Origin of the sequence: Streptomyces sp. NPDC090499 (genome assembly GCF_044769305.1) — a bacterium.
Taxonomy (GTDB): domain Bacteria; phylum Actinomycetota; class Actinomycetes; order Streptomycetales; family Streptomycetaceae; genus Streptomyces.
In genome coordinates this window covers 133,421-189,321 of the sequence record NZ_JBIVXP010000003.1, presented here as the reverse complement: position 1 = coordinate 189,321, position 55,901 = coordinate 133,421, and the positions used below count along the sequence as shown (strand labels likewise).

55 protein-coding genes and 1 pseudogene (1 of these 56 cut by a window edge) are annotated in these 55,901 nt (G+C 70.9%); 31 read left to right on the top strand and 25 right to left on the bottom strand.

The genetic code is table 11. The annotated features are described in order from the left end of the window. Both ACIQVL_RS12840 and ACIQVL_RS12835 read left to right on the top strand, forming a co-directional pair. Positions 1–290: the final stretch of a GlxA family transcriptional regulator gene (locus ACIQVL_RS12840; RefSeq protein ID WP_403475309.1), read on the top strand. It extends 739 nt beyond the left edge of the window; 290 of the gene's 1,029 nt are visible here — the last part of the coding sequence; its start codon lies beyond the left edge, outside the window; it ends in the stop codon at positions 288–290. Positions 291–417: 127 nt separating this feature from the next. Then, on the top strand, positions 418–1,410 hold the full coding sequence (locus ACIQVL_RS12835) for a LacI family DNA-binding transcriptional regulator (protein ID WP_403475308.1): 993 nt from the start codon (positions 418–420) through the stop codon (positions 1,408–1,410). Between the two features lie 48 nt (positions 1,411–1,458). On the opposite strand, the gene ACIQVL_RS12830 is transcribed toward ACIQVL_RS12835, so the two are convergent. Further along, on the bottom strand, positions 1,459–2,373 hold the full coding sequence (locus tag ACIQVL_RS12830; RefSeq protein ID WP_403475307.1) for a LysR substrate-binding domain-containing protein: 915 nt from the start codon (positions 2,371–2,373) through the stop codon (positions 1,459–1,461). Positions 2,374–2,523: 150 nt separating this feature from the next. Between ACIQVL_RS12830 and ACIQVL_RS12825 the strand changes: the two genes are divergently transcribed. The 4 genes from ACIQVL_RS12825 to hisC all read left to right on the top strand — a co-directional run bounded on the left by ACIQVL_RS12825 (position 2,524) and on the right by hisC (position 8,095). After that, positions 2,524–3,891: an MFS transporter gene (locus ACIQVL_RS12825; protein ID WP_403475306.1), complete on the top strand. Its 1,368-nt coding sequence runs from the start codon at positions 2,524–2,526 to the stop codon at positions 3,889–3,891. After that, positions 3,881–5,263, top strand: a complete 1,383-nt coding sequence (locus ACIQVL_RS12820) for an alpha/beta hydrolase family protein (RefSeq protein ID WP_403475305.1) — start codon at positions 3,881–3,883, stop codon at positions 5,261–5,263. The genes ACIQVL_RS12825 and ACIQVL_RS12820 overlap by 11 nt, the downstream gene beginning before the upstream one ends. Positions 5,264–5,362: 99 nt before the next feature. Further along, positions 5,363–6,853, top strand: coding sequence for a PLP-dependent aminotransferase family protein (locus tag ACIQVL_RS12815; RefSeq protein ID WP_403475304.1), 1,491 nt, complete (start codon positions 5,363–5,365; stop codon positions 6,851–6,853). A 123-nt stretch (positions 6,854–6,976) separates the two neighbouring features. Further along, on the top strand, positions 6,977–8,095 hold the full coding sequence (gene hisC, locus ACIQVL_RS12810) for a histidinol-phosphate transaminase (RefSeq protein WP_403475303.1): 1,119 nt from the start codon (positions 6,977–6,979) through the stop codon (positions 8,093–8,095). Positions 8,096–8,391: 296 nt separating this feature from the next. On the opposite strand, the gene ACIQVL_RS12805 is transcribed toward hisC, so the two are convergent. The 3 genes from ACIQVL_RS12805 to afsQ1 are packed head-to-tail and all read right to left on the bottom strand — an operon-like array spanning position 8,392 to position 11,287. Next, positions 8,392–9,021, bottom strand: coding sequence for a hypothetical protein (locus tag ACIQVL_RS12805; RefSeq protein WP_403438093.1), 630 nt, complete (start codon positions 9,019–9,021; stop codon positions 8,392–8,394). After that, a complete protein-coding gene (locus ACIQVL_RS12800) occupies positions 9,021–10,613 on the bottom strand; it encodes an ATP-binding protein (protein ID WP_403475302.1) in 1,593 nt (530 codons plus the stop codon). The genes ACIQVL_RS12805 and ACIQVL_RS12800 overlap by 1 nt, the downstream gene beginning before the upstream one ends. Continuing rightward, positions 10,610–11,287 carry a two-component system response regulator AfsQ1 gene (gene afsQ1, locus ACIQVL_RS12795; protein ID WP_177232965.1) on the bottom strand — a complete coding sequence of 226 codons (678 nt, stop codon included), beginning with the start codon at positions 11,285–11,287 and terminating at the stop codon, positions 10,610–10,612. Before afsQ1 ends, ACIQVL_RS12800 begins: the two co-directional genes overlap by 4 nt. 253 nt (positions 11,288–11,540) lie before the next feature. Here afsQ1 and ACIQVL_RS12790 point away from each other — a divergent pair, with 253 nt between their 5' ends. Further along, positions 11,541–12,278, top strand: a complete 738-nt coding sequence (locus ACIQVL_RS12790; protein WP_366363661.1) for a SigE family RNA polymerase sigma factor — start codon at positions 11,541–11,543, stop codon at positions 12,276–12,278. Between the two features lie 223 nt (positions 12,279–12,501). On the opposite strand, the gene ACIQVL_RS12785 is transcribed toward ACIQVL_RS12790, so the two are convergent. Next, entirely contained in the window at positions 12,502–13,143 is a 642-nt protein-coding gene (locus tag ACIQVL_RS12785; protein WP_403438087.1) for a uridine kinase, read from the bottom strand. A 127-nt stretch (positions 13,144–13,270) separates the two neighbouring features. On the opposite strand from ACIQVL_RS12785, the gene ACIQVL_RS12780 reads away from it, so the two are divergent. Continuing rightward, the gene (locus tag ACIQVL_RS12780) at positions 13,271–13,669 is read left to right on the top strand and encodes a hypothetical protein (RefSeq protein ID WP_403438084.1); all 399 of its coding nucleotides are present in this window, start codon (positions 13,271–13,273) and stop codon (positions 13,667–13,669) included. Positions 13,670–13,724: 55 nt separating this feature from the next. On the opposite strand, the gene ACIQVL_RS12775 is transcribed toward ACIQVL_RS12780, so the two are convergent. Genes ACIQVL_RS12775 through deoC form a run of 3 tightly spaced genes read right to left on the bottom strand, consistent with a single transcriptional unit; the run spans position 13,725 to position 17,024 of the window. Beyond that, positions 13,725–14,624 carry an aldehyde dehydrogenase family protein gene (locus ACIQVL_RS12775; RefSeq protein WP_403475301.1) on the bottom strand — a complete coding sequence of 300 codons (900 nt, stop codon included), beginning with the start codon at positions 14,622–14,624 and terminating at the stop codon, positions 13,725–13,727. After that, positions 14,617–16,053, bottom strand: a complete 1,437-nt coding sequence (locus ACIQVL_RS12770) for an aldehyde dehydrogenase family protein (protein ID WP_403438079.1) — start codon at positions 16,051–16,053, stop codon at positions 14,617–14,619. Before ACIQVL_RS12770 ends, ACIQVL_RS12775 begins: the two co-directional genes overlap by 8 nt. Before the next feature lie 20 nt (positions 16,054–16,073). Continuing rightward, entirely contained in the window at positions 16,074–17,024 is a 951-nt protein-coding gene (gene deoC / locus ACIQVL_RS12765) for a deoxyribose-phosphate aldolase (RefSeq protein WP_403475532.1), read from the bottom strand. Between the two features lie 193 nt (positions 17,025–17,217). On the opposite strand from deoC, the gene ACIQVL_RS12760 reads away from it, so the two are divergent. Further along, entirely contained in the window at positions 17,218–17,910 is a 693-nt protein-coding gene (locus ACIQVL_RS12760; protein ID WP_403438076.1) for a PH domain-containing protein, read from the top strand. Between the two features lie 184 nt (positions 17,911–18,094). Here ACIQVL_RS12760 and ACIQVL_RS12755 read toward each other — a convergent pair whose 3' ends face one another. Continuing rightward, entirely contained in the window at positions 18,095–18,511 is a 417-nt protein-coding gene (locus tag ACIQVL_RS12755) for an Lrp/AsnC family transcriptional regulator (RefSeq protein WP_403438465.1), read from the bottom strand. A 227-nt stretch (positions 18,512–18,738) separates the two neighbouring features. Between ACIQVL_RS12755 and ACIQVL_RS12750 the strand changes: the two genes are divergently transcribed. Genes ACIQVL_RS12750 through ACIQVL_RS12740 form a run of 3 tightly spaced genes read left to right on the top strand, consistent with a single transcriptional unit; the run spans position 18,739 to position 20,381 of the window. Next, complete coding sequence (locus tag ACIQVL_RS12750) at positions 18,739–19,389, top strand: AzlC family ABC transporter permease (protein ID WP_403475531.1); 651 nt, start codon at positions 18,739–18,741, stop codon at positions 19,387–19,389. Next, the gene (locus ACIQVL_RS12745) at positions 19,382–19,711 is read left to right on the top strand and encodes a branched-chain amino acid transporter permease (RefSeq protein WP_403475300.1); all 330 of its coding nucleotides are present in this window, start codon (positions 19,382–19,384) and stop codon (positions 19,709–19,711) included. The genes ACIQVL_RS12750 and ACIQVL_RS12745 overlap by 8 nt, the downstream gene beginning before the upstream one ends. Positions 19,712–19,754: 43 nt before the next feature. Next, positions 19,755–20,381: a TetR/AcrR family transcriptional regulator gene (locus ACIQVL_RS12740; RefSeq protein ID WP_403475299.1), complete on the top strand. Its 627-nt coding sequence runs from the start codon at positions 19,755–19,757 to the stop codon at positions 20,379–20,381. On the opposite strand, the gene ACIQVL_RS12735 is transcribed toward ACIQVL_RS12740, so the two are convergent. Continuing rightward, positions 20,368–21,132, bottom strand: coding sequence for an SDR family NAD(P)-dependent oxidoreductase (locus tag ACIQVL_RS12735; protein WP_403475298.1), 765 nt, complete (start codon positions 21,130–21,132; stop codon positions 20,368–20,370). The genes ACIQVL_RS12740 and ACIQVL_RS12735 overlap by 14 nt on opposite strands. Before the next feature lie 174 nt (positions 21,133–21,306). On the opposite strand from ACIQVL_RS12735, the gene ACIQVL_RS12730 reads away from it, so the two are divergent. Continuing rightward, positions 21,307–21,948: a nucleotidyltransferase domain-containing protein gene (locus ACIQVL_RS12730; RefSeq protein ID WP_403475297.1), complete on the top strand. Its 642-nt coding sequence runs from the start codon at positions 21,307–21,309 to the stop codon at positions 21,946–21,948. Between the two features lie 4 nt (positions 21,949–21,952). Here the strand turns inward: ACIQVL_RS12730 and ACIQVL_RS12725 are convergent, their stop codons facing one another. The 3 genes from ACIQVL_RS12725 to ACIQVL_RS12715 all read right to left on the bottom strand — a co-directional run bounded on the left by ACIQVL_RS12725 (position 21,953) and on the right by ACIQVL_RS12715 (position 23,812). Beyond that, complete coding sequence (locus ACIQVL_RS12725; protein WP_403475296.1) at positions 21,953–22,690, bottom strand: phosphotransferase; 738 nt, start codon at positions 22,688–22,690, stop codon at positions 21,953–21,955. A gap of 77 nt (positions 22,691–22,767) precedes the next feature. Then, positions 22,768–22,950, bottom strand: a complete 183-nt coding sequence (locus ACIQVL_RS12720) for a DUF397 domain-containing protein (RefSeq protein WP_403475295.1) — start codon at positions 22,948–22,950, stop codon at positions 22,768–22,770. A 10-nt stretch (positions 22,951–22,960) separates the two neighbouring features. Then, positions 22,961–23,812 carry a helix-turn-helix domain-containing protein gene (locus ACIQVL_RS12715; protein ID WP_403475294.1) on the bottom strand — a complete coding sequence of 284 codons (852 nt, stop codon included), beginning with the start codon at positions 23,810–23,812 and terminating at the stop codon, positions 22,961–22,963. Between the two features lie 234 nt (positions 23,813–24,046). Here ACIQVL_RS12715 and ACIQVL_RS12710 point away from each other — a divergent pair, with 234 nt between their 5' ends. Beyond that, positions 24,047–24,502: an ATP-binding protein gene (locus tag ACIQVL_RS12710; protein ID WP_403475293.1), complete on the top strand. Its 456-nt coding sequence runs from the start codon at positions 24,047–24,049 to the stop codon at positions 24,500–24,502. A gap of 21 nt (positions 24,503–24,523) precedes the next feature. On the opposite strand, the gene ACIQVL_RS12705 is transcribed toward ACIQVL_RS12710, so the two are convergent. After that, positions 24,524–24,856 carry an ArsR/SmtB family transcription factor gene (locus ACIQVL_RS12705; protein ID WP_403438057.1) on the bottom strand — a complete coding sequence of 111 codons (333 nt, stop codon included), beginning with the start codon at positions 24,854–24,856 and terminating at the stop codon, positions 24,524–24,526. Positions 24,857–24,959: 103 nt separating this feature from the next. On the opposite strand from ACIQVL_RS12705, the gene ACIQVL_RS12700 reads away from it, so the two are divergent. From ACIQVL_RS12700 to ACIQVL_RS12645, 12 genes are all read left to right on the top strand, one after another. Continuing rightward, positions 24,960–25,934, top strand: coding sequence for a zinc-binding alcohol dehydrogenase family protein (locus ACIQVL_RS12700; RefSeq protein WP_403438055.1), 975 nt, complete (start codon positions 24,960–24,962; stop codon positions 25,932–25,934). A 386-nt stretch (positions 25,935–26,320) separates the two neighbouring features. Then, positions 26,321–26,653, top strand: coding sequence for a hypothetical protein (locus ACIQVL_RS12695; RefSeq protein ID WP_403475292.1), 333 nt, complete (start codon positions 26,321–26,323; stop codon positions 26,651–26,653). A gap of 152 nt (positions 26,654–26,805) precedes the next feature. Next, on the top strand, positions 26,806–27,867 hold the full coding sequence (pstC, locus tag ACIQVL_RS12690; RefSeq protein ID WP_403438053.1) for a phosphate ABC transporter permease subunit PstC: 1,062 nt from the start codon (positions 26,806–26,808) through the stop codon (positions 27,865–27,867). Between the two features lie 102 nt (positions 27,868–27,969). Then, complete coding sequence (gene pstA / locus ACIQVL_RS12685) at positions 27,970–29,229, top strand: phosphate ABC transporter permease PstA (RefSeq protein WP_403438051.1); 1,260 nt, start codon at positions 27,970–27,972, stop codon at positions 29,227–29,229. Next, positions 29,226–30,941 (top strand): phosphate ABC transporter substrate-binding protein PstS, encoded by a 1,716-nt coding sequence (gene pstS, locus ACIQVL_RS12680; protein ID WP_403475291.1) that lies wholly within the window; start codon positions 29,226–29,228, stop codon positions 30,939–30,941. The genes pstA and pstS overlap by 4 nt, the downstream gene beginning before the upstream one ends. Further along, positions 30,941–33,430 (top strand): hypothetical protein, encoded by a 2,490-nt coding sequence (locus ACIQVL_RS12675; protein WP_403438046.1) that lies wholly within the window; start codon positions 30,941–30,943, stop codon positions 33,428–33,430. The genes pstS and ACIQVL_RS12675 overlap by 1 nt, the downstream gene beginning before the upstream one ends. Positions 33,431–33,501: 71 nt before the next feature. Then, positions 33,502–34,494, top strand: a complete 993-nt coding sequence (locus ACIQVL_RS12670; RefSeq protein ID WP_403438043.1) for a hypothetical protein — start codon at positions 33,502–33,504, stop codon at positions 34,492–34,494. Positions 34,495–34,746: 252 nt separating this feature from the next. Next, on the top strand, positions 34,747–35,730 hold the full coding sequence (locus ACIQVL_RS12665) for a substrate-binding domain-containing protein (protein ID WP_403438041.1): 984 nt from the start codon (positions 34,747–34,749) through the stop codon (positions 35,728–35,730). Positions 35,731–35,828: 98 nt separating this feature from the next. Then, a complete protein-coding gene (locus ACIQVL_RS12660) occupies positions 35,829–37,505 on the top strand; it encodes an Ig-like domain-containing protein (RefSeq protein ID WP_403475290.1) in 1,677 nt (558 codons plus the stop codon). 110 nt (positions 37,506–37,615) lie between these two features. Beyond that, positions 37,616–38,578 (top strand): sortase, encoded by a 963-nt coding sequence (locus tag ACIQVL_RS12655; protein WP_403475289.1) that lies wholly within the window; start codon positions 37,616–37,618, stop codon positions 38,576–38,578. 45 nt (positions 38,579–38,623) lie between these two features. Further along, a complete protein-coding gene (locus ACIQVL_RS12650) occupies positions 38,624–39,484 on the top strand; it encodes a phosphate ABC transporter ATP-binding protein (RefSeq protein ID WP_403438035.1) in 861 nt (286 codons plus the stop codon). Positions 39,485–39,858: 374 nt separating this feature from the next. Next, positions 39,859–40,248 (top strand): hypothetical protein, encoded by a 390-nt coding sequence (locus ACIQVL_RS12645; RefSeq protein WP_403438033.1) that lies wholly within the window; start codon positions 39,859–39,861, stop codon positions 40,246–40,248. A 4-nt stretch (positions 40,249–40,252) separates the two neighbouring features. On the opposite strand, the gene ACIQVL_RS12640 is transcribed toward ACIQVL_RS12645, so the two are convergent. Then, complete coding sequence (locus tag ACIQVL_RS12640; RefSeq protein WP_403475288.1) at positions 40,253–41,437, bottom strand: hypothetical protein; 1,185 nt, start codon at positions 41,435–41,437, stop codon at positions 40,253–40,255. A 144-nt stretch (positions 41,438–41,581) separates the two neighbouring features. Here ACIQVL_RS12640 and ACIQVL_RS12635 point away from each other — a divergent pair. Further along, positions 41,582–41,784, top strand: a pseudogene (locus ACIQVL_RS12635) (phosphoesterase); the annotation flags it as partial. A gap of 45 nt (positions 41,785–41,829) precedes the next feature. Here the strand turns inward: ACIQVL_RS12635 and ACIQVL_RS12630 are convergent. The 4 genes from ACIQVL_RS12630 to ACIQVL_RS12615 all read right to left on the bottom strand — a co-directional run bounded on the left by ACIQVL_RS12630 (position 41,830) and on the right by ACIQVL_RS12615 (position 45,875). Continuing rightward, a complete protein-coding gene (locus ACIQVL_RS12630) occupies positions 41,830–43,461 on the bottom strand; it encodes a phospho-sugar mutase (protein ID WP_403475287.1) in 1,632 nt (543 codons plus the stop codon). A gap of 672 nt (positions 43,462–44,133) precedes the next feature. Then, positions 44,134–44,958 (bottom strand): purine-nucleoside phosphorylase, encoded by an 825-nt coding sequence (locus ACIQVL_RS12625; protein ID WP_403438027.1) that lies wholly within the window; start codon positions 44,956–44,958, stop codon positions 44,134–44,136. Between the two features lie 148 nt (positions 44,959–45,106). Next, the gene (locus ACIQVL_RS12620) at positions 45,107–45,385 is read right to left on the bottom strand and encodes a type II toxin-antitoxin system RelE/ParE family toxin (RefSeq protein WP_393810030.1); all 279 of its coding nucleotides are present in this window, start codon (positions 45,383–45,385) and stop codon (positions 45,107–45,109) included. A gap of 49 nt (positions 45,386–45,434) precedes the next feature. Further along, the gene (locus ACIQVL_RS12615) at positions 45,435–45,875 is read right to left on the bottom strand and encodes a gamma-glutamylcyclotransferase (RefSeq protein WP_403438025.1); all 441 of its coding nucleotides are present in this window, start codon (positions 45,873–45,875) and stop codon (positions 45,435–45,437) included. 96 nt (positions 45,876–45,971) lie between these two features. On the opposite strand from ACIQVL_RS12615, the gene ACIQVL_RS12610 reads away from it, so the two are divergent. Both ACIQVL_RS12610 and ACIQVL_RS12605 read left to right on the top strand, forming a co-directional pair. Further along, positions 45,972–47,420 carry an NAD(P)H-quinone dehydrogenase gene (locus tag ACIQVL_RS12610; RefSeq protein WP_403438023.1) on the top strand — a complete coding sequence of 483 codons (1,449 nt, stop codon included), beginning with the start codon at positions 45,972–45,974 and terminating at the stop codon, positions 47,418–47,420. Positions 47,421–47,622: 202 nt separating this feature from the next. Then, positions 47,623–48,558 (top strand): DeoR/GlpR family DNA-binding transcription regulator, encoded by a 936-nt coding sequence (locus ACIQVL_RS12605; protein ID WP_403438022.1) that lies wholly within the window; start codon positions 47,623–47,625, stop codon positions 48,556–48,558. A 3-nt stretch (positions 48,559–48,561) separates the two neighbouring features. Here ACIQVL_RS12605 and ACIQVL_RS12600 read toward each other — a convergent pair whose 3' ends face one another. Both ACIQVL_RS12600 and ACIQVL_RS12595 read right to left on the bottom strand, forming a co-directional pair. Continuing rightward, positions 48,562–49,182 (bottom strand): TetR/AcrR family transcriptional regulator, encoded by a 621-nt coding sequence (locus tag ACIQVL_RS12600; protein WP_403475286.1) that lies wholly within the window; start codon positions 49,180–49,182, stop codon positions 48,562–48,564. 89 nt (positions 49,183–49,271) lie between these two features. Next, on the bottom strand, positions 49,272–51,044 hold the full coding sequence (locus ACIQVL_RS12595; RefSeq protein WP_403443498.1) for an acetyl/propionyl/methylcrotonyl-CoA carboxylase subunit alpha: 1,773 nt from the start codon (positions 51,042–51,044) through the stop codon (positions 49,272–49,274). 382 nt (positions 51,045–51,426) lie between these two features. Between ACIQVL_RS12595 and ACIQVL_RS12590 the strand changes: the two genes are divergently transcribed. Further along, a complete protein-coding gene (locus ACIQVL_RS12590; RefSeq protein ID WP_403443501.1) occupies positions 51,427–51,969 on the top strand; it encodes a hypothetical protein in 543 nt (180 codons plus the stop codon). On the opposite strand, the gene ACIQVL_RS12585 is transcribed toward ACIQVL_RS12590, so the two are convergent. The 4 genes from ACIQVL_RS12585 to ACIQVL_RS12570 all read right to left on the bottom strand — a co-directional run bounded on the left by ACIQVL_RS12585 (position 51,941) and on the right by ACIQVL_RS12570 (position 54,656). Then, positions 51,941–52,543 (bottom strand): Maf family protein, encoded by a 603-nt coding sequence (locus ACIQVL_RS12585; protein WP_403475285.1) that lies wholly within the window; start codon positions 52,541–52,543, stop codon positions 51,941–51,943. The genes ACIQVL_RS12590 and ACIQVL_RS12585 overlap by 29 nt on opposite strands. Positions 52,544–52,580: 37 nt before the next feature. Further along, a complete protein-coding gene (mmpB, locus tag ACIQVL_RS12580; protein ID WP_362595034.1) occupies positions 52,581–52,709 on the bottom strand; it encodes a morphogenic membrane protein MmpB in 129 nt (42 codons plus the stop codon). A 135-nt stretch (positions 52,710–52,844) separates the two neighbouring features. Then, entirely contained in the window at positions 52,845–53,054 is a 210-nt protein-coding gene (locus ACIQVL_RS12575; RefSeq protein ID WP_403443505.1) for an acyl-CoA carboxylase epsilon subunit, read from the bottom strand. Positions 53,055–53,063: 9 nt separating this feature from the next. Then, the gene (locus ACIQVL_RS12570; RefSeq protein WP_403443507.1) at positions 53,064–54,656 is read right to left on the bottom strand and encodes an acyl-CoA carboxylase subunit beta; all 1,593 of its coding nucleotides are present in this window, start codon (positions 54,654–54,656) and stop codon (positions 53,064–53,066) included. A 110-nt stretch (positions 54,657–54,766) separates the two neighbouring features. Here ACIQVL_RS12570 and ACIQVL_RS12565 point away from each other — a divergent pair, with 110 nt between their 5' ends. Beyond that, positions 54,767–55,642, top strand: coding sequence for a biotin--[acetyl-CoA-carboxylase] ligase (locus ACIQVL_RS12565; protein WP_403475284.1), 876 nt, complete (start codon positions 54,767–54,769; stop codon positions 55,640–55,642). The last annotated feature ends 259 nt before the right edge of the window (positions 55,643–55,901 follow it).

Genomic DNA, 55,901 nt, shown 5'->3' with positions numbered 1-55,901 from the left:
TTGCCGCGCACGCCCGGATGAGCCCACGCACCTTCTCCCGCCGCTTTCAGGAGGAGACGGGCACCAGCCCCGGCCGCTGGCTGACCCAGCAGCGACTGAACCAGGCCCGCCATCTCCTGGAGACCACCGACCTCACGGTCGACCGGATCGCCGCAGAGGTCGGCTTCGCCACAGCGAACTCATTGCGGCAGCACCTGCACACGGCCATCGGAGTCACGCCCCAGGCGTACCGCACCACGTTCCGAGGCCGCCGCGAGATGCCGGGAGAGGAGCGAGCACCTCGCCCATAAGTGACGGGACCGGGGCACTCACGAGGCGAGGAGAATCGCCCGCAGCCGGTCCCACGCGTACAAGGCGCGCCCTGTCACCAGCCTCCGTGGGTAGAACAGCTAGGGTGATGGCGTGGGGAGCTCGGGCGTGACGATCTACCAGGTGGCCAAGACAGCCGGCGTCAGCATCTCGACGGTCTCGCTCGCCCTCAATCACCCGGATCGGGTCAGCGTGTCGACCCGCGAGCAGATCATCAGAGTCGCGGGCGAGCTCGGCTACCGACCCGGCGCGACGGCGTCCGCGCGAGCCCGGCGCCGTACCGGCCGGATCGCCGTTCTGGCGCCGTTCAGCAGCTATGAGACCTACCGGACCCGGCTGGTCGGCATCCTGCAGGCATTCCGTCCCGACGACGCCGAGGTCGTCGTACTCGACGCCCCGTCGGCTGCCGAAGCCGACTCACCACTGCTGGAGACCCTGCCCGTGCGCGGCGATGTCGACGGCCTGCTGATCATGGGTATCCCGCTCGGTGAGCGGGGAGCCGACCGTCTCCGGCAGTGGGGGCCGCCGACCGTGCTGGTCGACTCCGCGCACCCGGCCTTCAGCACGGTCACCTTCGACGACGAGCAGGCGGGGTACCTGCTGGCCACCCACCTGCTCAGCCGCGGCCACCGGCGACTGGGCCACCTGCACGAGCCCCAGCGCTCGGAGACCTACGTCTCCGCCGGCATGCTCCGGCACCAGGGGATTCACCGTGCGCTCCGCGAGGCAGGCGATGCCGAGCACAGTTGCGAAGAGCTCGTCCTGGCCGACAACGGTCTGCCCACGGCCCGGGCGTTCGCCGCCGGGTTCGCCCGACGTGCCGATCGGCCGACCGCCGTCATCGCCCACCACGACGTCCTCGCCGCGGGTTTCCTCGCCGGGCTGCGCGCAGCCGGGACCGCGGTACCCGACCAGGTCGCCGTCGCGGGCTTCGACGACGGACCGCTCGCGGAGGGTCTCGGCCTCACGACCATCCGGCAGCCGTTCGCCGAATCCGGCCGCCGCGCAGCCGAACTGCTGCGCTCACTCATCCAGGCACCGCAGCAGACTCCCGGACGCACGCTGCTCCTGCCGGAACTGATCGTCCGCGAAACCACCTGAGGGGCAGAGCCCGGCACGGCCGGCAGTCGCTCTCAGCCGTCGGTCGACTCACGCTCCGTCGGCCGCGCCCCTGCGATCGCGACAGAACTCCACGAACGCCTCCGCCCGTCGGTTCAGCCGCAGCACCTTCGGCCACGCGACCAGCACCCGCTGCGGGTCGATGGGTTCGGCGATCTCCTTGATGATCACCTGATTTCCCTCGTACGTACGGTCGTTGGCGGGTCGCTGGACCAGCAGCGCGTAGCCCATCCCGCGGCCCACCAGCGCGCGGGTGAGTTCGAAGGTGCTCGGCCGGTAGCGCACATAGGGGACCACTCCGAACCGCTCGAAGAGCGCCAGGGTGTTCTGCGAGCTGGGCGGAGCGTCGAGGAGAACCATCGGGTCGTCGGTGAGGTCGACCAGCGACACACTGGCCGCCCCCACGAGGCGGTGGTCGGCCGGCAGCAGGATGTGCGGCCTCATGGTGCCGATGACGGCCCGTGCGATCTCGGGCTGGATCTCCATGTCGTAGAGGATCGCCAGATCGAGTTCTCCGTTGAGCAGGCGTCGTTGGAGCACGTCCTGGGTGCCCTCGACGAAGTCGAGGGTGAGGCCGGGGTGAAGCTTCGAGAACTCCTGGAGCAGCGCGGGAAGCATGGTCGGCGCCAGCGTCACGTAACAGCCGAGTGAGAGAACGCCGGTCAGTGCGGCGCCGCCCGACGCCGCGCTGCCCAGGTCCTGGGCCCGCCGCAGCAGGTCGCGGGCGTGCCGGAGCACTTGGGCGCCGGACGGGGTGAGCGTGACGCCGTGCGCCTTGCGTCGCACCGCGAGCTGAACTCCCAGCGCCCGCTCCAGCTCCGTCAGTGACTGGGACAGGCCGGGCTGCGAAACGCGCAGTCGGGCGGCCGCGTCGCTCAAGGTGCCGGCCTCCGCGATGGCGACGAAGTACTCCAGCTGGCGAAGGGAGAACTTGAGCTCACTCATGGCGTCACCTTATTGGCTCACCTTATGTATCTCAGAGTTTTCTTGTCTCTTTCCAATGTATGGCGCCGCTGCCACAGTGAACGAGAGCCGCCGACGCCGTGATCAGGCACCTGGATCCGGCCATCGAGACACATCCCGCAGGAGCATCCCGTGACAGCACCGCACCCGGGCGTCAGTCCCCTCAAAGTGGCCTCAGCGAGTTTCGTGGGCACCGCCGTCGAGTGGTACGACTACTTCATCTACGGCATGGCCGCAGCGCTGGTCTTCGGCCCGCAGTTCTTCCCCGACCTCTCCCCCGCGACCGGCACGCTGGCGGCCTTCGCCACCTACTCGGTGGGCTTCCTCGCCCGTCCGCTCGGCGGTGTGGTCATGGGCCACTTCGGCGACCGGGTCGGCCGAAAATCGATGCTGGTCACCTCGCTCGTCCTGATGGGCACCGCGACGGTCGGGATCGGCCTGCTGCCGACGTACGACACCGTCGGCGTATGGGCGCCCGTGCTGCTCGTCACCCTGCGCTTCGTGCAGGGGATCGGTGTCGGCGGCGAGTGGGGCGGTGCCGTCCTGATGGCCGTCGAGCACGCCCCGAAGAACAAGCGCGGCTTCTACGGCAGCTTCCCGCAGATGGGTGTGCCGGGCGGCCTGATCCTGGCCAACGTGGTCTTCCTCGTCGTCTCCAACAACCTCACCGACAAGGCTTTCGAGGACTGGGGCTGGCGGGTGCCGTTCCTGGCCAGCGGGCTGCTTGTCGTGGTCGGCCTGGTGATCCGGATCAGCATCACCGAGAGCCCGGAGTTCGCGAAGGTCAAGGACGCCGGCGAGGTCGACCGCAAGCCCATCGTCACCGTCCTGAGGCAGCACCCCGTCCAGGTGCTGCTCGCCGCCGGCAGCTTCATGGGCAACAACACCGTCGGCTACATCTTCATGTCCTACCTGCTCAGCTACGGCACCACCGAACTCGGCCTCTCCCGCACGCTGATGCTCACCGTCACGCTCGTCGGGGCCATGGCCTGGCTGGCGATCATCCCGTGGGCCTCCGCCCTCTCCGACCGGCACGGCCGCCGCCGGGTGCTGCTCCTCGGCTCGGGCGGCCTCGCCGTGTGGACGGCCGTGCTCTTCCCCCTCGTCGACACCGCGAGCCCCGCGCTGGTCCTGATCGGCATCCTCGGCACGGCGGTCTTCCTCGGTATCACCTACGGACCCGTCGCCGTGCTCTTCTCCGATCTGTTCTCGGCCAAGGTCCGCTACAGCGGCGCCTCCCTCGGCTACCAGATCGGGTCGATCCTCGGCGGCGGGGTCGCGCCGACGCTGGCCACGGCGCTGTACGCCGCCTCCGATTCCTCCGCCCCCGTGACCGCCTACCTGGTCGTCGTCTCACTGGTCAGCCTTGTCTGCCTTGCCGTGGTGACCCGCGACGTCCGCACGGGTGTCCCGGCGGCGGACACCCCCGCCGGCAGTGACGCCGGCACCCACATCCCCCACAGTGCAGAGAAAACGAGGACTGTTCCTGATGCGCGCTAAGAAGAAGCTCGTCATGGCGGCCGCGGCCGCCATGACGGTCGTGGCACTCACCGGTAGTGGCGTCGCCATCGCCGAGACGGCGGACAGCACTGCCCGCAGGATCACCGGCACGCTGTCCGACGGATCCACCTACCTGTTCGAAGTGCCCGCCAACTGGAACGGCACGGTCCTGCTCTACTCCCACGGCTACAACGCCGGACCGTCCAACCCGGCCCAGGACGCCGGCTCGCCCGAAGTGGGCAAGGAACTGCTCGCCGACGGGTACGCCCTCGCCGGTGGGTCCTTCCCCGGTGTCGGGTGGCAGACCCCCGACGCGCTGGGCTCTCAGATCGCCGCGCTCGACCAGTTCACCGTGCAGGTCGCCGCACCGCGACGCGTGATCGCCGCGGGCGGGTCCATGGGCGGGGAGATCACCACGCTGCTGTCCGAACGGTACCCGGACAAGATCGATGGTGCGGTCGCGATGTGCCCCGATGTCGCAGGGCCGGTGCCGTGGTTCAACACCTATCTCGACGGCGCGTTCACCCTGCGGACCCTGCTCGACCCGGACGGAACCGTCCCGCTCGTCGACGTCACCGACGTGGCCTCGGCACAGAGCTACTGGACGCAACTCGTGAAGAACGCGCAGAAGACCGCGGAAGGCCGGGCACGGCTCGCGCTCGCGGCCTCCTTCACCACCCTGCCGACGTGGTCGCAGCCCGGCACGACCGAGCCCGCCGGTACCGATTACGCGGCCCAGGAGAGCAACCAGTACTACAGCCTCAGCACCACGTTCACGGCATTCCAGTCGGCCGTGCGCGCGGACATGGAATCCAAGGTGGGCGGTTCGTTCTCCTGGAACACCGGGGTTGACTACCGCGAGCTGTACAGCGGTCTCGGCAAGGGTGCGAAGGCCGAGGTCGACGCGCTCTACAAGGATGCCGGGCTCAGCGTGAAGAGCGATCTGGGCGCACTCCAGGCCGCTCCGCGGGTCGAACCCAGTGACCCGCAGGCGATCGCCAAGATGGACGACTACGCTCCGACCGGTGACCCGCAGATGCCGATCCTGACCGTGCACACCACCGGGGACGACGCCGTCTTCCCCAGCCTGGAGACGCCCTACGCCGCCAAGGTGCGCGCCAATCAGGACAACGCGCTGCTCCGGCAGACCTACGTGTCCGCCCCGGGACACTGCAACTTCACCACCGACGAGCAGGTCGCCGCGATCAAGACGGTCGACCAGCGCCTGAGCACCGGCACCTGGCCGAGCACGAGTCCCGCGGCCATGAACAGGCGCGCGGCCGACAACGGCACCGACTCCTCGCACTTCGTGCCGTTCCAGCCCGAACCCTTGCCGCGGCCGGAGCTCTACCCGTCGTCCCGGACGCGCTAGGAGGCACCGCGGGCGCGGTGGGCAGCCGCAGGGCCACGACCTTATGGTGAGTCGGTCCCCGGGGCAGGCACGCGTTCAGTGAGTCGATGGGAGCCACTCATGGACCTCACCTCGCTCCGCGGCGACCTCGTCCGGAACTCCGAACAGCCGCTCCACATCCAGCTGTACCGCCGGCTCCGTGAGGCGATCCTTGACGGCCGACTGCCGCCGGGGACCCGCCTGCCGGCCTCCCGCGCACTCCAGGAACAGCTCGGAGTCGCCCGGAACACGGTGCTCAACGCCTACACGCAGCTTTTCGCCGAGGGCTACATCGAAGGACGGCAGGGCTCAGGAACCTATGTGACCCGGGTCCTGCCGGACGACCTGATGTCGCCGGCGCGGCGGCGTTCCGCCCTCACCAGCGGATCTGCGCCCACCGAACCCCGGCTCCTGTCACGCAGGGGCCAATCGCTCGCGCAGTCCCCCACGATGCCGAGTGTGGAGTGGCGCAGGCCGCGTCCGTTCTACCCGGGCGTCCCCGCCTACGACCACTTCCCGATGCGGATCTGGCGGCGGCTGTGGAACCAGTGTCTGACGGACCCGGCACCCGACCTGCTCGGTTACCGCACACCACACGGCTACCGGCAACTCCGTGTCGCCATCGCCGAACACCTGAACGCCATCCGGGGCGTCGACTGCGATCCCGACCGCGTCATCATCGTCAGTGGTTCCCAACAGGCCATCGATCTCGCCGTACGCGCCCTGCTGGACCCGGACGACGAGGTCTGGATCGAGAACCCGTGCTACCCCGGCGCCCGCAGCGCCCTGCTCGGAGCGGGCGCCAAGCCGGTGCCTGTGGAGATCGACGACTGCGGGATGGACGTCGACCTCGGCATTCGGCTGAGCCCGCGGGCGCGGATGGCCTACGTGACGCCCTCGCACCAGTACCCGCTCGGCTCGACGATGAGCGTCGCCCGCCGCATGCACCTGCTGCACTGGGCCGCGGAGAACGAATCGTGGATCGTCGAGGACGACTACGACAGCGAGTTCCGCTACTCCGGCCGGCTCCTCCCCGCGCTCCAGGGCCTGGATACCACGGGCCGGGTTCTCTACGTCGGCACGTACAGCAAGGTGCTGTTCCCCGCGATCCGGCTCGGCTACATCGTCGTTCCCGCCGACCTGGTCGAGGGCCTGCTCGCGGCCCGCGCGGTCCTCGACCGCCACCCCCCGACACTCGATCAGGCCGTCCTCGCGGACTTCATCGCGGACGGCCATCTCGCGCGCCACATCCGGCGGATGCGGACGCTCTACTCCGCACGGCAGGCGGCGCTGATCGACGCCGTCGCAGGCCACTGCGACGACCTGATCACCCTCGCGCCCGACGACACCGGCATGCACCTGATCGGCTGGCTCGCCGAAGGCCTGCGCGACACCGAAGTGGCCGCTCGCTGTGCGGAGTTCGGGATCTCCGCACCTCCCCTGTCGCCGTACTACCACGAGCACCGCGCCCCGCGGCAGGGCCTGCTCCTGGGCTACACCGGCTTCGACACCGACACCCTCAAGGCCGGGGTGTCGGCGCTCGCGAAGGCGCTGTGCGCCGCCCGGGGATGACCGATACGGCCGCTGCGACCTCGCTTTGGTCTCATCCGCGGGCACGGAATTGGATCCTGACACCTGCCGCCCCCCGTTCATAGCCTGGGGTCCATTCAGCACCGGACGATTGGACTGCCTCCCGTGATCCGTCCCAGCTCCCCGGCTCTGCTCTCCGGCGAGGTCTACGTGCCGGGCCTGTCCACGGAGTACGTCGTGGACACCTACGGCATCGCCGCCGAGGATGTCGCGAAACTCGCGTCGGCGGAGAACCCGCACGGCGCCTCGCCCAAAGCGATGGCCGCCGTCGAGGAAGCGCGCAACCGGCTGGACCGCTATCCCGACTGGACCGCGCTCGCGCTGCGCCAGGCCATCGCGGAGAAGTACGGCTTCGACCCCGAAGAGGTGGTGTGCGGTTCCGGAGAGACCGAGGTCATCTCGATGGTGATCCGCGCCTTCGCGGCGCCGGACGAGCCCGTACTGATGCACGCGCCCTGCTTCCCGCTCTACCGGATCTACGCCAACGCCGAGGGCCGCCGGCCGCTCTACGTCCCGATGGGCGAGGACTTCGACCCGCAGATCGAGCTGTACCTGGACACCCTGAAGAAGACCGCCCCCAAGATCGCCTTCGTCACCAATCCGCACAATCCCAGCGGCCGGATGCTGCCCGAGGAGGATGTACGCAGGGTCCTGGAAGCGGCACCCGGACACACTCTGGTGGTGCTCGACGAGGCGTACGTCCACTACGCCGGGGCCACCTTCGGCATGGACCTGCTGCGGGAGTTCGACAACCTCATCGTGCTGCGCACCATGTCCAAGGCCTTCGGACTGGCAGGCCTGCGGGTGGGATTCGGCATCTCCGCCAATGTGGACCTGATCCGGCCGCTGCGACTGGTCAAGCCCACCTGGAACATGGGCCAGATACAGATCGCCGGCGGCATCGCGGGCATCGATGACGACGACCACGTCGCCCGGGCCGTGCGGACCGTAGTGGAAATGCGCGAGTACGTGACCGCGGGCGTCGACGCCCTCGACGGATTCCGCGCCGTTCCCGGCTCGCGCGCCAACTTCTTCCTGACCGAGATCCTCGACCCAGAACTGGACTCCACACGCGTCTTCAAGGAGTTGCTCGCACGCGGAGTGATCGTCAAAGACGGTTCCGACATCGAGGGCCTCGGCTCGCGCTATCTACGGGTCGACGTGAACCTTCGCCGGCACATGGACCGGTTCCTCCGGGCACTCCAGGACATCCGCGTCGGCTGACGATCCTGGGGCTTCGGCGTAGCCGCGTCGTACCCGCATGCTCCGTGGGAGTCCCTCACCTGGTCGGTGGGAAATGATCTTGGTGGGCGCGGGATCCCGATCTCCATGACACTCCGTATCGGCTGATCAGGCCATTTCGCCGGTTCCCCGGACGCGCCCCCGAAGGGGGCGTCCCGGAAGGGGCGCTGGGGGTACCCCCGGCCGAAGGCCGGGGGAGGAACCGCGCGACCAGCCGCCACCGGCCCGCACCCGCCGCACAACCCTCCCCGGCACCCCGTCAGGCGTCCACACGCCCCTTACTGGGAAGCCACCTCGGTGGACGGCGGCCGATTCCCGCTCGGAGAGTTCCGCACGGCGTCCGTGCACTCGTACCGCCGCAACGGCTCCCTGCCCGGCCCGCCCAGGATCACCGACCCGTCCCCCTCCGCGGCCGCCGAGTCGGACAGCGTGCACACGATCTGGGCGAGCGCGTACGACGTCAGCTGCGGCGGCGACGTGCTCAGCCGCAGCGTGTCGTCGGGATCCCCGGCCCGCGGCCCCCACACGCTCATCCCGCCCCGCACGTACGTCGTGTAGCCCGCCTCCTTCTCGGCGGCCGACGGCGTCTCGGCGAGCTGGTCGAGCAGCCCCTGGGCGACGATGACCCGCCGCTTGGCGTCCGCCGATCCGTCCGGCACCCGCACCTGGCGGTCGACGGTCACCAGCGACGAACCGCACAGCAGGAACACCTGCACCGGCACCCCGTGCTCGTCCTGCGCGGACAGGTCCGGCTGGGTCATCGAGCACGGCACCCGCGAGGGCGCCCCGCCGAAGTCGGTCGGCACCTCGGTGGCCCGGATCCCGCACCCGGAGAGCGCCAGCGCCAGCCCGGCGACGGCCAGCAACGGCCCGCCGTGCCGCCGTACCGCCAGTCCTCTTACGTGCATCAGGCGCCCTTCTCCCCGGTGTCCCCGGCTTCCCCGGCTTCCCCGGCCTCCCCGGTGTCCTTGTTCTCCTCCGTCAGCCGTGAGGCGTCCCGGGGCAGCCGGAGCGTGAACACCGCACCGCCCTCGGGGGAGTTCGCGGCGGTGATCGAGCCGCCGTGGATGCGGGCGTTCTCCGTCGCGATGGACAGGCCCAGGCCGCTGCCCTCGGAGCGCGGCCGGGAGGCGCTGGCCTTGTAGAACCGGTCGAAGACGTGCGGGAGGACGTCCTCCGGGATACCCGGGCCGTGGTCCCGTACCGCGACGACCAGTTCCTCCCCGACTATCCGCACCGACACCCGCACCGGCGAACCGCCGTGCTTGAGCGCGTTGCCGATCAGGTTGGCGAGGATGACGTCGAGGCGGCGCGGGTCGAGGCGGGCGTGGATGCCGCGCTCGGCGTCCAGGTCCACCGCGTCCAGCCAGGCGCGGGCGTCGATGCAGGCGGTGATCTGGTCGGCGATGTCGACGTCGTCGAGGACGAGACGGGCCGTACCGGCGTCGAAGCGGGTGACCTCCATCAGGTTCTCGACGAGGTCGTTGAGGCGGCGCGTCTCGCTGACGACCAGCCGGACGGCGGGCTCGATCATCGGGTCCATCGACCCCGACTCCGCCTCCAGCTCCTCCTCCAGGATCTCCGTCACGGCGGTGATCGCGGTGAGCGGAGTACGCAGTTCATGGCTCATGTCCGCGACGAACCGCCGCGACGCGTCGTCCCGCGCGGCCATGTCGTCGACCCGCTTCTCCAGCGCCTCGGCCGCGTCGTTGAACGTCCGTGAGAGATCCGCGAGCTCGTCCGTCCCCGACACCCGCAGCCGGGTGTCCAGCTTGCCCTCGCCGAGCCGCCGGGCGGCGACCCCGAGCCGGTGCACGGGCTTCAGCACGGTCGTGGCGGCGGCCTGCGCCAGCAGCGCCGAGCCGATGAGGGCGAGCCCGGTGGCGATCCCCAGCGACCAGGCCAGCGAGTTGAGGTCCTTCGCCTCCGGCTCCAGGGACTTCATCATGTAGCCGGTCGGCCCGCCGCCGATCAGCCGCGTGCCCGCGACGAGATACGGCGTGCCGTGGTCGACGACCCGCTGCCAGTACAGGTGGTACGTCGACTTGTTGCTTTCGGTCACCTTCTGCTGCTTGTCGACGGCCTTGCGCAGCGAGGTCGGCACGTCGTCCAGCGCGAACGCGCTGAGCCCGTCCGAACTGCCGTACACCGTCTTGCCGTTGCTGTCCTGACCGACCAGCAGCACGCTGAACCGCTGGCTGCTGTTGGCCATCTGCCCGGCCGTGCGCTGCAGTTCGTCCTGCGTCGGGTGCACGGGCAGCGCCCCGGCGCGGTTCTGCATCTCCTGCTGGAAGTCGCGCAGCACCGCGTCCTGGGTACGGGTGAGCACGGCCTCGCGGTTCAGCCAGTACGCGATACCGGACGCGGACACGGCGGCGGTCAGCGCGACGAGCCCGAAGACGACGACGAGCCGCAGCCGCAGACTGGTGAAGCGCAGCCGGGACATGGCCCCCTTGCGATCCGCGGCCCAGCCGCGGAAACCCCCCTGCACGTCCGTCACTGAGGGGCGTCCAGGCGGTAGCCGACACCACGCACGGTACGGATCAGGGTCGGGGACGAGGGCACGTCCTCCACCTTGGCGCGCAGCCGCTGCACGCACGCGTCCACCAGCCGCGAGTCACCGAGGTAGTCGTGTTCCCAGACCAGCCGCAGCAACTGCTGCCGGGACAGCGCCTGCCCCGGCCGCCGGCTCAGTTCGAGCAGCAGCCGCAGCTCGGTCGGCGTCAGCTGCAGATCCTCGCCGTTCTTCGTCACGGTCATCGCGCTGCGGTCGATGACGACGTTGCCGAAGGTCGCCGAGTCGGTGGACTCCCGCTCCCCGCGCCGCAGCACGGCCCGGATCCGGGCGTCGAGCACCCGCCCCTGGACCGGCTTGACGACGTAGTCGTCGGCCCCGGACTCCAGCCCGACCACCACGTCGATGTCGTCGCTGCGCGCGGTCAGCAGGATGATCGGCAACTGGTCCGTGCGCCGGATCCGCCGGCACACCTCGAACCCGTCGATGCCGGGCAGCATGACATCGAGGACGATCAGATCGGGCCGCTGCTCGCGCAACAGCTTCAGACCGTCCTCACCGGTCGCAGCGGTGGCCACCCGGTGCCCCTGGCGCGTCAGAGAGAGCTCCAGGGCCGTGCGGATGGCGTCGTCGTCCTCGATCAGCAACAGGGAAGGCACGGGCTCATTCTGGCCCATGCGGGCCCTGTCGTACGACCTGTGCGGCGCGCAGCTCCCCGTAAACCTCCGTACCGTCACCACCTGTGCACGCACTGTGGACATTCCGTGCCGGACCCCTGTGACAGGTCTGTGACAGTCGGCGGATACGGCCGTGAAGGTGGCCCGGCAGTCTTTTCGGCACAGGCAGGCGAGCGAACACGGCGAGCGGCCTGAGCAAGCCGAACTACCGGAAGTCCACGACGGGGGGCGCGAGATGAACACGCTGATCGGTCACAGCACCAGCGCAGTGATCACGCGTCTGCACGACGTGAACCGGGGTTCCGAGAAGTCCGGTGCCGTGAGCGGGCGGGGGTGCGCTCGCGGCACCGGGCGTCAGCACACCGGTTACATGACGGTGGTTGACAGCTTCACGGGGGAAGCACACGGGGGATCCGCCTACAGGGAGGACACGGGGGAGCGCCGCTCGCTGACCGAGGCGGAGTTCACCGCCTACGTCCAGGAGCGCCGCGCCTCCCTGTACGCGACCGCCTACCACCTGACCGGCGACCGCTACGAGGCCGAGGACCTGCTGCAGAGCGCGCTGTTCTCGACGTACCGGGCGTGGGACCGGATCAGCGACAAGGCGGCCGTGGGCGGGTACCTGCGCCGCACCATGACCAACCTGCACATCAGCGCCTGGCGGCGCCGCAAGCTCAACGAGTACCCGACCGAGGAACTGCCGGAGACGCCCGGCGACACGGACGCGATGAGCGGCACCGAGCTGCGCGCGGTCCTGTGGCAGGCGCTGTCCCGGCTCCCCGAACTCCAGCGCACCATGCTGGTCCTGCGCTACTACGAGGGCCGCACGGACCCGGAGATCGCGGAGATCCTCGACATCAGTGTCGGCACGGTGAAGTCCAGCATCTGGCGGTCGCTCCGCCGGCTGCGCGAGGACGAGGTCCTCAGCTTCGGCCGTGACGAGGAGGACGCCTTCGGGGAGCTTGTCGCCTGAAGGTGAGGGGATCCGGGGGGATCCTGACGGGGGAAGCACGGGGGAGACGGGGGAGGGTCCGGGGGGACCACGGGGGAACGGGTCCGGGGGGACCCGGGGGGAAAGCACGGGGGAGCTCCGCCACGGGGGACACGGGGGTGTTCGGCGGAGCGACGGGGGAAAGCGGGACTGGAGGGCCGGGGGGTCCATCCAGTCCCGCTTTTTTTTCTGCGCTCTCCCTGCCTTACGCCGTGGCCTGCGTCCGGTCCCGGTTCTGCCGGCCCACCGCTGCCGCGGCCATGCGGCCCAGAGCCTCGTCCCGGTCGCACGGATACGCGCCCAGCGCCACCTGACGGTTCACGATCGTGCGCTCCGCCCGCATCAGCCGCCAGCCGCGCCGCAGCAGGAACGGCACCGACTTGCGGCCCTCCCTGAGATCGCGCAGGAACCGGCGCCGGAACGTCTTCACCGGGCCCCGGCTCAGGCAGAGCGCGTCGGCCAGCAGGCCCAGTTCGCGGCAGCGCTCCACGATCTCGGCGGCGAAGATGCCCTCGGCGATGAACAGCGGGGTGCGGCCGATGTCCAGCGTCTCGGCGCCGGTGCGGGCGCTCAGTGCTATGTCATATACCGGTACCGGCGCGGCCCCCGTGGCACACAGCCGCCCGATCGCCTCGACCGCGACCTCCGCGTCCCAGGACTCCGGGTGGTCCCAGTCGATGTCCGAACTCCCCGCCACCAGCGGCAGGGTCGGGTCGTCGCCCTCCTTGTAGAAGTCGTCGAGGCGCAGGACGGGCAGTCCGGAACGGGCGGCGACCAGTGACTTGCCCGAGCCGGAGGGGCCGCACAGCAGCACGACGCGGGCGGGGGACGGCGGATGAATGCTCACGGAACACCAGTTTGACGCATGGGGGGCCTCCTGCCGACCCCGCGGGTCGGCTTTGGAGCGTGAGTCACACCTCAACTACCCTGTGTGCCGACACCATTACCCTGCGTACCAGAAGGTGGCACCAGTGATGTCCCGACACGCGTCCTCCCCGACCCCGACCGCCCGGCGCGCCCTGACCGCCCTTGCCACGGCGGGTGTGGCGCTCGGCGCGGGCGCCGCGACAGCGGCCGCGGACACCCGGCCCGCGGTGGACGTGGTCCACACCCGCCCCACCTCGCTCGGCGACATCGACCCGCAGGCGGGCGTGCGGGTGCTCACCGCCATGCTGCCGTACGTCACCGGTCCGGTGGCGGGCCTGAAGCCCAACCCGCTCGCGGGCACGGGCGTCGACCCGCTGGACAACGGGGTGGGCACGCAGCTGGCCGACTTCAAGCCGCTGACGTCGAAGATGGTGACGGGACCGGTGGCGCAGGCGCCGTCGGTCGCGGCGGTGCCGGTGGTGGGGCAGGTACTGGGCGCCCTGTAAGGGGCTTGGGGAACTGCGCGACCGGCCACGTACGGCCCGCAGTTCCCCGCGATGTTCAGTACGCGGACCCCGACGCCCCCAGCGACCCCGTCGGGTGCCACACGGTCTTCGTCTCCAGGAACGCCGTCATGCGGTCGGTGCCCGGGGTCGCCGTCCAGTCGTCCACAGCCTGTGGACGCAGCACGCGCTTCAGGTTGTCGGCCGCCGCGATCTCCAGCTCCTTGGCCAGCACCTCGTCGGCGCCCGCGAGGTCGATCGCGTTGACGTCCTGGTGGGCGGCGAGCGGCGCCGCGATCTCCGCCGTACGGCCGGACAGGACGTTGACCACGCCGCCGGGGACGTCGGAGGTGGCGAGCACCTCGGCCAGTGAGAGCGCCGGGAGCGGCGCCTTCTCGCTCGCGACGACGACCGCCGTGTTACCGGTCGCGATCACCGGTGCGACCACCGACACCAGGCCCAGGAACGACGACTCCTGCGGGGCCAGGACGGCGACGACGCCCGTCGGTTCGGGGGAGGAGAGGTTGAAGAACGGGCCCGCGACCGGGTTGCCGCCGCCGACCACCTGGGCGATCTTGTCGGTCCAGCCGGCGTACCAGACCCAGCGGTCGATCGTCGCGTCCACCACCGCGGCCGCCTTGGACTTGCCGAGGCCCTCCGCGTCGCCGACCTCGCGGACGAACTGGTCGCGGCGGCCCTCCAGCATCTCCGCGACGCGGTAGAGGACCTGGCCGCGGTTGTAGGCGGTGGCGCCCGCCCAGCCGCCGAACGCCTTGCGGGCGGCGACGACCGCGTCCCGGGCGTCCTTGCGGCTCGACTGCGGTGCGTTGGCCAGCCAGTTGCCCTTGGAGTCCGTCACCTCGTACACCCGGCCGCTCTCGGAACGCGGGAACTTCCCGCCGACGTACAGCTTGTAGGTCTTGAAGACAGTCAGACGCTCATGGGTGCGGTCAGACATCGAGGTACGCCTCCAGGCCGTGGCGGCCGCCCTCGCGGCCGAAGCCCGACTCCTTGTACCCGCCGAACGGCGAGGTCGGGTCGAACTTGTTGAACGTGTTGGACCAGACGACACCGGCGCGCAGCTTGTTCGCGACCGCCAGGATCCGCGACCCCTTCTCGGTCCAGATGCCGGCGGACAGGCCGTACTGCGTGTTGTTGGCCTTCGCCACCGCCTCGTCGGGCGTGCGGAAGGTCAGGACCGACAGCACCGGGCCGAAGATCTCGTCGCGGGCGATGGTGTGCGCCTGGGTGACGTTGGTGAAGAGCGTCGGGGCGAACCAGTAGCCGGCGGAGGGGAGTTCGCAGGCCGGGGACCAGCGCTCGGCGCCCTCCGCCGCGCCCTGGTCGGCGAGGGCGGTGATGCGGGCCAGCTGCTCCGCGGAGTTGATCGCGCCGATGTCCGTGTTCTTGTCCAGCGGGTCGCCGAGCCGGAGCGTCGACAGCCGGCGCTTCAGCGAGTCCAGCAGCTCGTCGTGGATCGACTCCTGGACGAGGAGGCGGGAGCCCGCGCAGCAGACCTGCCCCTGGTTGAAGAAGATGCCGGTGACGATGCCCTCGACGGCCTGGTCGATGGGGGCGTCGTCGAAGACGATGTTCGCGCCCTTGCCGCCCAGCTCCAGGGTGAGCTTCTTGCGGGTGCCCGCGACCGTGCGCGCGATCTCCTTGCCGACGGCGGTGGAGCCGGTGAAGGCGACCTTGTTCACGTCGGGGTGGGCGACCAGCGCGGCGCCCGCGTCGCCGTAGCCGGGGAGGATGTTGACGACGCCCTTGGGCAGGCCCGCCTGGCGGCAGATGTCCGCGAAGAACAGGGCGGAGAGGGGGGTCGTCTCGGCGGGCTTGAGGACCACCGTGTTGCCGGTGGCGAGCGCCGGGGCGATCTTCCAGGCCAGCATCAGGAGCGGGAAGTTCCAGGGGATGACCTGGCCGGCCACGCCGAGCGGCCGCGGGTTCGCGCCGTAGCCGGCGTGGTCGAGCTTGTCGGCCCAGCCCGCGTAGTAGAAGAAGTGCGCGGCGACCAGGGGGAGGTCGGCGTCGCGCGTCTCCTTGATCGGCTTGCCGTTGTCGAGGGTTTCGAGGACGGCGAGCTCGCGCGAGCGCTCCTGGATGATGCGGGCGATGCGGAAGAGGTACTTGGCGCGCTCGGAGCCCGGCAGCGCGGACCACTTCTCGAACGCCTTGCGGGCGGCCCTGACGGCGCGCTCCACGTCCTCGGCACCGGCGCGGGCGACCTCGGAGAGGACCTCCTCGGTCGACGGGCTGACCGTCTTGAAAACCTTGCCGTCGGCCGCGTCCGTGAACTCGCCGTCGATGAAGAGGCCGTAGGAGGGCGCGATGTCGACGACGGAGCGGGACTCGGGCGCCGGTGCGTACTCGAATGCGGTGGTCATCTTTTCCTTGGCCATGGTGATCAGTCCACCGTCACGTAGTCGGGGCCGGAGTAGCGGCCGGTGGCCAGCTTCTGACGCTGCATCAGCAGGTCGTTCAGGAGCGAGGAGGCGCCGAAGCGGAACCAGTGGTTGTCCAGCCAGTCCGCGCCGGCGGTCTCGTTGACGAGAACGAGGAACTTGATCGCGTCCTTGCTGGTCCGGATCCCGCCGGCGGGCTTGACCCCGACCTGGACGCCGGTCTGCGCCCGGAAGTCGCGCACGGCCTCCAGCATGAGGAGGGTGTTCGCGGGGGTGGCGTTCACCGCGACCTTGCCGGTCGACGTCTTGATGAAGTCGGCGCCCGCGAGCATGCCCAGCCAGGAGGCCCGGCGGATGTTGTCGTACGTCGACAGCTCGCCGGTCTCGAAGATGACCTTCAGGCGGGCGGCGCCCGAGGCCTCCTTCACGGCGGTGATCTCGTCGTACACCTTCAGGTAGTTCCCCGCGAGGAACGCGCCCCGGTCGATGACCATGTCGATCTCGTCGGCACCGGCGCTCACGGCCTCGCGCACGTCGGCGAGCTTGACGTCGAGCGCGGCGCGGCCGGCCGGGAAGGCGGTGGCGACGGAGGCGACCTTGACGGACGAGCCGGCGACGGCCGCCTTCGCGGTGGCCACCATGTCGGGGTAGACGCAGACGGCGGCCGTGGCGGGCGTCGTACGGTCCGTCGGGTCCGGGTGGACCGCCTTGGCGCCGAGCGCCCGGACCTTGCCCGGGGTGTCCGCGCCTTCCAGCGTCGTCAGGTCGACCATCGAGATGGCGAGGTCGATGGCGTACGCCTTCGCGGTGGTCTTGATGGAACGGGTGCCGAGCGAGGCGGCACGCGCCTCCAGGCCGACCGCGTCGACGCCGGGCAGCCCGTGAAGGAAGCGGCGCAGCGTGCTGTCGGACGCGGTGACGTCAGCAAGTGCGTGGGGTGCGGTGGTGGGCATGGTCACCAGCCGAGCATATCTACGCGCGTAGCGGCTGTACACCCCGAGGGAACGGTTCTTCATTGGAGCCGGTGACGTCACGCCCCTGAAACGGGCGCGGGGGATTGCGCGAGCAACCACTGACGATCCGCGCCCGCGCACCGGGCGCACACCCCGCGGCGCGCGGGCGCACGCCTGAGGCAGAATCGGCCCTATGACCTCGCCCCTCGTCAAGGACCGCATCTACCGATCGCCCCAGGCGCTGATCGGCGGCGTACTGCTCCTCGTCATCGTCGGCTGGCTCGGCATCGACGCGCTGGTCCGGGGGCACGGCCACACCCCCTGGCTGGCCCTCGCCGCGCTCATCCTCATCGTGCCGCTGATCGTCGCGTTCACCCTGCGCCCCGCGGTGTTCGCGGGCGAGGACAGGCTGCGGGTGCGGAACCCGTTCCGGGTGATCACGCTGCCCTGGGGGGAGATCGCCTCGCTGCGGTCCGGGTTCTCGAACGAGGTGGTCGTCAAGTCCGGCACGAAGTACCAGCTGTGGGCGATCCCGGTGTCCCTGCGGGGCCGCAAGAAGGCGGCACGGCGGCAGGCGAAGTCGGCGGCGGACGCGCGGCGCGGGCGGACGGGGTCGGGATCGGGCGGATTCGGCGGGCGCGGGCTCGGTGGCTTCGACGGGTTCGGTGGGTTCGGCGGCGCCGGGGGGCGGGGCGAGTCCGAGCACGACGGCGGGCCGATGCGGGCGGACACCGACAAGGTCATGGACGACCTGCGGGAGATGCTGGAGAACAGGGGGCCTGCGGAGTCGGCGCAGGGCGAGGTCACGGTGCGGTGGGCGTACGAGGTGGCTGCGCCGGCGGTGGCGGGGGCGGTGCTGCTGACGATTCTGCTGGTGGTGGGGTAGCGCCGTGGTGGGGGTAGGGCCGCGGGTGCGGGTCGTCGGCCGGGTGCGGCCCGGTGGGGGGTGCTCGCGCAGTTCCTCCCCCAGCCTTCGGCCGGGGGTACCCCCAGCGCCCCTGGGGGGGCGGTGCCGTGGGTGGAGAGGTTCGCGTGTCCCCAGGGGGTGTGTCGAGAAGCCCGGTGGCGCCTCAGTCCTCGGTCTTGATCTTCTTCATGGTCAGGTGGGACTCGACGCGCAGGATGCCGGGGAGGCCGGTGAGCTTGCCGGTGAGGAAGGTGTTGTACGCGGCGTCGTCGGCGACGGCGACGCGGAGGAAGTAGTCGGGGCGGCCGTACATCCGGCGGAACTCGACGACCTCCTCGTAGGAGGAGAGGGTCTCCTCCAGGGTCTCGATGGTCTTCAGGTCGTTCGCGGAGACCTCGATGTCGATCATGACTTCCAGTCCTCGGCCGACGGCCTCCGGATTGATGACGGCGCGGTAGCCGGCGATGACCCCGGCGTCCTCCAGCCGCTTCAGCCGGCGCAGGCACGGCGGCGGGGTGAGGCCGACCCGCTTGGCCAGGTCGACGTTGCTCAGGCGCCCGTCCTGGCGCAGATGAAACAAAATTTCCCGGTCGACGGCATCCAGCTTTATTTCATTGCGCACGTCATCAGCTTACGGGAATTATTGGAAACCATATGTGGCGACAATCCGCCTAAAATTTCAGTATGCGTACGGTTTCGGTCGCCGCGGGCGATCCTCCCCGCCCCGTCCCCGCCGCCCCGCCTCCGCCCCCGGCGGGTCAGGGCCCGCGCCGGGATGCCGTCGCCGCCCTGAAGGACTCCGCCTCCGTGGGGCTCGGTCTGCTCCCGCTCGGCCTCGCCTTCGGGGTGCTCATCACCCACGCCGGCCTGCCCTGGTGGTGCGCGAGCCTGTTCACCGCCGTCGTCTACGCGGGCTCGTTCGAGTTCCTGCTGGTGGGCCTCGCGGTCGCGGTCACCCCGCTGGCGACGGTCGCGCTGACCGCGTTCCTGGTCAACGTCCGGCACGTGTTCTACGCGCTGTCCTTTCCCCTCGACCGCATACCCGGACCGCTCGGCAAGGCCTACGGCACCTTCGCCCTGACCGACGAGGCCTACGCCCTGACCGCCGGTGACCGGGCCCGGTCCTGGTCCGGCGCCCGCATCCTGTGGCTGCAGCTGTTCATGCAGTCGTACTGGGTCGGCGGCGCCACCGTCGGCGCCCTGCTCGGCTCGGCCGTGCCCGACAGTGTCGGCGGCCTGGACTTCGCGATGACCGCCCTGTTCGCCGTACTCGCCCTGGACGCCGTCCGGGAGCGCCGCGACGACCTGCCCACCCCGGTCCTGGCACTGCTCAGCGCCCTGGTCGCACGGCTGGTCCTGCCCGGTCAGCTGCTGCTGGCCGCGTTCACCCTGTTCACCGCCGCGCTGCTGGTCCGGAGCCGCAAGGTCCGGAGCCGCAAGGAGGAGTCCCGTGCATGACACCCGCTACCTGCTGCTGGCCGTCGCCGTCTCGGCCGCCGTGACCTGGGCGCTGCGCGCGCTGCCCTTCACCGTGCTGGCCTCGCTGCGGGCCAGCAGGACCGTCCGCTACCTGGGCGCCCGGATGCCGGCCGGGGTGATGGTGATCCTCTTCGTCTACTGCCTGCGCGACCTGCCGCTGACCCAGCCCCGCGTCACCGCGCCCCTCGCCGCGCTCGCGGTCACCGTCGGACTGCACCTGTGGCGCCGCAACGCCCTGCTCAGCATCATCGGCGGCACCGTCGTCAGCGTGGCCCTGGCCAGCACCGTCTTCGCCGGCTGAGCCCTACGGTGGACTGTACGGTCCACTGCGCGGAGGTCGGGCGATGCAACGCAAGGAACTGACGGCCAAGGGGAGGGCCACCCGGCGCCGGATCGTCGAGGGGGCCGCCGAGGTGCTGCGGGAACAGGGCGTCGGCTCCGCGACCCTCGAGGACGTCATGGCGCGGACCGGCACCAGCAAGAGCCAGCTCTTCCACTACTTCCCGGAAGGCAAGGACGAACTGCTCCTGGCCGTCGCGCGGTTCGAGGCGGAGCAGGTGCTGGAGGACCAGCAGCCGTATCTGGGCCGCATCGAGTCCTGGGAGGACTGGGCCCGGTGGCGGGACGTGGTGATCACCCGCTACGAGGCCCAGGGGGACACCTGTCCGCTCGGCTCGCTGTTCCTCCAGGTCGGGCGTTCGACGCCGGGGGCGCGGGCGATCGTGGTGGAGCTGATGCAGCGCTGGCAGGAGTACCTGGCGGCGGGCATCCGGGCGGTGCGGGCGGCGGGCGGCCCCCGGGCCGAGGCGGACGTGGACACGCGGGCCGCGGCCCTGCTCGCCGCGATCCAGGGCGGGGTGTCGATCCTGCTGTCGACGGGCGACTCCGCCCACCTCCGCGCCGCCCTCGACCAGGGGATCGCGGACCTGCGCCGCGATCTGGAGCCCGCGGGGGCGGCTACGCCGCGATGACCGCAGCGGTCGTACGGCCGCCGTCCACGTCGAGCACGATCCCGTGCACGAACGACGACTCCTCGGCCGCCAGATACACCGCCGCGCTCGCGATCTCCTCCGGCGTGCCCATCCGGCCCGCCGGCGTCCCCTTCATCATGGCCGCGGCGACCCCGGTGTCCTCGGCGTCCGCCGCCAGCACCACACCCGGCGAGATCGCGTTCACCCGCACCCCCCGCGGCCCGAACTCCGCCGCCCAGGCCCGGGTCAGCGTCTCCATCGCCCCCTTGGTGGAGCTGTACAGCGCACCGACGGGGATGCCGAGGCGTGCGATCCAGGACCCCAGGTTGACGATCGCCCCGCCCCCGGCCTCCGCCATGGCGGGCGCGACGGCCGCGGTCAGGAAGAACGGGGCCTTGACGTTGACCGCGTAGACCTCGTCGAAGGTCCTCTCGTCGGTGGCCGTGGTCGCGTCGCCGGGATAGATGCCCGCGTTGTTGACGAGCACGTCGATACGCCCGCCCAGCACCCGCGTCGCCTCCTCGGCGAGCGCCCGCGAGGCGGCGGCGCTGCCGTCCAGGTCGGCCCGCACGAAGTCGGCACGTCCGCCGAGGGCGCGGATCCCGTCCACCACCTCCGCCCCACGCCCCGCACTCCGCCCCGAGACGACGACATGCGCGCCCTCCGCCGCGAACGCCTCCGCGATCGCCCGCCCGATGTTGCTGGTCGCACCGGTCACCAGCGCGGTCCTGCCTGCCAGCCGCATGGCCATGATCAACCCTCCGTGTCACTCACTTCCCCGTCGGACGCGGCCCACTGTGCGCCGAGGAAAATGGACCAGCAAGTCCAGAAAGCGGTAGCCCGAACCCGGCCGGGTGCCTGCGGGCCCACGTCGGCAGGCGACCTGGACGGCCGACGGGTGATCACGCGGCGGTACGTTGTGCCGATGACCGACTCTCTGCCGCCCGGCGGCGCGGCTCTCGGCGCGGACGAACTGGCCGCCCGCTGGGCGGACGCCTGGCGGCCCGAACAGGTCGCGGAGCGGTTGGCCGGGGTCCGCGTGCCCTGGTGCGTCGCGGCGGGGTGGGCGCTGGACCTGTTCCGCGGCGGGCAGTCGCGGCCCCATGGCGACCTGGAGATCGCCGTACCCATGGCGGGATTCGCGCAGGTCCGCGACCGCTTCCCGGAGTACGCGTTCGACGCGGCGGGCTCGGGGCGCGTCTGGGCAGCGGCGGGAGACGCGGTACTCGCGGCGACCCACCAGACCTGGGTACGGGATCCGGCGAGCGGCCGGTTCCTCTTCGACGTCTTCCGCGAGCCGCACGAGGGCGGGACCTGGATCTGCCGGCGGGACGAGACCCTGCGGCTGCCGTACGACGCGGTCGTCGAACGGACGGCGGACGGCATCCCCTACCTGGTCCCGGAGTTGGTGCTGCTGTTCAAGGCGAAGGAGCCACGGCCCAAGGACCACGCCGACTTCGACGGGGTGCTGCCGCTGCTGGGTCCGGCACGGCGGGACGTTCTCAGCGCGTGGCTGACGCGCATGTATCCCGGACACCCTTGGCTGGCGGGGCTGGCCGTGCGGTGAGCCCTCACCGTACGGAGCATTCCAACGCGTCCCGGTGATCGGTGACCCACTGGTGGGCCGCCTGGATCTGCCTCACCGCTCCCGCGTCACGGAGCCGGGCCATGGCGACGTCACCCGCGTCGGCCTGCGCCTCGATGCCCCGCCGGCAACGGTCCTGCCACCACAGGATCGTGGGCACGAGATGTTGCCGGTCCGGCAACTCGTAGCTGTCGGCGATCAGTGTCATGCGCCGGCCCGCCTCCTCGACGTCGGTGACCGAAGGGCCCAGGCCGAGGTACTGCCAGCAGACGTGAGCGATGTCGTGGATGCGCGCGCCCGGCGCGGCAAGGTCCCAGTCGATGAACGCCGCCGGCCGAAGCTCGCCACGGGACAACCGGTAGACGGTGTTCTTGGGCGACAGGTCGTTGTGACACACGACCTCCTGGTCTCCGGCGAGGGAGGAGCCGGCCGTGAGGTCGTGGAACTCGCGCACGAGCCGGGCGACCGCCACCAGACTCTCGTCGGACGACACGGAAGCGGGTTGCCGCGGCTCCCACGCCACATGGCCGTCGAGGTAGGTGAGGACGTCACGGCCCTCGTCGTCGATGCCGAGATACCGCGGAGCACCCCGCCAGCCACCGGCTTCGAGCAACCTCAGCAGCTCACCGACGAACTCCGTACGAGCCGAGGCCGGACGGCGCACGGTGTCCCCGACCCGGACGACCGCGTTGACGAAACCTCCGGGCAGTGGCGACTCATGCATCCACCCACCCTGCCCGATCACCGCCTCTGAACGCCCGGTTCCCGGAGGCCCGGTGACAAGGACCGACCGCCCCGCGCTCAGTTGCCCGGTTGCGCCGCATGCCTGACGAAGTCCGCCCAGGCGGTGGGCCGGAGGGTGAGGTGGGGGCCGGAGGGGTGTTTGGAGTCGCGTATGTGGATCGTGGTCGGGGTGGGGGCTATCTCGACGCAGGAGGAAGCTTCCTCGCTGTATGTGGACTTGTGCCAGTTGAGTGCGGTCATGGCTCGGCTTTCAGGTGTCCTGTGCGATGCGGTGGATGAGGTCGCGGGAATCCTCGGGCGTCAGGGTGGACTCCTGCATGCGGTCCAGGATGAGTCGGTACTTGGTCAACTGTGCGACAGAATCGATGAGTTCGCTGCCGTGTGCGGCGTCGAGCTGCGCTGTGTCCAGGGCGGGGACGGGGCCGTAGGCGTAGTCGAGCCCGTGGCCCACCGTGGGGAACGCGGTGCCGTCGAGCGGGATCACCCGCACGGTGACATGCGGGAGTTCGCTCATCTTCGTCAGGTGGTCCAGCTGCGCTCGGGCCACATCCCGGCCGCCGAACCGCATGCGCAGAGCGGCCTCGTGAATGATCGCCGTGTACGGGGTCGGTCGCTCGCGGTGGAGGACGGCCTGGCGCTTGATGCGATGGGAGATGCGGTACTCGATGTCGTGCGGCTGCAACTCGGGGACCACCTGGCGGAACAGTGTCCGGGCCTGCTCCGGGGTCTGGAGCAGACCGGGGATGTTGATGACCTGGGCCACGCGCAGGGCGACGGCGTGGTGCTCCATCTCCGCAAGGTCCAGTGAGTGAGGAGGCAGAGTGCCTCGGTACTCCTCCCACCAGCCGCGGTCCCGGTGCCTCGCCATGGCCACGAGTGCGTCGATCAGGGCCGGGTCCGTACAGCCGTAGTTGTCGGCGAGTGTGCGGACGCGCTGTTCGCTGAGGCCGAAGCGGCCCGTCTCGATGTTGCTGATGCGCGCCTGGTTCGCGCCGATCATCTCGCCGGCTTCCCGGGCGGTGAGACCTGTCTTCTCGCGGAGCTTGCGCAGCTCGGCGCCCAGGCGCAGCTGTCGCGCCGTGGGTGTCTGCCGTGGCGGCATGCTCTTCCGCTCCTTCGCATTGCGTCGTACACGGTCACCCACACGAGTGCAGCGTCGCATGTATCGGCAGATTTCGTAGAAACCATTCTACTGCCGCCGCTACGGTGAAGCCCAAGCCGCTCAACACCCGCCCCACAAGCCGGAAGCGCACCGCGCCGCCCTGTCCGTGCGCGGCACTGCCACCGCCCGGTCGGTTGTCGAGTGAACCAGGTCCTCCCACCGTAGGAGCCGTTCATGGTCACCGTAGCCCCGCACGACACCTGGGTGTACGCCCTCCGCCTGCCCCATGACCCCCGCGCCGCACGTGTCGCACGTATGACCGTACGGTCCGTGTTGGACAGCCACGGGAGAGGCGAAGTCCTCGACGCCGTGCAGCTGTTGACCTCCGAACTGGTCACCAACGCGTACCTGCACAGCGGCGGGCCCGTCTCCCTGCGCCTCACCGCCCTCGCCGACGGACGGCTGCGGGTCGGGGTCTGGGACGGCCATCCGCGCATTCCCGCCCCCTTCGGTGAGCCGCCTCGGGATCGTGTTCCGGTCGTGCCGGCGGACGCCGAGGGCGGGCGGGGGTTGTGTCTCGTGCAGGCGTACGCCGACCGCTGGGGCGGCTGGTCTCTTGACGAAGGCCCGCCGGCGCGCGGTACCGGGAAGCTGCTCTGGTTCGAGGTGGGCGGGAAGGGGAGTCCCTGACGGACATCCTCGTGCCGGGTCCTACGGGTGCGGCTCCGGCCGCAGGACGAGGTCGAGCAGCCCCGGGAAGCGGGCCTCGAACTCCGCTCGGCGCAGGCGGTTGACCCGGCGCGGCCCCTCGTCGCGCTGCTCGACGAGACCGGCCGCCCGCAGTACGGAGAAGTGGTGGCTGAGGGCGGCCTTGCCGACGGGTACGTCGAAGCTGCCGCAGCTGCGGGACCAGTCGGCGTCGGCGGCCAACTCCCGCACGAGCGAGAGGCGTACGGGGTCGGCGAGGGCGGCGAGCGCGGTGAGGACGGGCACCTCGTCGGGGTGGGTGTGCGCGGGGGCGGCCCGGTGGCTCGTGCCGGTCATTCTGTCCTCCTCGTCGCCGTGTTCCGCTTGCCGAGTGTTCGATGAAAACCATACACTCCCAAGTGTTCGATTCGTGTTGAACACTTGTCGAGGGGTGTGTGCCGTGCGTGCGGTCGAGTTCCAGGAATACGGCGGTCCGGAGGTCCTGAAGGCCGTCGAGGCGGCGGTCCCCGAGCCGGGCCCCGGTGAGGTGAGCATCGACGTGGCGTACGTGGGCGTGAACTTCGCCGACCTCAAGGCGCGTTCGGAGGGCTACCGCGTGCCGGGCCTGCCGTTCCGTCCGGGACTGGAGGTCTCGGGCCGGGTCAGGGCCCTCGGCGCCGGTGTCACGGACCTGGCCGTCGGCCAGGAGGTGGCCGCGCTGACGCAGGGCGGCGCCTACGCGGAGGTGGTCGTGACGGAGGCGGCGACCGTCTTCCCGCTGCCGGCGGGGGCGGACCTGCGCACCGGGGCCACGCTCCCGTCCGTCCTGCCCACGGCGTACGCCCTCGTCCACACCGTCGGGCGCCTCCAGCCCGGCGAGACCGTCCTCGTGCAGGGTGCCGCGGGCGGGGTCGGCACGGCGGCCGGGCAGCTGGCGAGGGCGGCGGGCGCGGGCGCGGTGTACGGCGTGGTGTCGGGCGCGGCGAAGGCGTCGTACGCGCGGGACCATGGCTACGACGAGGTCTTCGTCGGCGACTTCGAGGAGCAGGTCCGGGAGGCCACCGGCGGCCGGGGCGTCGACCTGGCCCTCGACCCCGTCGGCGGCAGGACGCTGCGCGCGAGCCTGGCGTCCCTGGCCCGCTTCGGCCGCCTGGTCTCCTACGGCAACGCGAGCGGGGAACCGGCCTGGACGGCGGGTCAGGCGGAGCTGTATCCGCGGGGCCTGTCGGTCGCCGGGTTCTCCATCCTGTCGCTGGCCCAGACGGCGCCCGACGTGCTGCGGGAGCTGTCCGCCCGGGCCTTCGCGAAGGCGGCGGACGGCACGGTGACCCTGCCGGTCACGGCCGAGTTCGCCCTGGCGGAGGCGGCGGAGGCGCACCGCCTGATGGGCGGCCGGACGAGCACGGGGAAGCTCCTGTTGCGGGTCGCGGGCTGAGGGGGAGCCGGGCCAACCCTCGCACACCGCGGGGCCACGTCCGGTCCGTGCGGGGGAGCTCGGAGCCGAAGTGCGCCCAGGCGCCCGCCCGTTGTACCGCGGGGTATCGACGGGCGCCCCAATTGGCAACGTTGTCCCGGTCCGGGTGGGAGCGCTTTCTCTGTGTCTTGCCTACGGGTTACCTAGGGGATACCTCTACATGAAGCGTGGCCTCGGCAGTCAGTTTTGTCCGGGCGTCGTCACCCGTGTCTCAGTAGATTGCTGCTGCCGCCCCAGAGTGCCGTACCTGCGGATTTTACTTACCTATTGGGCGGCGGGGGTGGGACATGGAGCGGTCCGAGAGGGCGGCAAGACCTGCCGCCGGGGCAGCGGGCATGAGATGCCAGGTGGACATCGACGGGCAGGGCAGGTTCGGCTGGCGCCTGGTGGCGCCGAACGGGAGATCGGTCGCGGTGTCGCTCACCTCGCACGACACCCATGCCCGATGCCGCGCCGCGTTCCATCGCATGTGCGCGTTGCACTCCCGTACGGGGGGCGGAGTGCAGCACGGATCCGACGGCGGTGGCTGGGTGTGGGTGGTCTGGGACGACTCCGGCCGCCATCTGGCCGGCTCGGCACGGACGTACGAGCGGCATGCCACCTGCCGTGCGTCCTACGACCGGTTCCGCACGATGATCGCCGAACTGGTATATGCCGGGCCCGAGTTATGGGGCGAGTGAGCCAGGGTTGAGCCGCACGTCAACCGGGCCTGGAGAGGCCCTGGTCGGGGGTGAGGCATGCCTGCACGGCCGGGACCGATGTTGCCCTTAGGGAACCCGTAGTTCACACCTCAGGATGTGCATGTCAACCGATGACACGGAGTGTCGGGTCCGTGCCTTCGCTGAGAAGAACCAGACAGCCGCAGCCCGTGATCGCGGGCGTCGGCTCCGTCGACGCCGGAGCCGACGTCGGCGACCCCGACGTACGCCGACGCCTGTACGCCGACCCCGGACTGCCCGACCGGGTGTTCCGCGCGGTGCTGCGCTCCGGCGGCGGTCTCGTGCTGGCCGTGATGCTGCTCGTCGGCGGCTTCCTGCTCTACCGGGCCTGGCTGGCGCTCGACAAGGCCGGCTGGTCGTTCCTGACCACCGCCGAATGGGAGCCCGGCAGCGGGAAGTTCGGCATCGCCGCCGTCATCGTCGGGACCATCCTGATCGCGACCGTCGCGGTGTCCGTGGCCGTGCCGCTCGCCACCGGCGCCGCGCTGTACATCGCCGAGTACGCCTCGCCGCGGCTGCGCCGGACGCTGATCAGCGTCGTCGACCTGATGGCCGCCGTGCCGTCGGTGGTCTACGGCCTGTGGGGCGTGTTCTTCCTCCAGGACAAGGTCCTGCCGATCGCCCGCTGGATCTCCACCTACTTCGGCTGGATCCCCGTCTTCGACGTGCAGGGCGCCGACCCGAACGACCCGCTGGCGCCCGAGAGCATCTACACCTCCTCGACGTTCATCGCGGGACTCGTCGTCGGCATGATGATCGCGCCCATCATCTGCTCGATCATGCGCGAGGTCTTCTCGCAGGCGCCCGCCGGCGAGCGCGAGGGCGCCTACGCGCTCGGCGCCACCCGCTGGGGCATGATCCGCAGCGTGGTGCTGCCCTTCGGGCGCGGCGGGATGATCGGCGGCACGATGCTCGGGCTCGGCCGGGCGCTGGGCGAGACGATCGCCGTCTTCATGATCATCTCGGTGACCTTCCAGGTGCAGTGGCACATCCTGCAGTCCGGTACCAGCTCGGTCTCCTCGCTGATCGCCCTGCGGTACGGCGAGGCCAGCGAGTTCAGCATGTCCGCGCTGATGGCGGCCGGTTTCTCGCTGTTCGTCATGACGCTGATCGTCAACTTCGCCGCCTCCTCCATCGTCGCCCGCTCCCGCTCGGGCGCGGCGAGCGACGCGTGATGAGCCTCTCCGCCCCGGTATCGCCAACCCCCCACGGCGCCCGCAAGTCCCCTCCGCCGCACAGGTACGCCACACAGGTACGCCACACAGGAATGAGCGACCATGACCGTTGCCCCTGAAGCGCCCGGCGCGCGTCAGGCGACCGGACGCCCGGGAACCACGCTGCCGGGCCCGGCCCGCGGCGCCGATCCGGCCGGTGAGCGCCGCCGCGCCCTGACGCAGCTGCACGCCACCGACGTGTACGCCATGGTCGGAGCCGCCACCGCCGCGCTGTCGATCACCTGGCTGCTGTTCCACTGGCTGCTGCCGTTCAACGGCGTCGTCGGCTTCGTCGTCGTCGCGTACGTCCTCTTCCTGCTGGTGTACGCCCTGCTGGTCTCCTTCGACGAGGACGGGCCCGCGATCGTCGACCGGATCGCGGCGGCGCTCGTCCGGTCGATGGGTCTGCTGCTCGTGGTGATCCTCGCGTTCGTCGTCCTCTACGCGCTCGTCCAGGGCCGCAAGGCGCTGGTGCACCTGAACTTCTTCACCCAGAGCATGGAGCTGGCCGGCCCGCTGCAGCCGCTCAGCGTGGGCGGCGCCCTGCACGCGGCGGCCGGCACCCTGATCATGATCACGATCGCGCTGCTGATCACCGTCCCGGCCGGGCTGGTCTGCGCGGTGTTCCTGAACGAGGTGCCCGGCGCCTACGCCCGGTTCGTGCGCACCATCGTCGAGGCGATGACAGCGTTGCCGTCGGTCGTCGCCGGTCTGTTCATCTACGCCACCGTGATCCTCGGCCTGGGCCTCGACCAGTCCGGTCTCGCCGCCGGTCTCGCCCTCTCGGTGATGATGCTGCCGATCATCATCAGGGCCGCCGACGTCGTCATCCGGCTGGTCCCCGGCACCCTGCGCGAGGCCAGCTACGCGATGGGCACGAGCCGCTGGCGCACCGTCTGGCACGTGGTGCTCCCGACCTGCCGCTCGGGCCTGACGACCGCCGTCATCCTCGGCACCGCCCGCGGCATCGGCGAGACCTCCCCGGTCCTGCTGACCGCGGGCTTCACCAACGAGCTCAACCTCAACCCCTTCCACGACCCGATGGTCTCGTTGCCGCTGGTCACCTTCGAGTTCGTCAAGTCGCCCGAGCCGAACATGATCTCGCGCGGCTTCGGTACGGCGGCCCTGCTCATGGCGCTGGTGCTGCTGCTGTTCGTCGCCGCCCGCATCCTCGGCGGCCGGGGCCCCGGCCACCTCACCCGCCGTCAGGAACACCGGCGCGTCCTCGCGTCCCGGCGTGACGCGCGTCGATTCGCCGAGCGCCGCCCGACGGCCGACCCCGTCACCACCCCTGTCGCATCCGATTCCGGGAGTTCGTCGTGAAACCCGCCACTCGTTTCCGTCTGGCGGCCACCGCGCTGTCACTGGTGTCCCTGCTGTGCGCCCTGTTCGCCGTCCAGCCGCAGCCCGCCGCCGCGGCCTCCTACGCCAAGATCACCGGCTCCGGTTCGACCTGGAGCTCCAACGCCGTCCAGCAGTGGGTCCGCAACGTCAAGGCCAACTACGGCATGACGGTCAACTTCACCGCCAACGGCTCCTCCCAGGGCCGTGAGCAGTTCAAGAACAACACCGTCGACTTCGCGGTCTCCGAGATCCCCTACGGCCTCAAGGAACAGGGCGTCACCGACACCCCGCCGAGCCGCGGCTACGCCTACATGCCGATCGTGGCGGGCGGTACGGCGTTCATGTACAACCTCAAGATCAACGGCAAGATGGTGACCAACCTCCGGCTGTCCGGGGACGTCGTCACCAAGATCTTCACCGGGAAGATCACCCGCTGGAACGACCCCGCGATCGCCGCCGACAACCCGGGCCTGAACATGCCGGCCCGCGCGATCGTCCCGGTCGTCCGCTCCGACGGCTCCGGCACCAGCGCCCAGTTCACCATGTGGATGTCCAAGCAGTACGGCTCCCTGTGGGCCGACTACTGCTCGCGCACCGGCCGCGGCAGCGCCAACTGCGGCATGACCTCCAACTACCCGCTGCTCAGCGGCTCCGCGATGATCGCCAAGTCCGGCTCGCTCGGCGTCTCCGGCCACGTCCGCCAGCCCTCCGGCGAGGGCGCCATCACCTACGTCGAGTACTCCTACGCCAAGAACACCGGCTTCCCGGTGGCCAAGGTGCTCAACAAGGACGGCTACTACGTCGAGCCGACCGCCGCGAGCGTCGCGGTGGCGCTGACCAAGGCCGAGATCAACGAGAACAAGGCCTCGGCCAACTACCTCACCCAGATCCTCGACGGCGTCTACACCAACGCCGACGCCCGCACCTACCCGCTGTCCAGCTACAGCTACATGATCCTGCCGACGAAGGTGGAGTCCGGCTTCACCGCGGCCAAGGGCAACTCGCTGGGCACGTTCGGCCGTTACTTCCTCTGCGACGGCCAGCAGCAGGCGGACGACCTCGGCTACTCGCCGCTGCCGAAGAACCTCGTCCAGGCGGGCTTCGACCAGCTCCGCAAGGTGCCGGGCGCGCCCACCAGCAGCATCAACATCAACACCTGCCGCAACCCCACCTTCTCCGGCGGGGTCAACACCCTGATCAAGAACGCCCCGTACCCCAAGTCCTGCGACAAGAAGGGGCCGACGCAGTGCACCACCGGCACGGCGGGCGCCGCGGGCACCGACACCCCGGTGAAGCAGGGCGCGACGGGCGGTAGCTCCTCGGGCGGCTCCGGGTCCTCCTCCGGCGGTTCGTCGTCCGGCGGTTCCTCCGCCACGGGCGGCAGCGGCACGGGCGGTACCGACACGAACGGTGACGGTAAGCCCGACGCGAACGCCAGTGCCGCCGCCGGCGGTACCTCGGGGGCGAGCATCGACCCCGACACCGGCGAGGTGGTCAGCGGCGACGGGGCGAGCACCGGTGACTCGAACGTGGCCGCCAACCCCGTCGCCCTCGCCTCCGACAACAGTCTCGGGATGCGCGGCGCCCTGATGGCGCTGTCCGCCGTCCTGCTCGTCGCGGTGGTCGTGGGGCCACCGCTCACCGCGCGGCTGCTCGCGGGACGTTCGCGCCGCCGTAAGGGGGAGCTGTGATGAGACGGTCGACGACGGTACGGATGTCGCCCGGCCGGCGCCGGGTGACCGCGGGGGTGGGGTGCCTGCTCTCCGCGCTGGTGCTGGCGGTGCTGCCACTGCCCAGGGGGGCGGACCAGGCGCACGCGGCCACGGCAGAGAGCTCGGCCGTGACCAAGAGCGGGGCGAAGGGGGTGTACGGGGACGACTTCTCGGATCTCAAGGTCACCGTGCACCAGACGAAGGACCTGACCGGGCAGGGCGTGCGGGTGACGTGGACGGGCGGGGAGCCGTCCACCAACTCCGAGACCAACTTCCTGTCGGTCATGCAGTGCTGGGGCGACGCGGACTCCGGGCCGGACCGTACCCAGTGCGAGTTCGGACTGGCGGCGGGCGGGCAGAACGGGGACGGCCGGGCCGTGGCCCAGGGTGACACCTCGGGCCATGACCCGCTGGAGTCCGACTCCTCCACCCCGGTCGACAAGAACGGCACCCACTATGTGCCGTTCCAGCCGGTCGAGGGGCAGGGGGACCCCACTGCGGGCCCCACCGACACCACGTACTTCACCGACGGGGACACCAACGCTGACCCGTTCATGCCGAACGACGGGGACGGCGGCGGCGACATCTCGTTCGAGCTGAAGTCGGCTGTGGAACAACCCGCCCTGGGCTGCGGCGCCCGCACCACGTCGGCCGGCGGCATCCAGCCGTGCTGGCTGGTGGTCGTGCCCCGCGGCACCCACGACCCCAACGGGCGGACGCACACCGGGGGTGCCCAGGTCACCTCCTCGCTCAGCCAGTCGAACTGGGACCAGCGCATCGTGTTCCGGCTCGGCTTCGCGCCGATCGCGGACAACTGCGACCCGGACAAGCCCGAGCGCGGGATCATGGGGTCCGAACTGGCCACCGACGCCATCACGTCATGGCAGACCGCGCTGTGCGAGACCGGGACCTACCGGTTCAACTTCACCCAGTCCGGCGAGGGGCAGGCCAGGTCCGCCGTGACGTCGGGCGACTCGGAGGCCGGGCTCGCCCTGACGGTGGATCCCGTCGAGCCGGTCGACGGGCAGGCCCAGGTGGTGCACGCGCCGGTCGCGGTGAGCGGCCTGACGATCGGCTTCGTCTGGATGTACACGCACACGACCGGAACGGGCGACGACCCGCACAATGAGCAGCTGCCGCTGACGGAGCTCAAGCTCAATCAGAGACTGCTGGCCAAGGTGCTCACCCAGTCCTATCCCTTCAGTGTGACCCAGCCGAGCGACGGCGTTCCCGACTACCTCGCCGGCAACCCGGAGTCCATCGTCAAGGACCCTGAATTCCTCAAGCTGAATCCAGGTCTTGAGGGCCAGGCGGCCGTCAATGCCCCGCTGGGTCTGGCCGTCACCGCGGACAACACCGATTCCGCCCGACTGGTATGGAAATACATTCTGGCGGACTCCGACGCGAAGGAGTTCATCGAAGGGAAGAAAGACCCCTGGGGAATGAAGGTGAACCCTGCCTACAAGGACGGGGTCATATCGGATTCCCTGGATTTCTTCCCCAAGACGGATCTCACGCCCACACAGGTCGTCTGCCTGACCGGCAACGTGATGCGCACCGCGCAGGACGTGGTCCCCTATGTCAACGACATGCACGACGGGGCGCTGAAGGTACGCCGCGGTTCCATCGGCACCGCGTACACGTGCGCGTCGGGCGATCCGCTGCCGAGACTGTCGGCCGAACCCCGTCCGATCCCCACGAACCAGCGTCAGTACGGCATCGTCGACAACGCCTCCGCGGTGCGCTACCAGCTGGGCGCCGCCGCCCTGCCGAACGCCGACGGGGACTACATCACGCCGACCAACGCGTCCCTGCTCAAGGCGGTCGCCGAGATGCCCGACTCTGACGTGGCCGGCGTCAAGACGTCCGACCCCGCGAAGATGAAGGACGGGGCCTACCCGCTGACCGCCGTGGTCTACGCGGCGTCCTCGCTCGACCAGGCCAAGGACGCCCGCCAGGACTACGCCAAGGTGATGCGCTACGCGGCCGGTGCGGGGCAGACCCAGGGCGCCGCAAAGGGTGAACTGCCCTACGGGTACGCCCCGTTGCCCGCCGCCATGCGTACGCAGGCGAAGCAGGCCGCCGACAGGCTGGAGAAGGGCGCCCCGGACGCGGACCCGTCGTCCAGTGGTACGTCCGGAGGCGGCGACGACCTGAGCGGCACCGGCAGCGGCGGCGCGGCAGGCGGCAGCGCGGACGGCGGCACTGGCACCGGCGGCGACTCCGCCGGGACGTCGGGCGCCGCGGCCGGTGGTGCCGGTGGGTCGGACACGGCCCAGCCCTCCACCGCCCCGAGCGAGACCGACCCTGCCAAGCAGAACGTGGCCCAGTCCGGCGGCTCCACACCGGCGGAGGTGCTCGGCCTGATCCGCTGGGTGCTGCTGGGTGTCCTGGTCGCGGGTGGAGTAGCCGCGCTCGCGGGGCCGGTCATGCTCCGACTCTCGGCCCGTCGGGCGGCCGGCGGCTGAGTGTTGCGGATCCGGTTCCGTGAATTCCCTCGCCTTTCCTGCTCCACCTATTTCCACGGAGGAGAACCCGAGTGAAAGTCGTGTCTCGCCGGCGCACTGGCGCCTGTACCGGTGCGTTGGCGCTGGCCCTGGGCGCTGTGGCCGTTCCCGCCTACGCGGACCCCAATCCGGTCACCGACTACCGTCAGCTGGCCGGTGTCGGCTCCGCAGTGACCCAGGACGTGATGAACGCGATGGGCGACGCGATCACGAACTCCAACGGCAAGGTCATCGCGTCCTGGAACGCCACCGGATCCAGCACGATCAAGACCAAGGCGACCGGTTCCTGCACGATCACACGACCCGAGGGCGACCGGGGTGGCATCGCCTTCCTGAACGGCGCCCTGGACGGTGGCACCGGCTGTGTGGACTTCGCCCGTTCCTCGCGTGGTCCGTCCGACACCAACTCCACGGATCTGACCTTCGTCCCCTTCGCCAAGGACGCCGTGTCCTGGGTGAAGCGCTCGGACAGTGCCCTGCCGGACAACCTGTCGACAGCTCAGCTAAAGGCGATCTACGTATGCACTCTGACCGAGCTGAACGGTGTCCGGATCACTCCGATCCTGCCATTGGGCGGCGCCGGGGTGGACAACCGCTGGGGCAGCTTCCTCTCCTTCATCGGTGTGCCGACTCCCGGCTCCTGCGTACAGGCCCCCAACGACGCGATGCAGGAGATCGACGGCACGGTCCTGGACAGCGCAGGTGACATCGCGCCGTACTCCGTGGCCGAGTACACCGCCCAGGAGACCGCCGTCGTGGACGACCGTCGTGGTGACGCCGTGCTCGGCTCCGTGGACGGTCAGTCTCCACGGAACGAGGACGGCCTCTCGCTGAACCTCTCCTTCCCCTACCTGCGGAACGTCTACAACGTCTTCCCGACCGCCAAGCTGTCGGACTCGGTGATCGCGAACACCTTCGTGGGCACCGGCTCGAAGGTCTGCGCGAACACCGGCGTCGTCACCGACTACGGCTTCGCCTCCCTCGGCAGTGAGTGCGGCAGCACGACCCTCAAGGGAGAGAAGTGATCACCACCCCATAATCACCGGATTCCCCGGGACGTATTCATGCCCCGGGGAATCCGTGCACCGTCAGGCGAATTCCCTTGGATTCACCTAGGAAACGGACTCGTAACCTGAAGACCGGTTGGATTTTGTGGTCGCTGGTTCGAGTCTGAGGAATTGTTCTGCGTGGCCGGCCGACGGGTCGGTGGCGAAAGAAAGAATCCGGATTTGCTTGCACGTCCATTGCTCGATCCGTTTCAACGGAGGAGAAATCAAGTGAACGTCAAGTCCCGCGTGCGTATCGGTGCCGCCGTCGGTACGGTCGCCCTGGGCCTGGGTGCCCTGGCCGCCCCCGCCGCCTACGCCGACCCGAGCTCGGCCACCGACTACCGTCAGCTGGCCGGTGTCGGTTCCGACACGACCCAGGACGTGATGAACGCTCTGGGTAACGCGATCACGAACAGCAACGGCAAGGTCATCGCCTCGTGGAACGCCACCGGCTCCTCCACGATCACGACCAAGGCGACCGGCAGCTGCACGATCAACCGCCCCGACGGCTCCGGCGCCGGCATCACCGCGCTGAACACCGCTCTGGACGGCGGCACCGGCTGTGTGGACTTCGCCCGTTCCTCGCGCGGCCCGAACAACACCACCACCACGGACCTGACCTTCATCCCGTACGCCAAGGACGCCGTGTCCTGGGTGAAGCAGGCCGGCAGCGCGCTGCCCGACAACCTGACGACCGCGCAGCTCCAGGCGATCTACACCTGCAGCCTGACCTCGCTCAATGGTGTCACGCTCACCCCGATCCTGCCGCAGTCGGCCTCGGGCACCCGCGCCTTCTTCCTCAGCTCCATCGGCGTGACCACCCCCGGCTCCTGCGTCACCACGAACTCCTCCATCCAGGAGAACGACGGCTCGGTCATCGACAGCGCGGGCGACATCTTCCCGTACTCCGTGGCCCAGTACACGGCCCAGGAGACCTCCGTGGTGGACGACCGCCGCGGTGACGCCGTGCTCGGCTCCGTGGAGGGCCAGGCCCCGCGGAACGAGGACGACCTCTCCCTGAACCTCTCCTTCCCCTACCTGCGGAACGTCTACAACGTCGTTCCGACCGCCAAGCTGTCGGACTCGGTGATCGCGGACACCTTCGTGGGCACCGGCTCCAAGGTCTGCGCGAACACCAGCGTCATCACCGACTACGGCTTCGGCACCCTCGGCAGCGACTGCGGCAGCACGACCCTCAAGGGCGAGAGCTGATCACCGTCCAGTAGCCGCGCAACGGCCGGGCACCCCACGGGTGTCCGGCCCTGTCGGCGTATCCATCCACGACCCAGACCCCGCGGGGGGACCACCACATGAATCACCGTCTCGCACCACTCAGATCACCGGTGGCGCTGCTGACCGGCATCGCCCTGCTGTGCGCCGCCCTGGCCGGGGTCCTCGCCTTCTCGGGCCGGGCCCATGCCGCCACCCAGCTCGGCAAGTTCACGATCACGCCCACCACGGGCGCCATCTCGACCTACCCCATGATCACGTCGGTGACGACGACCGCCGGCTGCCCGGACGACACCGCCGGCAAGGCGGCCATCCTCAAGGTGTTCAACCCCACGAGCGACACCACGCAGGCCACCCTCGGCCAGAGCGCCACCAAGATCGTGGCCGGCTCGGGTCCCTTCACGACGGACATCACGACCCTGGCCGCCGCGAAGAGCCTGGAGACGCGGCTGCGCACCTGGATCCCCGACGGCTCCCTCGACGGCACCTACACCCTGGGCCTGGGCTGCGGCGGCGGCACCGACGTCCCGGTCTTCCTCGCCAAGGTCCGGATCACGGGCGACACCTGGACCCTGCTCGAACAGCAGGCGACCACGCTCGCTATGAGCGCGGCCTCCGGCGTCGCCGTCGGCGGCGACCTCAAGCTCACCGCCACGGTGTCGCCCGCGACGGCAGCCGGCTCCGTGGAGTTCAAGAACGGCGACACGTCGCTCGGCACGGCGCAGGTCACCGACGGCAAGGCCGAACTCACGGTCAAGGCGCCCGCCGTCGCGGGCATCACGACCTACACCGCCGCGTTCACGCCCACCGACGCCGACTCCTACTCCACCGCGGAGGCCTCCACGGGCGCCACGATCGACTACGCCTTCTCCGCCAAGGACGCCGACGGCAAGGCCCTCGCCGACAAGCCCACCCTGGCCATCGGCCAGAAGGTGAAGGTCACCGTCCAGGGCTTCACGCCCGGCGACACCGCCAAGGTGGGCGTCTCCGGCAGCACCGCGACCTTCGCCGACGCGACCGCGAACGCCGACGGCACCATCGCGGACTACGCGTTCACCGTGCCCAACGCCCTGCCCAACGACGAGCACAGCCTGTACTTCGAGGTCTCGTCCGGGAAGCGCGCGAACTACCCCTTCGTCAGCACCGACGCGGACACCTCCAGCCCCAGTCCCTCCGACAACCCCGACCTCACCGTCACCGACGAGGACGGCAACACCCTCGACACCAACCCGAACCTCGAAGCCGGGCAGAAGGTGAAGATCACCGCCCGTGGCTACAGCGCGAGCGCCGGGGTCAAGGTCACCCTGGCCGACAGCGACGCGACGTTCGACGACGCGAAGGCGAACGCCGACGGCACCGTGGAGAACTACGCGTTCACGGTCCCGAAGGACATCGCGGACGGCGACCACACGCTGACCCTCGCCGAGGACAAGACCGACGGGCACAGCGTGGACTTCGCGTTCACCACCGGCTCCGACGACTCCAGCGAGTCCCCCGAGCCCAGCGCCTCCGCCTCGGACAGCAGCGGCACGGACACGGGCGGTACCGGCAGCGGCGGTTCGGACACCGGTGGTTCCACCGGTGGGGACACCGGCGGCTCCGGCAGCGGCGGCGGCTCCATGGCCTCCACCGGCGCCCAGGTCGGCGCCATCGGCCTGGCCTCCCTCGCCTTCCTGTCCGCCGGTGGTGCACTCGTGCTCCACATGCGCCGCAAGGGCCTGCTGACCTTCGGCGGCGACACCCCGCAGCACCGCTGACCGACCGATCGGCCGACGGGCCGGCCCGGGGGCACACGCCGACGTGTCCCCGGGCCCGCCCGTTCACCCAGGACCCGCCAGAGAACCCTCCGCTTCGAGGAGCGCACCCCGTGACCACCCTCGCCCCACCCTCGGCCGGCGCGTCGGCGCCCGCCGACGGACCGCCCGACCCGCCGCCGCCCCCGCCGACCGCCGAGCCGCGCCGGGAGACCCCGCGGCCCCCCGCCCGCCCCGGGCTCGCACTCGCCGGGGCGGCCGTGTGCGTTCTCGCCGCCGTGCTCCTCGGCTTCGCCGCGAACCTCACGATCGTCGGCCACCTCCAGCACGCCCGCGACCAGCAGACCGCCTACGACGAGCTGCGCAAGGAACTCGCCCTGGGCACCGCCCCGGTGGGCCAGCGGGACTACGAGGGCAAGCTGCTGAAGCCGGGCGCGCCCGTCGCCCTGCTGCGCATCCCCGCCCTCGGTCTCAAGGAGGTCGTCGCCGAGGGGACCACCTCCGAGGTGCTGATGGCCGGGCCCGGACACCGCAGGGACACCCCGCTGCCCGGCCAGGCAGGCACCGCGGTGATCATGGGCCGCCAGTGGGGATACGGCAGCCCCTTCCACGACCTGCACCAGCTGCCCGTCGGCAGCCGTATCGAGATCACCACCGGCCAGGACAGGTCGGTCTACGAGGTCACCGGCGTCCGCCGGGCCGGCGACGAACTGCCCGCCCCGGTCGCCGAGGGACAGGGACGGCTCACCCTCATCACCGCGACCGGCGCGCCGTACACCCCGAGCGGGGTGCTCCGGGTCGACGCCAAGCTGGTCACGGCCGTGCAGCCCAACCCGCCCCGTGATCTGCGGGCGGGCTGGATCGCCGACTCCGAACAGGCCCTCGGCACCGACTCCGGTGCCTGGCTCGGCGTCTTCCTGTGGACCCAGGGCCTGCTGCTCGCCTCGCTGCTCGCGGTGGTCGCCTTCCGCGTCTGGGGCCGCTGGCAGACCTGGATCTGCGCGGGCCCGCTGCTGCTCGCGCTGGGCCTCGCCGACTCCCAGTCCCTCACCGCACTGCTGCCCAACCTGCTCTGACACCGCTCCGAACCACCGGCCTCCGCACGGAAGTTGACCCACCGCATGTCCGAGAACACCGATCTTGTCGACACCGTCGTCCAGCCGCCCGTCGAGAGCGCCCGCGGCGGCGGACCCCGCTTCGGGGACGGCCCCGCCTCCCTGCGCGCCGACGCCGTCTCCGCCTGGTTCGGCGACCACAAGGTCCTCGACCGGGTCTCGCTCACCATGCCCGCCCGTCAGGTCACCGCGCTCATCGGCCCCTCCGGCTGCGGCAAGTCGACCTTCCTGCGCATCCTCAACCGGATGCACGAGCTGATCGGCTCCGCCTCGCTGGCCGGCCGCGTGCTCCTCGACGAGGTCGACATCTACGACCGCGGGCGGCGCATCACCCACGCCCGCCGCGAGATCGGCATGGTCTTCCAGAAGCCGAACCCGTTCCCGGCGATGTCGATCTACGACAACGTCGTCGCCGGCCTCAGGCTCAACGCCATCAAGGTCGGCCGCGACGGCAGGGACGACCTGGTCGAGGAGTGCCTCACCAAGGCGGGCCTGTGGAAGGAGGTCCGGGACCGGCTCCGGCAGCCCGGCGGCGCGCTGTCGGGTGGTCAGCAGCAGCGGCTGTGCATCGCGCGTTCCCTCGCGGTACGGCCGCGGGTGCTGCTGATGGACGAGCCGTGCTCGGCGCTCGACCCGACCTCCACCCGCCGGATCGAGGAGACCATCCACGACCTCAAGGACGAGGTGACGATCGTCATCGTCACCCACAACATGCAGCAGGCCGCCCGCGTCTCCGACAACTGCGCCTTCTTCCTCGCCTCGCACGGCACGCCCGGCGTGATCGTCGAGCACGGCGACACCCACGCGATGTTCAACTCACCCCAGGACGAGCGGACTTCGGACTACGTGAACGGACGTTTCGGGTGACGGGGGCGGGCGGCGGGTGGGCCGCCGGGGCGCTGGCGGCGGTGCTGCTTCTCGCCGGGTGCGGGGTCGGGGCGGGTGCGGGGGCAGGGGAGAGCGACAGGGGTGGGGCCGGGAGTGAGGCCGCAGGTGGGGCGCGGGTCCCGGACACGGCTGACCGGGCGGCGACGCCCTCGGCGTCGATGACGCCGTCGCGGTCGGCTCCGTCCGTCTCCGCCTCCCTCGCGCCGCCGGTGCGCCGTGTCCCGCGGTCGGGTACGCCTCGTCCGTCGGCGAGCGCGGGGGGCCGGGTGCCCGGCCCGGACCTGTCCAGCCGGGTGCCCGTCACGTCGTCACGCCGTCCTGCCGCCAGTACGCCGGCCTCGAAGGTGCCGGAGGTGCCGAAGACCCCGGAGGCCGCGACCGGCACCACCATCCGGATCGGCACCTGGTCCGCGGGCGTGATCCGCGGCGGGCAGGACGAGGTGGACGCCTGCAAGGACGCCGTGCAGTGGGCGGGCCCCAACATCGGCACCGAGGACGGCTACGAGATGCGGACCGTCGTGATCGTCGGTCACGACTACTGCGGCTTCGACCTGTTCGCCACCCTCCGCGTCGGAACCCGGGTCACCATCGGCACCCCGCGCGGCACCTGGACGTACACCGTGTACGCCAACTACGTCACCCCGGGCCGCGGCGCCCCCGCCGCCGGGCTCTACTGGGGCGACCTCACCCTCCAGTCGTGCGTGGGCCCCGACACCGGGTTCAGCTACCTGGTACGGGACTGACCGCTCACGGTGCGCTCGGCCACACCAGCAGCATGTACGCCCCGCAGTACGCCGAGCCCGCGATCGCCGCCGTCAGGGCGAGGACGCGTACGCGCGTCGAGGCGCGGGCCAGATACCCGGCGAGCGGAAGCAGCAGCGGGAAGCCGGGCAGGAGGAAGCGGGCGCGCGGGAAGTAGACGCCGCCGCTGGCCACCACGATCACCAGCAGGACCGCGCTGAACACGAGCAGCGGGAGCGGCTGCCGGTCCGCCGCGGCCAGCCCGAACAGGACGACGGAGGCCAGCATGGTCAGGCTCACCACGACCAGGAACAGCTCCGGGCGTGAGACCTGCCCGAACAGGTGCCGCAGCCAGCGCAGCGTCTCCGCGCCGCCGTCCAGCTCGTTGTGCCACATCCGCTGCACGGCGAAGTAGCCGTCCCAGCGGTGGAGTCTGACGCCCACCCAGCCGACGTACGCACACCAGCCGAGCGGGGCCGTCAGGGCCGCCGTCAGGGCGCGCCACGAGAAGCGGGTGCGCAGGGAGAGCAGGGCGGTGACGGTGACGGCGGCGGCCACGGCGATGCCGGTCGGCCGGGTCAGGCCGGCCAGCACCGAGCCGGCCGCCGCGTACAGCCAGCGCCCGGTCAGCACCGCGTACAGCGTCCACGCGGCGAACGCCGTGAACAGGGACTCGGTGTAGCCCATCCACTGGACCAGGCCCACCGGGTACGCCGCCCACAGCACGGTGAGGAGGAGGCCGACCCTGCGGCCGGCCAGCCGGTCGCCCACCGCGAAGACCCCCCAGGCGGCGGCCAGGGACGCCAGCCACGCGAGGGCCAGTCCGGTGCTGGCCCGGGTGCCCGGGGTCAGCACCGCGACGGCTTTCACCAGCAGCGGGTACAGCGGGAAGAACGCCAGGTTGTTGTGGTCGTACGCGGTACCGAGCACGTGGACGTACCCGTGGTCGGCGATGCCCAGGTACCAGCGGGAGTCCCACTGCGTCGCCAGCATCGGCCACACGCCGTGGTGGCGCCGGTGCGCCCACACGGTGAGGACCAGCAGGCCCGTGAGGCGTACGGCGAGGTACGCGGCGAGCGCCGGAGCCGCCCGGCGCAGGGCATGGCGGGGCACGGCCGCGGTGGGGAGGCGGGGTCGTCGGGTGCCCGGGATGTGCCCGCGGGGGGCGGTGTCGGGGGCGGTCGAGGACACGGCGGCGGCTCCAGTACGACGGCTGTCACGGCGGGGGTTACCCGTTCACCGTTTCCCGGCCGCCGGGGCGGTGCATGGCGCCGCGTCAACTGCCGCCGGGAAATCACCCGATGGGGTGCTATAGACCCGTCCACGGGGCAACAGTGGGATCAGTTCCTCGCCCAGATCGAGCCGCTGTCCAGCCGGGTGCCGTGGATGGTCGGCTTCGGCAACCACGACATGAAGCCTGCTACTCACCCAACGCGTACGGCGGCAACGAGGCCCGGTTCACCCTGCCGGGCAACGGGTTCGACCCGGCGAACGCGCCCGGCGCCTACTCGGTTCACCGTCGCTCGTCAGTGCTGACGGCCGGGTGGGGGTGCCCCGGGTTCGGGGGCACCCCCGCGGTGCATTCAGATGCCGGCCGCGGCCGACAGGTCGTGCTTGATCGCCGTGAGCAGGGCGGTGGCCTTCGCTCGTGCCGCGGGGAGTTCGTCGTGGCTGGTCACGGGGACGACGACTTCCAGGTAGCACTTCAGCTTCGGCTCGGTGCCGCTCGGGCGGACGACGACGCGGGCGCCGGTGAGGGTGTAGCGGAGGCCGTCGGTGGGGGGCAGTTTGTCCGTGCCCCGGGTGAGGTCCTCGGCCCTGGTGACGGGGAGGCCGGCGAGTTCGGTCGGGGGGTGCTCGCGGAGGCGTCGCATCGCGTCGGCGATGACGGAGAGGTCCTCGACGCGGACCGAGAGCTGGTCGGTGGCGTGCAGGCCGTGTTCCACGGCGAGGTCGTCGAGGAGGTCGAGGAGGGTACGGCCCTCCTCCTTGAGGACGGAGGCCAGCTCGGTGATCAGGAGGGCCGCGGTGATGCCGTCCTTGTCGCGGACGCCGTCGGGGTCGACGCAGTAGCCGAGGGCCTCCTCGTAGCCGTAGCGCAGGCCGTCGACGCGGGCGATCCACTTGAAGCCGGTGAGGGTCTCCTCGTAGGGGAGGTTCGCCTTCTCGGCGATGCGGCCGAGGAGGGAGGAGGAGACGATCGACTCGGCGAAGACGCCTTGCGCGCCGCGGCGGACCAGGTGGGCGGCGAGCAGGGAGCCGACCTCGTCGCCGCGGAGCATGCGCCACTCGCCGTCCTGCTTGACGGCGGCGGCGCAGCGGTCGGCGTCCGGGTCGTTGGCGATGACCAGGTCGGGGTCGGTCTCGCGGGCCTTCGCGAAGGCGAGGTCCATCGCGCCGGGCTCTTCCGGGTTGGGGAAGGCGACGGTCGGGAAGTCGGGGTCCGGGTCCGCCTGTTCGGCGACGAGGGCGGGGGCGGGGAAGCCGGCGCGGGCGAAGGCGGCGAGGAGGGTTTCCTTGCCGACGCCGTGCATGGCCGTGTAGACCGTGCGGGCGGTGCGGGGGGAGGCGGGGGACAGGACGGCGTCCGTGCGGGCCAGGTAGGCCTCCAGGACCGTGTCGTCGAGGGTTTCCCAGCCGGTGTCGGGGCGGGGGACGTCGTGGAGGGTGGTGATCGCCTGGATCTCGGCGGCGATCTCCGCGTCGGCGGGCGGGACGATCTGGGAGCCGTCGCCGAGGTAGACCTTGTAGCCGTTGTCGCGGGGCGGGTTGTGGCTGGCGGTGACCTCCACGCCGGCGACCGCGCCGAGGTGCCGTATGGCGAACGCGAGGACGGGGGTGGGGAGGGGGCGGGGGAGTACGACGGCCTTCAGGCCGGCGCCGGTCATGACCGCGGCGGTGTCGCGGGCGAAGTCGGCGGACTTGTGGCGGGCGTCGTAGCCGACGACGACGGTGCCGGTGGCGTGGCCGTGGGCCTTCAGGTAGGCGGCGAGGCCGGCGGCGGCGCGGATGACGACGGAGCGGTTCATGCGCATCGGGCCGGCGCCGAGTTCGCCGCGGAGGCCTGCGGTGCCGAACTGGAGGGTGCCGCTGAAGCGGGCCGACAGTTCGGTGACGTCACCGGAGTCGATGAGCTTGGCGAGCTCGTCGCGGGTCTCCGGGTCGGGGTCCTCGGTCTGCCAGGCGCGGGCCCGGGCGATGAGATCGTCGTGCACGGTCGTCGTCCAACCTCTCGTGGTGTGCCTGCGGCGCAACCGCGGCTTCGGTGGGGGTGCGCGTAGCGCCTACGGGTGGGTGGTGGGTCCGGGGCCGGGGCGGGAAGTCCCCGTCCTCGGACCGGCGGTCCTGTCTCTCGTGCGGTACGGGCCGGCCAACGCCGGCCACTGCGGGCGGGAACTCCCCACCCCGTCCCCTTCCCGCCGCGGGCGACTGCACCGCCCCATTCGGCTGGGGTGACTGCAGCGTCCCGTTCGGCGGGGGTGGTGACTGCAGGACCCGTTCGGCAGGGGTGGTGACTGCAGCGTCCCGTTCGGCGGGGGTGGTGACTGTGGGTCTCGTTCGGTGGGGGTGACTGCAGCGTCCCGTTCGGCGGGGTGGTGACTGTGGGTCTCGTTCGGTGGGGGTGACTGCAGCGTCCCGTTCGGCGGGGTGGTGACTGTGGGTCCCGTTCGGTGGGGGTGACTGCAGCGTCCCGTTCGGCGGGGTGGTGACTGCGGGTCCCGTTCGGTGGGGGTGACTGCAGCGCTCCGTTCGGCGGGGTGGTGACTGCGGGTCCCGTTCGGCGGGGGTGGCTGCAGCGCCCCGTGAGGGGCGCGGGGAACTGCGCGGGTGGCCACGACGGGCCCGCGGACGCCTGCGGACTGTACGGGGCAGCCCGGACGGCGTCCTCAGAGCCTGCCCAGCACCTGCGCCAGGAGCTCGCCCATGCGCGCCGCCGAGTCGCGGCCCGCCTGGAGGACCTCCTCGTGGTTGAGGGGCTCGCCCGTCATGCCCGCGGCGAGGTTGGTCACGAGCGAGATGCCCAGCACCTCGGCGCCCGCCTCGCGCGCAGCGATCGCCTCCAGGACCGTCGACATGCCCACCAGGTCCGCCCCGATCACGCGGGCCATCCGGATCTCGGCCGGCGTCTCGTAGTGCGGGCCGGGGAACTGCGCGTAGACGCCCTCTTCGAGGCTGGGGTCGATCTCCTTGCACAGGGCGCGCAGGCGGGGGGAGTAGAGGTCGGTGAGGTCGACGAAGTTGGCGCCGATGATCGGGGAGGTCGCCGTCAGGTTGATGTGGTCGCTGATGAGGACCGGCTGGCCGGGACGCATGCCCTCGCGCAGGCCGCCGCAGCCGTTGGTGAGGATGATCGTCTTGCAGCCGGCGGCCACGGCGGTACGGACGCCGTGGGCGACGGCGGCGACGCCCCGGCCCTCGTAGTAGTGCGTGCGGCCCAGGAAGACCAGCGCGCGCTTGTCACCGGAGGAGTACGAGCGGATCTTGCCGCCGTGTCCCGCTACGGCCGGCGGCGGGAAGCCGGGCAGCTCGGTGACCTGGAACTCGGCGTCGGGAGCGCCCAGGGCGTCGACGGCCGGGCCCCAGCCGGAGCCCATCACGAGGGCGACGTCGTGGGTGTCGGCGCCCGTGAGCTCGCGCAGGCGGGCGGCGGCCGCGTCGGCGGCGGCGTGGGGGTCGCCCTGGATGTCGTCCGGAAGAAGAGATGCGTTCACGCGGATGAGAGTAGCTGGTCTGGGCCTACGCGCGTAGATGACGGAGCTCATGGGATTGCGATCGTTGTCTTGTCGTTTCCGACGAGGGGTGTGACGCAGGTGACCTTTGTGGCTGCTGTGAGGGGTCTGTGCGGCTTTCGGGGTGCGGTCACTCGTCCGCGACGAGGACGTCCTTGTCGTTGAAGACCTCGACGATGAAGATCAGCAGCCGGCCACGGCTGACCGTGTACTCCACGAGGACGTTCTGCGTGAGGCGGATGGTGCGGTCGTCCCCGGTGGAGCTTATGGGGCGGGACACGGAGAGGAAGGGGTCCCGGGCGAGGAGGGCGATGCCCTTGTCGAACGCCATGCGCTGACGGTCGTCCAGCCGGTCGCGGGCGGCCGCGGCCTGCACGGTGTAGTACACGTCGTACGTGGTGGGGGACATCCGCTCTCCCGGTGATGCGTCGGTCCCACCAGTGTAGGGACGCGGTCTGTCAGCAGGGTCGCTTGCGCAGTTCCATCACGTAATCGTGTGGTGCGCCCGCGGATTCCGCGGCGTCGGCGATCTCGCCCAGGTAGCGGGCGGAGGGCAGGCCGCCCTCGTAGCCGTCCAGGACGTAGAGCCAGGCGGTCTCCTCGCCCTCCAGGGTGTGCACGCGCACCTTGGCACGGCGGTAGATGCCCAGGCCGACGCCCTCCCAGCGGTCCATGGACTCCTCGTCCATCGGGGCGATGTCGTACAGGCCGACGAAGACCTGGGACATCGGGTCCTCGACGATCGTCGCCAGCGCGCCCTCCCAGCCCATGTGCTCGCCGCCGAAGGTCAGCCGCCAGCCGTTCAGCCACCCGGTGGCGCGCAGGGGCGAGTGCGGGGCGCGGCGGGACATCAGCCGCGCGTCGAGATTGCCGGCGTACCCGGCGTAGAGCGACGACATGGGGAGAGGGTACGGCAGGCGTCACGGGTGCCACTCCTGCCCCAGGCGGTGGCGGGTGGCGCCCCCGGGCAGTGGCACCTTGAAGCGTGCGGGACAATGGAGTACGTGACTCGGATCGTGATCATCGGTGGCGGACCCGGCGGCTATGAAGCGGCGCTGGTGGCCGCGCAGCTCGGCGCGGAGGTGACCGTCGTCGACTGCGACGGTCTGGGCGGAGCGTCGGTGCTGACCGACTGCGTGCCGTCGAAGACTCTTATCGCTACGGCCGAGGTCATGACGACCTTCGATTCGTCGTACGAGGAACTGGGGATCATCGTCGCCGACGACACCCCGCCGCTGGAGCAGGCCGCCCGGGTGGTGGGCGTCGACCTGGGGAAGGTCAACCGGCGTGTGAAGCGGCTGGCGCTGGCGCAGTCGCACGACATCACCGCCTCGGTGACGCGCGCGGGTGCGCGGGTCATGCGCGGGCGGGGGCGGCTGGAGGGCATGCAGGCCCTGGACGGGTCGCGGAAGGTCGTCGTCAGTGCGGCGGACGGGAGTGAGGAGACTCTTGTCGCGGACGCGGTGCTCATCGCCACCGGTGGGCATCCGCGGGAGGTGCCCGACGCCCTGCCCGACGGCGAGCGCATCCTGAACTGGACGCAGGTGTACGACCTGACCGAGCTGCCCGAGGAACTCATCGTGGTCGGGTCCGGTGTGACCGGCGCCGAGTTCGCGGGTGCCTATCAGGCGCTGGGGTCGAAGGTCACGCTGGTGTCCTCGCGGGACCGCGTGCTGCCCGGTGAGGACCCGGACGCGGCTGCTGTGCTGGAGGACGTCTTCCGGCGGCGCGGGATGAACGTGATGGCCCGGTCGCGTGCGGCTGCCGCCAAGCGGGTCGGGGACCGGGTCGAGGTCACGCTCGCGGACGGGCGGGTCATCAGCGGTTCGCACTGCCTGATGGCCGTCGGTGCCATTCCGAACAGTGCGGGGCTCGGGCTGGAGGAGGCCGGCGTGAAGCTGCGCGACTCCGGGCACATCTGGACCGACAAGGTGTCGCGGACCACGGCTCCGGGCGTGTACGCCGCCGGTGACGTGACCGGTGTCTTCGCTCTGGCGTCGGTCGCCGCCATGCAGGGGCGGATCGCGATGTACCACTTCCTGGGCGACGCGGTGGCCCCGCTGAACCTGAAGACCGTCTCGTCGAACGTCTTCACCGATCCCGAGATCGCGACGGTGGGGTACACGCAGGCCGACGTGGACGCGGGCAAGATCGACGCCCGGGTGGTGAAACTGCCGCTGCTGCGCAACCCGCGCGCCAAGATGCAGGGCATCCGGGACGGCTTCGTGAAGATGTTCTGCCGGCCGGGGACCGGGATCGTGGTCGGCGGTGTGGTCGTCTCGCCGCGGGCCTCGGAGCTCATCCATCCGATCTCGATCGCCGTCGACAACAATCTGACGGTCGAACAGATCGCGAACGCGTTCACCGTGTATCCGTCTCTTTCGGGGTCGATCGCCGAGGTGGCACGGCAGTTGCACACGCGGAAGGCGACCGGGGAGGCCTGACGGCCGGAACCGACTCCCCGCTGGTCACGGGGAGTTGTCGGGCATGCGTACGGCATAGTCGCGCGGGGTAGGTCCTATACCACTCCTGACCCTGCTGTGCGAACAACTTCTGCTATTCGGCGCAAACTGCTGAAAGCAGACGGTCGTTGGGGTTACTGTCAGTTTCGTGTTCGCTGCAGAACGTCGCCAATTGATCCTCGAAATGGTGCGAGCGAACGGGGCCGTATCGCTCCGTGAGCTCGCCCGCGTCGTCCAGACCTCCGAAGTGACCGTACGGCGGGACGTGCGCGCACTGGAGGCAGAAGGACTCCTCGACCGCCGGCACGGCGGTGCGGTACTGCCGGGCGGGTTCACGCGGGAGTCCGGCTTTCCGCAGAAATCTCATCTCGCGACCGCCGAGAAGACGGCCATCGCCGATCTCGCCGCGAGCCTCGTCGAAGAGGGCGAGGCCATCGTGGTCGGGGCGGGTACCACCACGCAGGAGCTCGCCCGCCGGCTGGCGAGAGTGCCCGGCCTGACCGTCGTCACCAACTCGCTGCTGGTGGCACAGGCGTTGGCCCATGCCAACCGGGTCGAGGTCGTGATGACCGGCGGCACTCTGCGGGGCTCCAACTACGCGCTCGTCGGCTCCGGTGCGGAGCAGTCCCTGCAGGGGCTGCGGGTGTCGAAGGCCTTCCTGTCCGGGAGCGGGCTCACCGCCGAGCGGGGGCTGTCCACGTCCAACATGCTGTCGGCCTCCGTCGACCGGGCGCTGGTGCAGGCCGCCGCGGAGGTCGTGATCCTCGCCGACCACACCAAGCTCGGCACGGACACGATGTTCCAGACCGTGCCGACCGATGTCATCACCCGGCTGGTCACCGACGAGCCGCCGCCCCACGACGACCGAGCCGTCACCGAGCTGCAGGCCCTTGCCGACCAGGGGGTGCAGATCGCCGTGGCCGGGGCGTCGGGAAACCCGGGGGGTGATCAGGCCCCGGCGCGGCAGCAGCATCAACAGCGCCGGGACGTTGCTCTGCCGGGGCCGCGGCGGAGTCAGGCGCCGGGGGCGGGGTCGGGGTTGCGGCCGGCTTCGATGCTGGGGGGAGAGCAGCCGACGGGAGGCGAGCGGGGGCGGGTTGCCGACATGCGGCGGCGGTGATGCCTAGCCGCCGTGGAGGTGGGGGTCGTGGGCGGGTGCGGGTCCGCCGTGGACGCCCGCGCAGTTCCCCGCGCCCCTGGGTTTCCCGGGTCTGAGTCCCTTCAAGGTCAGGGTCAGCAAGCGGTCCGCCAGTTGCGGGTCTCCCGGTGACTCCTCCGCTGCCAGGGCGATGGCGTGGGTGAGTTGGAGGAGATCGGTGATCTGCACGTCCGCTCTCACCGTGCCCGCCTCCTGAGCGCGGGTCAGCAGGGCCGCGCCCGCCTCCCGCATCGGGGTGCCGCAGCGGGACAGGGCCGAGGTCGGGGAGGCCGACATCAGGGCCCTCGACAGGCCCCGGTATGCCGCCGCGTGGGCGACCACCTCGCGGAGCCAGGTCAGCAGGGCCTGGCAGGGGTCGGCGGCGGCCTGCAACTCGGTGGCCCTGGCCAGGAGTTCGCGCACCGCATCCTCGAAGACCGCGCTCATCAGGGCGTGCCGGTTCGGGAAGTGCCGGTAGAGGGTGCCGATACCCACGCCGGCCCGGCGGGCCACGTCCTCCAGTGAGGCGTCCGTGCCGTGCTCGGCGAACACGGTGCGGGCCTCGGCCAGCAGCCGGTCGTGGTTGCGGCGGGCGTCCGCGCGCATGGGGCGTTCCATGGTCCGGGAAGCCGTCCAGAAAGTCGGGTGCCCGGCGAACGGGTGACGTTCGCCGGGCGGTGTGGTGCGGGGTGGCGTCAGTCCTTGATCTCGCAGATCACGGCGCCGGAGGTGAGGGAGGCGCCGACCTCGGCCGCGAGGCCCTTGACGGTGCCGGCCTTGTGGGCGTTGAGGGGCTGCTCCATCTTCATGGCCTCCAGGACGACGATCAGGTCGCCCTCCTTGACCTCCTGGCCCTCCTCCACCGCGACCTTGACGATCGTGCCCTGCATCGGCGAGGCGAGGGTGTCGCCGGAGGCGGCCGGGCCGGACTTCTTGGCGGCGCGGCGCTTCGGCTTGGCACCCGCGGCGAGGCCGGTGCGGGCCAGGGTCATGCCCAGGGACGCCGGGAGGGAGACCTCCAGACGCTTGCCGCCGACCTCGACGACGACCGTCTCACGACCGGTCTCCTCCTCGGCCTCGGCGTCGGCCGGGGCCGTGAAGGGCTTGATCTCGTTGACGAACCCGGTCTCGATCCAGCGGGTGTGGACCGTGAAGGGGTCCTCGGAGCCGGTCAGCTCGGGGGCGAACGCCGGGTCGCGGACGACGACGCGGTGGAACGGGATCGCCGTGGCCATGCCCTCGACCTGGAACTCGTCCAGGGCGCGGGCGGCCCGCTGCAGGGCCTCCGCGCGGGTGCGGCCGGTGACGACCAGCTTGGCCAGCAGCGAGTCCCAGGCGGGGCCGATGACCGAGCCGGCCTCCACGCCCGCGTCCAGGCGGACACCGGGGCCGGAGGGGGCGTCGAAGCGGGTGACCGTGCCGGGGGCGGGCAGGAAGTTGCGGCCCGGGTCCTCGCCGTTGATCCGGAACTCGAACGAATGACCGCGCAGCTCGGGGTCGTCGTAGCCGAGCGCCTCGCCGTCGGCGATCCGGAACATCTCGCGGACCAGGTCGATGCCGGCGACCTCCTCGGTCACCGGGTGCTCCACCTGGAGGCGGGTGTTGACCTCCAGGAAGGAGATCGTGCCGTCCTGGCCGACCAGGAACTCGCAGGTGCCGGCGCCGACGTAGCCCGCCTCCTTGAGGATGGCCTTGGAGGCGCGGTACAGCTCGGCGACCTGGGCCTCGGAGAGGAACGGCGCGGGGGCCTCCTCGACCAGCTTCTGGTGGCGGCGCTGCAGCGAGCAGTCACGGGTGGAGACGACCACCACGTTGCCGTGGGTGTCGGCCAGGCACTGGGTCTCCACGTGCCGGGGGCGGTCCAGGTAGCGCTCCACGAAGCACTCGCCGCGGCCGAAGGCGGCCACCGCCTCACGGACGGCGGAGTCGTACAGCTCCGGGACCTCTTCGAGGGTGCGGGCGACCTTCAGGCCGCGCCCGCCGCCGCCGAAGGCCGCCTTGATGGCGATCGGCAGGCCGTGCTCCTCGGCGAACGCCACGACCTCGTCGGCGCCGTTCACCGGGTCCGGGGTACCGGCCACCAGCGGGGCGCCTGCGCGCTGGGCGATGTGCCGGGCGGCCACCTTGTCACCGAGGTCGCGGATGGCCTGCGGCGGCGGGCCGATCCAGGTCAGGCCCGCGTCCAGGACCGCCTGCGCGAACTCCGCGTTCTCGGAGAGGAAGCCGTAGCCCGGATGGACGGCGTCCGCGCCGGCTTCGCGGGCGGCGTTGAGGACCTTGGAGATGTCCAGGTAGCTGGTGGCGGGGGTGTCACCGCCCAGGGCGAACGCCTCATCCGCGGCGCGGACGTGCAGAGCGTCCCGGTCCGGTTCCGCGTAGACGGCCACGCTCGCGATCCCGGCGTCCCGGCAGGCCCGGGCCACGCGGACAGCGATTTCGCCACGGTTGGCGATGAGCACCTTGCGCACGATTGAGGCTCCCTCCTTGAAACAAGCCGAGTTTAGGGACTGCCGACACGGCACTTCGACCCGTCCCCAATGGTGACCTTGCCCACACAGAGCGTGATGCGAAGCTCACCCAACCCGCGAAATCCCTTGTCGCACCTCGGTACGCAGGACTCCTTCGGGAAACCCTAGCCCTGTCATGTGGTCAAGGTCTCTGTGAGAGCGTGCCGCGCCCCACTCCGTTTCTTTGTTGAGTCCCTACGAATGGCCCAACGTTTCTTTGCTGCCGACCGGACCCTTGTCCCGCGGTTTACCCGTTAGTAGCGTTCGCGATGTCTTGAACGAACTTCAAGTAACACCGGCTTGGTCGCGTGGTCGGGCCGTGAACGAAAGTGGGTGGGGACCGGTGGTGCGCAGACCGGTGGCGTGGGTCGTGGCGGTCATACTCTTCGCCGAGGCATTGGGCATCGCGGCACTCAACTGGTTCATGGGAGTGGTCGTCGATCGCCAGGACATGTCCCTGGCCGGCCTCGACCCGGACCGGATGTCGATGTCCGCGAAGGCCGGTGCCGTGGTCTTCGGCCTCTACTTCGCCCTGTGCGGCCTGGTGGCCCTCCTGGTCGCCGTCCGCAACCGGCCGCCCGCCGGCCTCGGCCGGGTGCTCCTGATCAGCGTGGCGGTCGTGCACGCCCTCCTGGGCGCCGTGTCGTGGGGGCTGATCGGCTGGACGGCGTTCCTGTTCATGGTGGTCGTCCTCGCGCTCGTCGTGCTGCTGCTGATGACGTACGACCAGGTGGACGGGGCCGGTACGGCCGGGACCGGAGCCGGCGGCGGGGGCGAGGGCGGTTCCGGGCCCGCGAGCGAGCCGGAACCGGGGCCGGCGGCGGAGGCGAAGAACGACACGCCGCCCGCGGGGCCCTTCACTCCACCGGCGCCCACAACTCCGTGATGCCGACGCCGAGCTCCGCCAGGAGCCGGCGGACCAGGGGCAGGCTGATGCCGATCACGTTGCCGTGGTCGCCGTCGATGCCCTCGATGAACGGCGCGCTGCGGCCGTCCAGGGTGAACGCTCCCGCCACGTAGAGGGGTTCGCCGGTGGCGACGTAGGCGGCGATCTCCTCGTCGGTGGGCTCGCCGAACCGCACGACCGTGGACGCGGTCGCCGACACCCAGCGCTTGCTCGCCGTGTCCCAGACGCAGTGCCCGGTCTGCAGGGTGCCGACCCGGCCGCGCATCGACTTCCAGCGGGCGGCGGCCTCCTCGGCGTCGCCCGGCTTGCCGAGAGCCCGGCCGTCGAGGTCCAGCACGGAGTCGCAGCCGATGACGATCGCGCCCTGCACGTCGGGGCGGGCGGCGACCACCGACGCCTTCGCCTCCGCGAGGGCGAGGGCCAGGTCGGCCGGGGTGGGGGCGGTGACGGCGTCCTCGTCGACGCCGCTGACGATCACCTCGGGGGCGAGACCCGCCTGGCGCAGGAGGTTCAGCCGGGCGGGGGACTGGGAGGCGAGGACGAGTCTGCGCATGGGGGCAGCGTATCGGGGTGGGCCGACAGGGGGCTGCTCACCTCACGCCGAGCACGATCATCAGGACGATCATGACCAGGGCCAGGAAGACGCCGAGCCGCCGGAGGGTGTTCTGCATGTCCTGCAGGTCCTTCGGCGGCTCGTCTTCGGGGTCCGACCACAGCATGTCACCAGCGTGGGGCCTGGCCGGGGGCGGCGCCTGAGTAGGGGTACTCAAATCGGTGCCCGGGGTTCCTCTTGGGTGCGCCCGCGCGGCGGAGCCGCAAATGGATACAGCCTCGCGCCCCTGGGTCTGTTGCTGTCAGGCCGGCCAGTAAGTGCGGCTCCAGGCGGTCGGGCTCGGTGCCGGGACGCGCTGCTGGGCGACGCGGGCGGGGTCGGACCAGGCGCTTGTCGGCCGGGGGGTGCCGGGAGGGACGGCTGCCAGGGCCGCCGCGCGTGCCCTGACGACCGCCAGGGCCGCGGCCAGCTCCTCCGGGGTCGGGTTGCCCCGTATGACCTTGATCGTCACAGCGGCTCCTTAGAGGGGGATGTTGCCGTGCTTCTTCGGGGGCAGGGACTCGCGCTTGGTACGGAGCTGGCGCAGGCCCCGTACGACGTGGCGGCGGGTGTCCGAGGGCATGATGACGGCGTCGATGTAGCCGCGCTCGGCCGCCGTGTAGGGGTTGAGGAGGGCGTCCTCGTACTCCTGGATGAGCCGCGCCCGGGTGGTCTCACCCTCACCTGAGGCCTCCGCCTCCGCGATGGTGCGGCGGTGCAGGATGTTGACGGCGCCCTGGGCGCCCATGACGGCGATCTGGGCGGTGGGCCAGGCGAGGTTGAGGTCGGCGCCCAGGTGCTTGGAGCCCATGACGTCGTACGCGCCGCCGAAGGCCTTGCGGGTGATGACGGTGATCAGCGGGACCGTCGCCTCCGCGTAGGCGTAGATCAGCTTGGCGCCGCGGCGGATGATGCCGTCGTGCTCCTGGTCGACGCCGGGCAGGAAGCCGGGGACGTCGACGAAGGTGATGACCGGGACGTTGAAGGCGTCGCAGGTGCGGACGAAGCGGGAGGCCTTCTCGCTCGCCTTGATGTCGAGGCAGCCGGCGAACTGCATCGGCTGGTTGGCGACGATGCCGACCGGGTGGCCCTCCACGCGGCCGAAGCCGGTGACGATGTTCGGGGCGAACAGGGCCTGCGTCTCGAAGAACTCACCGTCGTCGAGAACGTGTTCGATCACCGTGTGGATGTCGTACGGCTGGTTCGCGCTGTCCGGGACCAGGGTGTCCAGCTCGCGGTCCTCGTCGGTGACGGCGAGGTCGGCCTCCTCGGGGAAGACCGGGGGCTCGGAGAGGTTGTTGGACGGCAGGTACGACAGCAGCTGCTTGACGTACTCGACGGCGTCCTTCTCGTCGCCGGCCATGTGGTGGGCCACGCCGGAGACGGAGTTGTGGGTCCGGGCGCCGCCCAGCTCCTCGAAGCCGACGTCCTCGCCGGTGACCGTCTTGATGACGTCAGGGCCCGTGATGAACATGTGGGACGTCTGGTCGACCATGACCGTGAAGTCGGTGATGGCCGGGGAGTACACGGCGCCGCCGGCGCAGGGGCCGACGACCAGCGAGATCTGCGGGATCACGCCGCTCGCGTGGGTGTTGCGGCGGAAGATCTCGCCGTACGCGCCGAGGGAGGCGACCCCCTCCTGGATGCGGGCGCCGCCGGAGTCGTTGATGCCGATGACCGGGCAGCCGGTCTTCAGGGCGAAGTCCATCACCTTGACGATCTTCTGGCCGTAGACCTCGCCGAGGGCGCCGCCGAAGACGGTGAAGTCCTGCGAGAAGACGGCGACGGGGCGGCCGTCGACCGTGCCGTAGCCGGTGACGACGCCGTCGCCGTAGGGGCGGTTCTTCTCCAGGCCGAAGTTGGTGGAGCGGTGCCGGGCGAACTCGTCCAGCTCGATGAAGGAGCCCTCGTCGAGGAGCAGCTCGATCCGCTCACGGGCCGTCAGCTTGCCCTTGGCGTGCTGCTTTTCTACGGCGCGCTCCGAACCGGCGTGTGTCGCTTCGTGGACACGGCGCTGGAGATCCGCGAGCTTCCCCGCGGTCGTGTGAATGTCGATCTCTTCCGGCTCGGACATCGGGATGCGGCTCCCTGCCTGCTCAAAAGGGGGGACGGTTACTCATCCGTAGCGTAGTGGGGCGCCTACCAAACGGCAGTGCGGCATACAACACACCTAGGGTGGCTTGCATGACGCCGCGAGACGCAGCAGACGCGAACAACAATCGTTGGTCCGACCTGGACCGTCCACCGCTGAACGGGGCGGGGCTGCGCAGGGCCCTGGTGCGGGACGGCGGGCACGGGGGCCTGTACTGCGACATCGAGGTCGTGGACCGCACCGGTTCCACCAATTCCGACCTCGTGGCCCGTGCCGTCGCGGGGGATGCCGACGAGGGTGCGGTGCTGGTCGCCGAGGAGCAGACGGCGGGGCGGGGGCGGCTGGACCGGCAGTGGACGGCGCCGCCGCGCTCGGGCCTGTTCTTCTCGGTGCTGCTGAAGCCGGCCGAGGTGCCGGTGGCCCGCTGGGGCTGGCTGCCGCTGCTGACCGGGGTGGCGGTGGCGACGGGGCTGGCGCGGGGCGCGGGCGTCGACATGGCGCTCAAGTGGCCGAACGACCTCCTGGTCACCGTCGGTGACGAGGAGCGCAAGGCCGGGGGCATTCTCGCGGAGCGGGCCGGCGAGGACGCGGTGGTGGTCGGCGTCGGCATCAACGTCACGCTCCGCGCGGCGGAGCTGCCGGTGCCGCAGGCCGGTTCGCTGGCCCTGGCCGGGGCGGTGAGCACGGACCGGGAGACGCTGCTGAGGGCCGTTCTGCGGTCCCTGGAGGACTGGTACGGGCGCTGGCGCGAGGCGGGCGGCGATCCGGGCGCGAGCGGGCTCCAGGAGGCCTACGCGGCGGGCTGCTCGACGCTGGGGCGGACGGTGCGGGCGGAGCTGCCCGGGGACCGGGCGCTGGTCGGGGAGGCGGTGGCGATCGACGGCGACGGGCGCCTGGTCATCGCCACGAAGGAGGGGGTCCAGGAGCCGGTGGGAGCGGGCGACATCGTGCACCTGCGCCCGGCGTGAGGCCGGGGGTCGCTTCGCTTACCGGCGCCGGCCGGGTGGCCCCGTAAGGGGCGCGGCGAACTGCGCGCTCCGCCCCCACCGGCCCGCGGTGGAGCGTCTGCCGGCAGCTGGGTGGCCCTGATAGGGGCGCGGGGAACTGCGCGCTCCGCCCCCACGGGCCTGCGGTGGAGCGTCTGCCGGCAGCTGGGTGGCCCCGATAGGGGCGCGGGGAACTGCGCGCCCCGCCCCCACGGGCCTGCGGTGGAGCGTCTGCCGGCAT

Excerpts from the sequence above, each read along its gene's own strand:
- ACIQVL_RS12710 (WP_403475293.1), top strand. The coding sequence starts at position 24,047 with ATGGTCACCGTAGCCCCGCACGACACCTGGGTGTACGCCCTCCGCCTG.
- ACIQVL_RS12705 (WP_403438057.1), bottom strand. The coding sequence starts at position 24,856 with ATGACCGGCACGAGCCACCGGGCCGCCCCCGCGCACACCCACCCCGAC.
- ACIQVL_RS12565 (WP_403475284.1), top strand. The coding sequence starts at position 54,767 with ATGACGCCGCGAGACGCAGCAGACGCGAACAACAATCGTTGGTCCGAC.
- mmpB (WP_362595034.1), bottom strand. The coding sequence starts at position 52,709 with ATGCTGTGGTCGGACCCCGAAGACGAGCCGCCGAAGGACCTGCAGGAC.
- ACIQVL_RS12570 (WP_403443507.1), bottom strand. The coding sequence starts at position 54,656 with ATGTCCGAGCCGGAAGAGATCGACATTCACACGACCGCGGGGAAGCTC.
- ACIQVL_RS12725 (WP_403475296.1), bottom strand. The coding sequence starts at position 22,690 with ATGCATGAGTCGCCACTGCCCGGAGGTTTCGTCAACGCGGTCGTCCGG.
- ACIQVL_RS12760 (WP_403438076.1), top strand. The coding sequence starts at position 17,218 with ATGACCTCGCCCCTCGTCAAGGACCGCATCTACCGATCGCCCCAGGCG.
- ACIQVL_RS12585 (WP_403475285.1), bottom strand. The coding sequence starts at position 52,543 with ATGCGCAGACTCGTCCTCGCCTCCCAGTCCCCCGCCCGGCTGAACCTC.
- ACIQVL_RS12780 (WP_403438084.1), top strand. The coding sequence starts at position 13,271 with ATGTCCCGACACGCGTCCTCCCCGACCCCGACCGCCCGGCGCGCCCTG.
- ACIQVL_RS12600 (WP_403475286.1), bottom strand. The coding sequence starts at position 49,182 with ATGCGCGCGGACGCCCGCCGCAACCACGACCGGCTGCTGGCCGAGGCC.
- ACIQVL_RS12805 (WP_403438093.1), bottom strand. The coding sequence starts at position 9,021 with ATGCACGTAAGAGGACTGGCGGTACGGCGGCACGGCGGGCCGTTGCTG.
- ACIQVL_RS12675 (WP_403438046.1), top strand. The coding sequence starts at position 30,941 with ATGAGACGGTCGACGACGGTACGGATGTCGCCCGGCCGGCGCCGGGTG.
- ACIQVL_RS12735 (WP_403475298.1), bottom strand. The coding sequence starts at position 21,132 with ATGGCCATGCGGCTGGCAGGCAGGACCGCGCTGGTGACCGGTGCGACC.
- ACIQVL_RS12605 (WP_403438022.1), top strand. The coding sequence starts at position 47,623 with ATGGTGCGAGCGAACGGGGCCGTATCGCTCCGTGAGCTCGCCCGCGTC.
- ACIQVL_RS12820 (WP_403475305.1), top strand. The coding sequence starts at position 3,881 with ATGCGCGCTAAGAAGAAGCTCGTCATGGCGGCCGCGGCCGCCATGACG.
- ACIQVL_RS12815 (WP_403475304.1), top strand. The coding sequence starts at position 5,363 with ATGGACCTCACCTCGCTCCGCGGCGACCTCGTCCGGAACTCCGAACAG.
- ACIQVL_RS12620 (WP_393810030.1), bottom strand. The coding sequence starts at position 45,385 with ATGTCCCCCACCACGTACGACGTGTACTACACCGTGCAGGCCGCGGCC.
- ACIQVL_RS12730 (WP_403475297.1), top strand. The coding sequence starts at position 21,307 with ATGACCGACTCTCTGCCGCCCGGCGGCGCGGCTCTCGGCGCGGACGAA.
- ACIQVL_RS12610 (WP_403438023.1), top strand. The coding sequence starts at position 45,972 with ATGGAGTACGTGACTCGGATCGTGATCATCGGTGGCGGACCCGGCGGC.
- ACIQVL_RS12715 (WP_403475294.1), bottom strand. The coding sequence starts at position 23,812 with ATGCCGCCACGGCAGACACCCACGGCGCGACAGCTGCGCCTGGGCGCC.
- ACIQVL_RS12775 (WP_403475301.1), bottom strand. The coding sequence starts at position 14,624 with ATGTCTGACCGCACCCATGAGCGTCTGACTGTCTTCAAGACCTACAAG.
- ACIQVL_RS12650 (WP_403438035.1), top strand. The coding sequence starts at position 38,624 with ATGTCCGAGAACACCGATCTTGTCGACACCGTCGTCCAGCCGCCCGTC.
- ACIQVL_RS12615 (WP_403438025.1), bottom strand. The coding sequence starts at position 45,875 with ATGTCGTCGCTCTACGCCGGGTACGCCGGCAATCTCGACGCGCGGCTG.
- ACIQVL_RS12770 (WP_403438079.1), bottom strand. The coding sequence starts at position 16,053 with ATGACCACCGCATTCGAGTACGCACCGGCGCCCGAGTCCCGCTCCGTC.
- ACIQVL_RS12720 (WP_403475295.1), bottom strand. The coding sequence starts at position 22,950 with ATGACCGCACTCAACTGGCACAAGTCCACATACAGCGAGGAAGCTTCC.
- ACIQVL_RS12830 (WP_403475307.1), bottom strand. The coding sequence starts at position 2,373 with ATGAGTGAGCTCAAGTTCTCCCTTCGCCAGCTGGAGTACTTCGTCGCC.
- pstA (WP_403438051.1), top strand. The coding sequence starts at position 27,970 with ATGACCGTTGCCCCTGAAGCGCCCGGCGCGCGTCAGGCGACCGGACGC.
- ACIQVL_RS12740 (WP_403475299.1), top strand. The coding sequence starts at position 19,755 with ATGCAACGCAAGGAACTGACGGCCAAGGGGAGGGCCACCCGGCGCCGG.
- deoC (WP_403475532.1), bottom strand. The coding sequence starts at position 17,024 with ATGCCCACCACCGCACCCCACGCACTTGCTGACGTCACCGCGTCCGAC.
- ACIQVL_RS12660 (WP_403475290.1), top strand. The coding sequence starts at position 35,829 with ATGAATCACCGTCTCGCACCACTCAGATCACCGGTGGCGCTGCTGACC.
- ACIQVL_RS12790 (WP_366363661.1), top strand. The coding sequence starts at position 11,541 with ATGAACACGCTGATCGGTCACAGCACCAGCGCAGTGATCACGCGTCTG.